This is a genomic window from Argonema antarcticum A004/B2, assembly GCF_023333585.1.
Lineage (GTDB): Bacteria > Cyanobacteriota > Cyanobacteriia > Cyanobacteriales > Aerosakkonemataceae > Argonema > Argonema antarcticum.
Map to the genome: position 1 here is coordinate 1 of NZ_JAIQZN010000020.1, position 56,552 is coordinate 56,552.

Here is a 56,552-nt window from a genome sequence, read left to right on the forward strand (position 1 = left end):
CCCTTGTCCCCCTTGTCCTCCTTGTCCCCCTTGTCCCCCTTGTCCCCTACATCACCAACGGGTTTTGACCACACCCCCTCCTCTACTCCTACTCCCCTCCCCGTAGACGGGGAGGGGTTGGGGGTGGGGTTCCTGTCGTCCCCATAGACGAAGTGGGATTCCTCCTGCTTTCCTAGAATATTGCCGATCGCTAGAGCAGCTGACAGCGCCGCCAACCACAACCCGCCGCAATACGCACTTACTCCCTTTAGTTGCCAATCATCAAAAGTCTGATCCGGCGCACCAGAATTTTCTGGAATGCTATCCCCATCTAGATCGAAGGTTTTCAGATAAGCAAGTGTCTCGACTACGCTAGACCAACAATCCCTCAAAAACTCGACATCTGTTTTACCAGTAAACACAAAATAGCGATAAACCTGCAAAACAAAATCACAGGATAAATCCTTCCACAAGTTGCAATCTTGATAGCTGGTGTAATTAGTCTTTTCCCAAGGATGTTCGTTCGGCGCACCCAGATCGTGGGGAGTTGCATTAGCGGCTTTGCGAATAGCCGATGCGTTGTTATAACCAATAATTCTAGAAGTATCATCGCTGGTAGAAATAGCCCGCGCATAAGCTTCTAACACCGCTTTTTCCAATTTCGGCCAGAACATAAGCACGGGAAACGAGCCGTACAGCCGCACATCCAGACTTTCGTACCAACGGTAATCCAAACACTCCAACACCGCAAACTGACCCACCGGATCGCGTTCGTCTGCCGCACTCCAGAGAGTGCCACCGCTGGCGAGGTCATAAAGCTCGTTAAACAGAGCCATTTTAAACCAAGACGGTAAATCCTCGCGATCGAGAATCGGCTGCTGCCAAGCTTGTATGCGCTCTCTCCAAGTCTCGTAGTGCTTGAGAGCGGTACGAACCATTGACCAAGCATTCTTACCGTTGCGACCAAAGAAATCTGTATAACGTCGGTAATACTCAATACCAGCAGCAAATTCCGTGACTGGCAAATCCCAAGCTAAAATAAAGGGAATTTTGCGAGTTTTGCCCGGTCTGATGGTGAAACGCACAGCTAGAGCGGCTCCTATCTGTTCCCCAGTCACAGCAGCCAATTCATTTTCGCGATCGCTTAACGAACCATCCGCCCCAAAACTTTGCCAGATATCCGAACCATCCCCAGCCGGATTCCAGCGAGTGTGATAAAACACTTCCAGACTGGGATTACTGAGAGTAGCTAGAGCCCACTGTCCTTCCCCTTCCCCCACATCATAGATATCAGGGCGAAATCGGTCTAACAGACAGCCGTGCCGGTGTTCATTTTCAACCCACTGATTAAAATTGCCCGTGCTATTCCCCAATCGCGGTTCGTACTCATAAACAGGACTTCCATCGTCCCGAACAGATACCTGTGGCGTCTTATTAGCATTAGTAAACCAACCCACCATATTCTGCCAAGTCAGCATAATACTAATAGTAATTGGCTTGTCAGTAGGATTGTGGGCAGTCCATTCAAAAATAGCGATAGGGTACGAGCTTTCCTGATAATTTCCCGGCCAAATTGGAGAAAACTGCTCGCAAGTCAGATCTGCTTGAAATACCCCTTCATAAACAAACCAACTGCGCGGATATAAAGCGTAATAATTTCCCGTAGAAGCTAGAGAAGATTGGGTATTTCCTGTCCCCACTTCCAGAGAAGCTGGATACCATTTCCACGCAGATAAAGTACCATCTGCTGGCGGTTCGGTACACAGAGTGTAAGCTTGCTTGCTGGGTCCTGTCTCCTCAAAAACACTAAACTGGCAAGCAGCGAAGTTCTGGAAGGTATGCTCTCCTCCATCCAGATGCCAGAGGTTAAAATCACCTCGTGGCGATCGACCAATGCAACCAGATCCAAAGCCACCCAAAGTAGCTCCGTGCCAAGGGCCATCATCTAGATTACTTTTGGAGCGAACTTTATAGGGCTTCTCCCAACCTAGACCGATCGGGCGCTTCCAGGCACAGTTAGGAATTTCTGGTCTCTTGTCATTAGTCATTGGTCATTAGTAATTAGTAATTGGTCATTAATCATTGGTCTAAGGACTAGAGGAAAAGAGGAATTTGAGATTTGAGATTTTAGATTTAATTTCAATCTTCTCCCTGTTCCCTCTTCCTTGTTCCCTGTTCCCTCTTCCCTAGCCCCTAGCCCCTAGCCCCTAGCCCCTAGCCCCTTCTCTGCTGTCTGAGTGTAATAGCGATTGTAAGAATCGTGCCAGTGAACTGTGTTCTTTTTAACTCCATTAGCAACCATACCTAAAACAGGTGTGCCAGACATTTTCAATCCCTCTATGGTTTGCATCAACGAGTAACGATCGGTCTTTCCAAGTCCCACAACCAGCACCACACCATCTGTAGTAGTACCCAGGATATTAGCGTCTGCGAAACCGAGCAGAGGAGGCGTGTCATAAATGATTAAATTGAAAGCTGTCTGGAGTTGCGCCATGATATTTTGCATCTTTTCTGATGAAAGCAGTCTAGTTGGATCTGGTGGAACTTGACCGGAAGTCATCACAAATAGATTCTCTTCCAGGGGAGATTGCTGGATAACATCATTTATATCTAAATCTTCTGCGGAAATAAGATTGCTCAACCCTCTCATGTTCGTCAAACCAAACCTTTCATGAACCTGGGGACGACGTAAATCCGCATCCACCAACAACACCCGCTGCCCCATAGCTGCTGCTGCTTGAGCTAAGTTCAAAGCTACTAAAGTTTTACCCTCTGCGGGTGTAGATGAACTAATAACTAAAGAGCGGATAGGCAAATCGGAACTGAGCAAGCGTACATTGGTGTATAGAGAGCGAAATGCTTCTACAAATGGAGAAGCGTTATACCGCCGTAAATTGCTATCCGCAGGCGCATTTTTTTGATTTTCTCCCGCAAGTATCCGGGCTGTTTCTGTGACAGGAAAGAGTTTTTTGACTGATTTGTGAAACGGAACAATACCCAGAATAGGCATTCCACTTTTCTCTTTGAGGTCATCAACAGAGTGAAATACACTATCGAGCATTTCTGCTAACCAAGCTGCGCCAGCACCTAATATCAACCCGGCTATTACCCCCAGCATAATATTGCGATACTTACTAGGAGAGATCACAACTGCTGCGTCCGGGGTATTAATTAGTTTCCAAGGAGTTGCTTTTTGGGCTGCTTCAATTTCTAGGGATTCCCGGCTTGATAGAAATCGGAGTAAGCTGTCGGTAGAAACTTCTAATTCTCGTTTTAGGTCAGTGTATTCACGCGCTCTGATTGGCATTTGTTGAAATTCTCGAATCAATAACGCTGAAGCTTGATCTAGGGCTTTGTTGCGAACTTCTAAGACTTTAATTTGGTTTGTAGTATCAACAAATTGCTGAGTCAGAGATAAACGAATAGAATTTTGGTAGGTGAGTCTTTCTCTATTAATCGTAGCTGGAGACAAGTTGTTTCCCAAAACTCTTTGTGCCTCTTTGTTAATTAAGGGCAGCAATTTTTCTCTTTGCTCTTTGAGAGCTAGGATGGTTGGGTTTTCTGGTGTAAATCTGACTGACTCAACGGCAAGTTTAGTTTCTACGTCCTGGAATTCGCTAAGTAACTTTTGGTAGCGGGATGCTTCCGAAAGAGCCGAAGCTAAAATTGCTTCATTAGGCTGTAGTCCCAACTGTCCTTGCAACGTTCCGTAGAGCGATCGCATTTCATCCAGTCTTGTTTTAGTATTGCTCTGCTCTTGAGAAATGCCGTTCATTCGCCCGGACAATTCTTGAGCTTTAGTTTCAGGATCTATGAAATTGTATTGCTGTCGAAACTTTTGCAATCTTGCCTGTAGAGTGTCAACTCGCAGCCGTAAATTCGGCAACTGCTCTTGCACAAAGTCAATTCCTTGTCGGACATCGCTTTGTCGCTCTGTCCGACTGTAGGATAAATATCCGTCAGCGACTTGCTGCAAGACATCGTTAATTTTTTTAGAATCGACATCTTGGTAACGCACCTCTATAATCTTAGTTTGTCCTAACCGGGTAATTATTAAATTACCGATGAGAGATTCGTAAGTTATTTCTGGATACTTAGCTTTAATCTTCTCAATAATAGGAGTCATAACGCTGGGACTGCGTAAAACCTCAGTTTGAGTATCGTAATCCAAGATGGAATAGACAATCGCGCCGAAAGTTTGAGCAACCTTAGTTTCAGCGGTGATAGGTTCTACTAACACCCGAAAGCTACCAATATACTGTGGCTGACTATTCCAGGTTCGCGTCCCAACTACGGAAGCTACTCCTATAGCCACAGTCGCAACGACTAGGAATCTGCGACGTAAAACTCCCAAAATCTGACGCAGATCCAATTTGCTGCCCTCTTCCTCATAAGGCGGGTCTGAGTAGATATTCGGAAATTGCTGAAACTGTCTGCCATTATTATTAGGTACTATCGGCTGAGTATATGGTTTAATTTTCATTTTAGCCTCTATCTATTTACTGTTGAAGTGCTGGAAAAGTTTCAAATTTAAGAATTGCAGATTTAAAATTTATTTGGGATTGACTATTTTAAATTTTAAATTTTAAATCTGAAATTATTAAAAGCTTCCAAAAATTCTGAAAAAGTTGAATAGCGAGAAGAAACTACCTACCGGATTTAAAACTGTACCCAAAGTGTCGGAGATACCAGCTATGGTAGAGCGACGCACGACGATCACGTCGTTATCCCGGAGTGTAGGGTTGCCTTCCTCACTAATTCCTTTGGCAAAATCCACTTCCACATTTCTTCGAGAAACTGTGCCGTTTGAGTTAAGGCGAAGCAAGTCTACGTAGCTTTTGCGAGCGCGATTGTTAAATCCTCCTGCTGCTAGGACAGCTTGATTCAACGGTGTATTGGGTGGCACCTGTATAAGCCCTGGTCTGACTACCTCTCCAACCACATTGACTCTAATCGTAGTGGGAGAAATACTTGCTTGGGCTATCTGGGCTGCTTCTGCTGGGTTGACATCGGCAGCAACAGGCACAAAAATTGTATCTCCCTGCTGTAATACCACATCTTGAGAGCGATCGCCCGACTGCAACAGCTGCCAAAAGTTCACGCTTAGTGTTTGTTGATACCCCGCTCGCGTGTTGCGGCGCACCTCAATGCGGCGGATATCAGCAGATTGAGTGATTCCCCCAGCCAGTTGAACCGCCTGGGACACGGTGGGTAACCCAGCGAAAGAAGGTAGGGAACCCGGTGCCCCAGCTACTGGTCTAACCGTCTGAAGGGTGTAAGTACCGGGACGCTGCACTTCCCCTACCACGGCGACATTCAAAGGTTGAGATGGATCGGCTGCAAAGCTGGAAGATGCTATATCGAGGGATTGCGCTACATTGACCTCTCTGCTCGTTGGAACAACAATTGTATCTCCCTCTTGCAGGTACAAGTCCTGACGACGATCGCCCCCCCGCAACAACTGATTAAGATCCACGCTGGTGAATTGTTCCGTACCGCTTTGAGTCAGTCGGCGAATCTGTATTTGCCCGATATCAGCGGATTGCGTAGTTCCCCCCGCAACTTGAATTGCCCGCGACAAGGTAGGTAAGGCACCTGCTTGAGCTGCCTGAACGGTATAAGGGCCAGGACGAGTCACTTCACCAGCTACGACAATATTTATGGGTTGAGGTTGAGTGGGAGCATAAGTTGCTCTTGCTATGCGAGCAGTTTCTGCTAGGTTTATGTCGGCTGTGGGAGGGATATAGATGGTATCTCCCTGTTGTAGGATTAGGTCTTGGGTGCGATCGCCTGCCGCCAATAGCTGCTCCAGATTTACCGTGATGGTTTGCAGTCCACCGCCTCGTCCAGTCCGTCGTACCTGAACTCGACTGAGATCGGCTGATTGGTTGACTCCCCCAGCGATTTGAATTGCCCGCGACACGCTGGATTGGGCTCCGCTTGGATCTGGCGGGATTAGCTGGGGACCGGGACGAGTTACTTCGCCTGCTACGACAATATTCAAAGTTTGAATTTGGGTGGGAGCTAAGCTGGTGTTTGCTGTTTGAAATGCCTGTTGTAAGTTTATGTTCGCTGCGGTTGGCACAACAACTGTATCTCCCTGTTGCAAGATCAAGTCCTGAGTGCGATCGCCCGCCTGCAACAATCGGTTGATATTCACAGCAATGCTTTGTATTCTGCCGCCTCGCGTTGTTCGGCGTACCTGCACGCGGCCCAAGTCCGCAGATTGAGTTACTCCCCCAGCTACTTGAATCGCCCGCGACACGCTGGGTCTTGACCCGCTTTGATCTGGTAGAACTACCAGAGGGCCGGGACGAGTCACTTCCCCAACTACGACTACATTCAGCGGTTGATTTTGAGCGGGAGCGAAGCTAGCCTCTGCTTTTATGGGTGCATCTGCCAGGTTTATGTTGGCTGTAGGGGCAATAAAAATGCTGTCCCCATCCCGCAAAGTGATGTCTTGATTTAGGTCGCCTCCTCTTAGCAATGCAAAGAGATCGACGTTGATGGTTTGCGTACCACCTCGTACTACGCGACGTACCTGGGCCGATCGTAGATTTGCCGACTGGGTAATCCCTCCAGCAAGGGTAAGCGCCTGCGTCAGCGTTGGCTGTTGGACAGCTCCACCTGAAGCGGTGAGGGGAATGATGTAAGAACCGGGACGATTAACTTCTCCTGAGATCGCCACTTGCAAGGGTCGCGGCGCTACCAAACTGACGGTAACGATGGGGCGTCTGAGGTAGCGGGCATATCGATTGGAAATTACGTTGGCAGCTTGTTCGAGCGTAAGTCCCTGAAGCGACACGCTGCCAATTAGAGCCAAATTTACGGTGCCATTCACCAAGATCTGGTATTCCCGACTGTATTCGGGGACGTTGAAGATATCCAGTTGAATGCGATCGCCAGATCCTAAAGTGTAAGCTCTTTCGGCTTGCACGGAACTGCTACGACCTGAGTTAGGTGTCTGAGCCAAACTGGGAACCGAGTAGGCGATAGGGAATAAAGCCAACAAGATTAGACCCATAACAGATTGGCGTATTTTGCTGGAATCTTTAAAACCTGCACCAACCATAAACTTTTTCCAAATTATTCAAAAATGCCAACAAACTACCTTAGTTTATCTAGTCCATGCTGCCACATCTCATTGAGTAGTGCTTCGGATGCCGTGCTAAGTGGGGAGTGGGACAATCTTCTTCCCCTATCCCCTAGCCCCTATCCCCTATCCCCTATCCCCTATCCCCTATCCCCTATCCCCTATCCCCTACCCCCTCTTCCCATAGCCCTTCTTCAAAAATCGCTTTGCGCTGCTTGAGGTTTAACTTCGCCTCTTCCGAGATGCCTATGTTTTTCCCGAATCGGGCTTCGTTTACTTTTGCACCGCTGAAATTGGTGTTGCTTAGATTTGTTTCAATCAGGTTCGCACTTAGGCTAGTTCCGCGCCAGTTACCGCCTGCAAAATCTATCTTGGGGTTCAGTCCTGCTATTGTGGCTAGCTCCAGAATATCTTTAGTTTCCGCTGCAATAATAAGATCGATCGTCTTTTTCAGATCGGATTCTGCAATGAGTGCGATCGCTTCTGGCTGCTTTTCCATCGGAGTACACTCGTAGCATAACTGCGCCCAACTGAGATATGGCTTTAATTTGGTTTCCAACAGAAACAGAACCAATTTCCTCTCTAAAACAGCGTGCTGATTGGGGCTGATGTCGTGTCGCCATAACCCTTCTGCATCAGTCAGATGCACATCTTGCTTGGATACTTCAAAGGTAGCTTCTATACGGCATGATTTGGCCGTCACATTTATAGTTCCCAGCTTTCCACTTTTTCGTCTTCCCTTCAACTCTGACTCACCCGTCTTTACTTCAAAACTCCAAGCTGGGTTGGCTAACGTCAAATTTATCGGGTTTCTAATCGCCCCAAAAACTTAAAGGCGTTTCTTCGTCAAGAAGAACGCCCTGTTCGTCGATTATAAGTCATCAAGAATTGTTACATTTTAGGTGAGTGCAAAAATCCATTTCTCAGCAAGAAAAGAAAGATTGCAAATGTCTAACTTGTTTTTTGACAGATGGTAGCTCAAAGCCGCATTGCTGCCATCTTAGCTTGCCCGAAAGCTGGGATTTTGCTTGTCTTGGGTATTGCTCAAATTTTCTCCATCCATCGGCAAACCAACTTCAGCTGCTGCACGTCCCAGCATGGCTTGCTGCCGATTCTTAACTAGATGTTGATGACGCAGCATCAGGGCGCGAGCTTGTTCGTTAGCAGACATAGTAGTTTCTCCTGGTTTTTTCGATCGCTTTGTTGTCTTACATAATTAATCTATCAGAAGATTCTGTAACTTTAGCTACAAAATGCTTTTTTTTACAAAAATTTACATAAAACTTCAGGATCGGACTATGCACGGATAGAGAAATCTGTGTTCTTCTTCCCCGGAACTCTCCCACTCTCCCGCTCCCCTGGAGCCCCTTTTCCCTAGCCCCTTTTATTTGCCTCTACCGGAGTAACAGAGAAGGACGCTACCCTGGATAGAGAAACCCGTATCTCCAGAAACAATGCCTACACCTTGTCACATCGTTGTAGAAGGCAATCCTGTAATCGTCTACGCCAGCAGAAATGGCGCACCTAATAAAATCCTGCCCATCCTCCAACCCTTTCTAGAGAAGTTCTGGGAAGAAAGAGACACCTGCGGAGAATACTGCGATACTCCTGAGTGCTTAGTAGCTCAGATTGTCGTTAGGTTCGGCTATGAGATTTGTGAAGATGATTTTTCTAACTTGAGAGTGGGCGTCAACTACGACCCGAACGTTGAATACATCTATTCGATCGGATTCGATCGTGCAATTAACGTCTGGGTTCCAGAAACTGAGTATCGCAGCAATCCCAGTTTGGAATTAAAAGGCTGTCGTCAATTGGCCAATCAGCTTTGCTGAGTTGCGATCGACAATGTGGAAGTTTTAGACAACTGGTGGCGATAAAACGTCACAAACCCGCTGCAATGGCGACTTCGCGGCGGGTAGTTCAAATGCTTTGACTAAGAATTTTAAATTTTAAGCAAAAAACAGCAAAACTTTCAAGAACTAATTATCGTGCCACTAAGTTTAGCTCATACACAGTCGGCATAGCCGAGCTTATCAAGCGTCTCATTCTCCTTTAGTGATTGAGTTTTCAGTAAAATATTTTACTGAAAACTCAACCACTAAAGCTGGAAACTTCTTTTTTAAGAAGCATTAGCAAGAACAGCCGAAGAGGTGAAAAATTCTAGGGCTGCTTGATATTGACTATCTGCCTGTGTAGCAACTCGATCGCGGGCTAGAGGTTCCCCGGTGACAACCCGGTCGGGTATAATACCCAACTTATTGATATCGTGATGGTTGGGAGTTTCATACTTGGCAACAGTCACTGCCAATCCAGACCCATCCGACAAGTCAAACAATGACTGGATTAAACCTTTACCAAAGGTTTTTTCGCCTACTAGGAAAGCGCGATGGTTATCCTGCAAGGCACCGGCGAGAATTTCGCTGGCACTCGCAGTGCCCCGATTGACCAAAACTACTAGGGGATCTTTGGTTAGGGCGGAATCTGTGGCATCAAAGTTACCGATGATTCCTTGTCGGTTTACTGTATAAACGATCGTGCCTTTATCCAACCAGTAGCGGGCGATTTCGATCCCTGCTTGCAACAAACCACCTGGATTGTTCCGCAGGTCTAGAATGTAGGCATCTGCTCCTTGTTGCTCTAGACTCGTTATGGCGTTTGCCAACTCTTTAGCTGCGTTAGCGTTAAATTGATTGAGGCGAATGTAGCCAACGGGGATACTGTCTGAATCCCTTCGTAATTCTGCAAACACTGGATTGAGGGCAATACGATCGCGTACCAGTTTAATTTCTTGTGGTTCTGCCTGACCTCGTGCTACTGTGAGGGTGACGTAAGTACCTATAGGCCCACGCATACTGGCTGCTGCTTCGTCAAGGCTGATATCCTTTGTTGGGACACCATTAATTGCCAAGATGCGATCGCTCGGTTGAATACCTGCCGCCTGGGCTGGTGAACCTGCAATCGGTGTCAAAACTTCTAAGTCCCCTGTCTCTTCATCCAGGGCAATTTGCAGCCCTACTCCTGTTAGCTCTCCAGAAGTTGTTACCTGTAAACTGCGATATTGACTGGGCTGGAGATGTCGCGTAAAAGGATCGTCTAGACTTGCCAGCATTTGCCTAATTGCGGCGTAAGTTTCCTCTCGATTTTTTAGCGGTTCCTTCATCACCTTTTGCCGCACAAACCACCAGTTTTGATGATTGAATGTGTCATCAACATACGACTGGTTGACAATTCGCCAGACTTGAGTTATCAATTTTTGTTCTTCTGTGAAAGCCGAGGCAGGCGGTGTCCACCAGCCCAGGAAGAAAACAACAGACACGAATAGCAGAAGTCCAAGCCGAAAAAAACGATTTTTCATACCACAAATTTTAGAGATCATTTTACATAGGTCTTACGCATTTTGGCAAAACAGGGGCTAGGGTCTAGGGGCTAGCCCCTTCTTCCTTAGCCTGTGTCAGACTGAAAGTCAGTACGAGAATTATTGAACTTGTGATTGAGGTAGAAGTTCACAACTCACTACGAGCCTTCCTGCGATCGCTAGGAGCAGCATACTGGCCCCATCATTTAACGATGGCAAGGCTGGTAGCACGTGCTTTGCGACTGGGGCGCAGCGCCCTGATTCAGGTGGGATTTCCGGCAGGCATCAACCAGCGGTATCGCCTGAGCTATTTGGCACCAGCCTTGATCTGGCCGGGGCCAGTCATTCTGGTAGCCACGGAAGCCGTGCAGCAACGTCTGCTCAAGGTGGAAATTCCCCAGTTGCTGGGGTGGATTCGCAATCCGAAGGCGATCAGAACTGGCAATGGTTTGCCTGATGGTGATTTCCAGGGACTGTTACTCACCACGCCAGAAGCTTGGTTAGCTGATCGGCTGACAACGCAACAGCTATTTGGCACTGGGATTCCTACGATCGTAGACGGAGTTGACGATTTGGAAGCCTGGACTCGCAACCAGCTGACTGCTGGTATAAAACCCCAGGACTGGGACGAACTGATGTTGGCCAAACCATCCCAGGCAAGGGCAATTCGCAATGCACGGGTGCAACTGACTTTGGCGGTGTTCCACCATCCCCCCAATCCCTACGAATGCTGTCTGATTGAACCTCAAGAACAAGATATCTTGAGGCGTTTGTATCGTGAATTAGCAAACCAAGATGAAGCAGAGGGAAATATATCGCCTGCTGATTTAGATTTACCAAATGTCTGGAAAATTTTTTGGCAGCAATTTCAAAGCGATGGCCAGCTAGTCTGGGCTGAAATTGCCCGCCGCCAAGGTCAGTTTTCTTTGTATTGCGGCCCAGTGGATGTGGCTTCAAATCTTAGCAGTATCTGGGAGCAACAGTCGGTGGTTTTAATCGGCGGTGCCTTGGAGTTGGAGGCAGAGGCGACTATGTATCGCCAGCGCTTGGGGTTGGGAGATTTAACTTGTCTGAAGTTCTCGACCGATCGTCAAAATGAATTGATTCATCTGTATCTGCCAGATGGACTGCCTATGCCCAATACGCCACAATTTCAAGCGGCTCTTTTGTTGGAAATCCGCAGACTGCTTATTGTTAGTACGGCAGTTAGGGGGCTCACGGTTCTGTTAGTGAGCGATACGCCGCTCAAGGCTCAGGTGGCAGCACTTCTGGCGGCTGAGTTTGGTTCGCGGGTTCAGGTGGAAAAAACTTGTTTGGATGATAATGGCATCTTGGTTACTGGTTGGGAATTTTGGCTGGCGCATCAGGATGTCCTACCGGCACCTCTTTTGTTAGCGATCGCAACGTTACCTATTCCCTCTCTGGAAAATCCCTTGGTGGCGGGTAGAGTTGCCTACTACAAGCAGCAGCGTCAGGATTGGTTTCGCCTGTATCTGTTGCCAGAAGCTCTTACCTCTCTGCAACGAGCGATCGCACCCGTGCGGGAAACCCAAGGCGCTCTAGCCCTGCTAGACAGTCGTGTTATCCACCGCAGCTACGGTCAGCAGGTATTAGCGGCTCTAGGGCCATTCGCTAAAATCAATTATTTAGACCTCAACCTGTTGAGTTTCGATCGCTAAAATCACTCTTTCGATTGACTGCTAAAAAATTTTGTCTACTATAATTGTATTTTTGTCAAAAAGCTGGCGATCGTCGTAACACTGACGCTATCATCAAGCCAAAGAGAGATTTTACTACTTTAGAGTTATGGGCGAAGCAAAGCGGCGTAAAGCCACACTCGGAGAAAAATACGGCCAAGAATCCTCCCTGAGCCGATGGTTACCAGTTACTAAATCTCAAGCAGAAGCCTTTGTCCAGTGGACAACTCGTGGTGCTTGGATTGGTATTGGGTTACTGGTTGTTGCCTGGGTTAGTGTCCGATTTATTGGCCCAGCCCTGGGTTGGTGGCAAGTTAATTAAATCTTGCCAAAGATAGAAAATTTAGACATCTGGGCGCAGGAGGCTTAAGAAAATCTGTATTTTTCAGCCTTACCTGCTGCTAAATTCCTTCTTTGGAAGGAACTGGATTTATCTTTTGGCGTCTAAGATGCAGTAGTGTCGAGCGTAATGTCACTCTTGATACGTCGCCGATGCGATCGGTCGGTTAAGCTAGAACAAAGCAGTTAGTCGTATCGTTCAAAAGATTTGTACCCCTTTTGACCAACCCCAGAATGTCTGAATTATTAAGAAAATGTAAAATAAGTCTACAATTAGGTGTGGTGGTTGGAGGATAACCGTGTTTATCAGACTTGCAGAGCAACACCGCCAATTTGTTCAAGATCTAGTGATGAATCTTCAAGCGCTGGCGATCGTCCTAGAGCGTAGAGGATACCTTGCTTCTTGCTATACCTGCGGCGGCCAAATGACGAGCGCCTCCTTTATGGTGAGCTTGGGGGACAGTCATTTGATTCGATTTTTAGTATCGGATTACGGTATCACTTGGACAGAGATGCGAGACGATCGGGAATTAATGAAGCTAGAAGGTGCAGAGGCTATCTCTCAGCTACAGGAACTGGCTAATTTGGTTAAATACCAATTTGAAGCCTCTGAGCCTTGTGCTGTCAGCGCCAAAGCGGATTTCAAACGTTGACAATGAGATTTGCCCCTTTCCCACTTCCTTCCTTGCGTGGCAAAAGCCCTTTGGCTAAAGCCACAGTCAAGTTCTTTTAGTACAATTCATAACTAGAAAAAATAGGGCGGTGGATAATTCGATTCCCGATTTTCCATGTTGGATAAGGTCATTGACCCCCGGATTCATCCGACTCTTAAAAATCATAACTTAAAAAGTAGGAAAATGCGCTCCTGGAGTCGTCTGAAGGTATGGAACTGGAAAAACGCCTCGGTTTATATCAGGTATTTTTAAAGATTTACGAGCATAATCGCGGTTTACTGGATGAAATTCTCCAGTTAGAAAACGCATCCTCTTCATCTCTGAGCAGCTTTACACCAGCTTACGTACAAGGCGTGGTGCAGGGGCAGCAAGCTTATATAAACACCAATTTGGTTGACGGGAAAACGCAGCGGCTATTTCAGCCTCAGAGAGTCTGGGTTATTGGCCGCGATCGTCGTATTGGCTTACCAGTTCGGGATCAATGGATGTCTCGTCGCCACGCCGCCATTCAGCACGTCCACAACGAAGGTTTTTACTTAGTTGACCTAACCAGCACCAACGGTTCCTTTGTCAACGGCGAACCAGTTTTAAAGCGGGTACTGCTCCAAGATGGCGATCGAATACGCCTGGGAAGTTTAGCGATTTCTTTTTTCTTCGGTCAGACTTGTCAAACAGCAGAGGCGGTATCCCCAGAGCTACTGGCTCAAATCAACGGAATTACACAGCCTCAAAGGTCACCAATAGCAGATCCCATGTTCACATCGATTTTAGAGGAGCAGCCATTCCTTGCCAAACCCCCAAAAGATACATCTAGGATCGACAAACTGAAAGCCGCTTCCGAAGAGCCAACATCACCATCTTCTTTGCCCCACTTGAGCGCATCTGAGCGATCGGATATTTTAGACCGCTTTTTCAGCAGTCGCCAGACACCTGTCGAGAAAAATTGAGTCAATCAATTTTGGATTTTGGATTCTAGGATTTTGGATTGACTCCAAGGATGAATCCGGGGGCGACCAAACCCAAAGACCAAATAGGAGAGTGGAAGAAAGCGGCTCTTTCGGAGTTGCTATGCTTTTGTTCACTTAAGAACATTTTTATTGATTTTCTCCTCTCCCACTCTCCCACTCTCCCCCTCTCCCCCTCTACTCAAATAGCATAGTAAGTACGGAAGAGCCGGTCTTTGGGGTTATTCTACGTCCTCTAGCATCTCTTCTTCCTCGGCTATATCGCTTGGATGCGCCACCGAGTTGGCAGAGACTACGGCTCCCTTATCTAGTTTTTCGCGGATTTGCTGCTGAATTGCTTTACCAACTGGGGGATTCTCATCTAAATACCTGATGGCGTTGTCCCGACCTTGGGCGATATTTTCACCGTTGTAGCTGTACCAAGCTCCTTTACGGATAATCACGCCGATCTCTTCGGCAATGTCCACAATACAGCCCATAGTGGAAATGCCTTTGCCGAAGATAATGTCAAACTCGCCAATGCGGAAGGGGGGAGCGACTTTATTTTTGGCAACTTTGACTTTGACGCGGATACCAAATTCTTCTGCGCCTTTTTTCAAAGTTTGAATGCGGCGAATGTCCAGTCGCACTGAGGCGTAGAACTTGAGCGCATTACCGCCAGTGGTGGTTTCTGGGTTACCGTAGGTGACGCCGATTTTTTGGCGCAGTTGGTTAAGGAAAATTACGGTACAGCCCGATTTACCGATGTTACCTGTGATCTTACGCAGGGCTTGGCTCATCAAGCGAGCCTGTAAACCCATGTGGGAATCACCCATATCGCCTTCAATTTCAGCGCGAGGCACCAGCGCCGCTACGGAGTCAATCACTACGACATCAACTGCCGCAGAACGAACTAGCTGATCGACTATTTCTAAAGCTGATTCGCCATTGTCCGGTTGCGAAACGAGCAAATTTTCAATATCGACGCCCAGGGCAGCGGCGTAGGTGGGATCTAGGGCGTGTTCGGCATCGACAAAGGCGGCAATGCCACCAGATCTTTGCACTTCCGCGATCGCGTGCAGCGCCACTGTCGTCTTACCTGAACTTTCTGGGCCGTAAATTTCAATTACCCGTCCCTTGGGTAAACCACCACCCAGAGCTAAATCTAAAGTTAATGCGCCGCTGGGAATGGTTTCTACCCTCATCCGGGTGGCATCTCCCAAGCGCACTATGGCTCCTTTGCCAAATTGTTGCTCAATTTGCTTGAGTACCAGGTTTAGAGCTTTTTCTTTGCCAGCTGTATCATTTGTTGCAATAGCCATTTGTGCCTCTAGGATAGGAGGTTTAAAATTTGGTAGTCTGGGAGTTAAGACTAGAACAGATATACTATTCTAGTTTAGACTTTTCCGACCGTACTGGAATGTCCCAGGTTGTTTAATCTATATTAAGGATCTGAGCATTGTCCGCCTTCTGGCGTAATGTCCAATTTTATCCTAAAAAATAGCAATTAGGAATCAGATCTCTCCGATCGCACTTGTGATGACTTCGTACCTTTCCGATACTCTAATTCCAGAAACAGCTTTATCAGTGGGTGGGTTGACAGACTATATCCAGAGTCTGTTAGAAGAAGATGACCACCTGCGGCAGGTATGGGTGTTTGGAGAAGTCTCCAGTACCAACCGACATCCTAGCGGGTTGTTTTTTACGCTGCAAGACTCAGACGGGAAAGCGACGATTCGCTGCGTGGTGTGGACTAACCAACTCGGCAAATTGGTACAGATGCCAGTGCGCGGGGAACAGCTGATTATTTTGGGCAATATTCGTGTCTATCGTCAGCGGGGAGAGTATCAGCTGACTGTTTGGCAGGCTTTCCCGGCAGGGGAGGGGTTGCAAGCGTTACGTTATCGCCAACTGCTCAAGCGTCTGGAAGCAGAAGGTTTATTTGCCCAGGAAAGAAAGCGTCCGCTTCCTTCTCATCCCCAAACAATTGCCGTTGTCACCTCACCTTCTGCTGCCGCTTGGGGAGATATTAAACAAACACTCATACAACGTTACCCCGGTTTGCACGTATTGTTCTCTCCAGCCACAGTACAAGGTGAGCAGGCACCAGCATCAATTGTAGCAGCGATCGAACGGGTAGAGCGGGATGGTCGGGCGGAAGTACTAATTTTGTCGCGGGGAGGTGGTGCGGTTGAGGACTTGGGCTGCTTTAATGATGAAAGGGTGGTAAGAGCGATCGCTCTGTGTTCCATCCCTGTCATCACTGGAATTGCTCATCAGCGAGATGAATCTCTGGCAGATTTGACAGCCGATTTCTGCGCCCATACTCCCACAGCTGCGGCTGAACAAGTTGTGCCAGAACTCACAGATCTAATTGTTGAACATCAAGAGCGAATTGCTACATTGCATGAAGTTGTAAATCGGCAATTAAAAATAGCTCAAGATCGAATGGCACAGTTGCGAAATCGCTTACGGCGACTGCGGTTAGATAGGCAAGTTCAGCAAGAAACTCAGTCGCTTAGTTGGTTGCGTCAACGTTTGGTGCAAGCAACAACCCAGCGATTTGAGCAAGCCGATCGGCACTGTCAGCTATTATCGCAAAAGCTGGAAACTCTCGATCCAAAATCTGTGCTGCAACGCGGTTATGCGGTAGTCCGACAAGAAGATGGAAGTATTGCTCGTTCTGCTGCTAGTTTAAAACTAGGGCAAGACTTATCGATTGAGTTGGGTGAGGGTCAAGTAAAAGTAAAAGTTATTGAGATTTTGGATAAAATTTTAACAACCAAGACGCGAAAGACACGAAGAAAATTAAAGAAGGATGATTGATGATTAATTCTCCTGATATTTCATTCCAAAATGATTGGAATTACGAAGATAACGTCGCAAAAATTGAAAAGTTAGTCGCCCAAATAGAATCGGGTAAGTTAGAACTAGCTGAAGTTTTTGAGGAATTTGCAGCTGCTGTTCAATACTTGCGCCAATGCGAAACTTTTTTGCAACAGCGGCGACAACAAGTGGATTTGTTGATAGAAACGCTGGTAGATGAGCCAGAATCTTTTTAAGGCATAAGCTATAGCAAAAGTCACTCATTCAAAAGTAAAATGCTTTCTGTGAATTGGTTATGGCGTTTTAGGATGCCCTAACCGCCCTGACGGTTGCTATACAATAAATTAGCATATCAAACCTGGAAGACATAAGCTGATCTAATCATTTGTTGTTAGAGAAGGGCAAAGAAACGAGCGCGATCGCTAAAACAGAAAAGTCACCTTGGTTGCCCCTAAGTAATCATTGCTACTTAGTATAAGGCAGGAAGTTTTTACCATATAAGCGATATGGAGAGTTTCAGTTTATATTATAGTGACGAATGCTACAGGGAAAATCCGGAATTTAGCTTGAAGATATAGCAACTTTAGGGCGGTTAAGACGTTCTTATCTTAATTCCACCAAAACCTTCATTCTCAACCCTTCTTCCCCTAGCCCCTAGCTATATATGTAAAATTTTTATCTGTTTTTTAAACGGCATGGTAATATATGGAATAATTATAGTCGTGCAATTGCTCTAAAACTATGAAAGCGATAAAATTTGTTTTAATTGCAGTATTAGCAGTAACGGCGTTGGCTGGCTGTACGCAGCCAACGCCGCCACAAGCAGCACAACCAACTGCACAACCAACTTTACAACCTCAAAAAGTTCAATGGGTAGGTAAAACATTTCTTATTGATTTTGGAGAACTAAAAATCAAGGCGCAATTTCCAGCAGCCAACAAGTATAAATGGGAGTATCTTACAGGTAACGAAAAAGGTAAAACCGGGTCAGAAACAATACGCTCCGTAGAAATTCGCCCCAATGTTCATATAAATTCCTGGGTGGAAAAAGACGGGACAGCAATAGTCGAAGTGCTAGATTTGGAAAAAATGACCGTGCTTGCCTACGGTGCTAAGGATAAAAAAATTAATGAGTACAAAGCAAAATTGAGTGAAATGAATTGACATCCTCCCGACGCTAATTCGGAGTACCAAATATAGCGCGGGACTCCAAAGATTGCTCTTTGGGCTTCCTCTTTCCACGAGTCGGCTTACTTAATTGAGTTGACCCAACTAAACAGAGGTCGTTCTCTCTAGAGGCGTTAATTCCCGTCTGCCCGACGGTATTTTCTAACATTTTATTTAAGATGGATAGCGCAATATTTAGAATATTAATAGCCGCGTTCCAATCTCGATCTTGAATATGCCCACAATGATGGCATTGATGAGTTCTAGTACTTAAAGTTTTCTTAACTACCGTACCGCAATTAGAACAATCCTGCGATGTATAGTTCGGAGGAACAGCTACAACTGGTACTCCAAATACCTGACCGAAATATTCAAGCCATTGTCTAAACATCGACCAAGAAGCATCACTAATTGATTTAGCTAAATGATGATTCTTTACCATGTTTTTTACCTGTAAGTCTTCAATGGCTACCAAATCACTAGACTGGATTACGCACCTTGCTAATTTTATAACAAAGTCTTTACGCTGCCTTTCAACTTTTAGGTGTTTCCTACCTAAGCGATTCTTGGCTTTATTTCTATTTTTTGACCCAATATTTTTTCGTGAAAGTTGGCGTTGCGCTCTCTTGAGTGCTTTTTCACCTTGACGTAAAAAGCGAGGGTTTTCTACTTGATTACCCTCTGAATCGGTGTAGAAATGGTTTAAACCAACATCTAGCCCTAACATTCTACCTGTTAATTCATGAGTTTCTTTCCTTTCATGATTAAGGCAAAACTGGACATAATATCCATCAGAGCGACGAACGATCCTAACCCGTTTAATTTGGTCTATTTGGTAAAAATTTAAATCTCTACTTCCCCAAAGCTTGAAAGTGCCAGCACCGAATTTATCAGTAAATGTGATATACTTCCTGTCTTCTGAAAGCTTCCAACCACAGGTTTTGTATTCAACTGATGCTCTGGTCAGCGAACGCTTGAATTTCGGATCACCTTTTTTGCCTGGTACTTTCTGTTTGCAGTTATCAAAAAATCGAACTATAGCTGACCAAGCACGTTCAGCCATTGCCTGTCTTGCCATTGAGTTAAGTTTTTTAACCCAAGGAAATTCAGGATTGTCAGCCAGAACTTTGCAATATTTGTTCAAGTCCATGCCGTTTACTCCTGGATTATCCATCCAGTATCGCAAAGCTTTATTGCGGACAAAAAGCCCAGTCCGCAACATCTCATCAATGATGCGGTACTGGGTTTCTGTTCCTTTTAGCTTGGCTTCGTAAACTAACATTTTATAGAAAATGCAGATTACAATACAGTAGCATGATTTGTCCTCATTGGGTACATTGAGTACCCAATGAAGACCCACCTTTCATCCCAACACCAAGCAGAAGCTGCTATGGTGTGGGTCTGACTGGCGGGGTAGATAAATTTAAGCGATACTACCACGCTTGCGGGTTTCTTTGTAAGATGTTCCCACATTTCTTAACCCTGCTCTAATCATTTGTTGTTCGAGAAGGGCAAAGAAACGAGCGCGATCGGCCCCTTTTACCACTGCCTGATTGTGTGCTTCAGCAAGAACTACTGGGTAACCATAACCTTTCTGAATTTGCGCTAACATCAAACCAAGAGATAAATCCAGCAATGCCGAATTTTCTGCCACCCACGCCGGAATTTCAATTCGGGCAATTTCGCTGCCTACGTGGACATAGCAGAAATAGATTTTCTGGGCATCGTCGTAGAAATTTAGAATTTTATTAGTACTGCGCCATAGAGTACTGCGTTGTCCGGGTTTCAAACGAGATGCCCAAAGCGCTGTATCCCGCAAAGGATCGAAAACTTGACAAGGCGTTTTCTCTAAGTTGTCGCAATGGACGACGCAGTTGGGCGTAGAGTAGGTACAAGCTTGTAAGCGCAGAAAATTGAGGGATTCGCTGCTGCGAGAGGCGCTGATGTAGCCTAGCAGGGGAATGCCAGCTAAGCGCATTTGTGACCAACCTTCCATAATTGGAGGTATGAGGCGATCGCACGCATCAGATGGTAGCTGATCTAAAAACCAATAGAGTAAAGAACCATCCACCATTGCCAAAGTAGGGACTGCCAATTTTGGATTGGAAAGTTCGGATGTGGGACGATCTGGTTTCTGGTTTTCTAACTCCTGACTATCTACTTGACTTTCTGCCCAACTGGTAGATAATTCTGCCAAAACAACTGCTTCGGAAACAGTGCGCCGATAACCCATCCATTCCTCAGTGCGAATACCCCATTGGCGAGAAACATACAGATCTTCAGGGCGATAAAAAACTTCTGGTAGACTATCCAATAAAGGATGGCGTCCTTGTCCGTAGTGCAACACCACCCGACCTATATTTAGGAGATAGCAATAGGCAATTTCGTGGTGACTGGGGGCAATTTGGGAACCATCAGTGGCGATGACGGTATGAGCTTTTGGAGGAACTGGAATGTCAATGCAGGTATCTAATGGCTCAACTGGTACGGGAGGGGCAAATATGAAGCGATCGCGCCATTGCTCTATTTTATCCTCCAATTCTGCCTGTCTGCCATGAGCCTCTTCCAGCAATTTCTGAGCCACTTCCAACCTTTGGCGACTCGCCGCCGCCTCTAAGGTTAGGTGTTGGCTCAAACCTTGCATTTGTCGCGCTAATTTTGTTAGGTCAAGCATAATGTTTAATTTTTATATAAATTTTTACGCCCTAACACACCATTTTGACCTATTTTAGATTGGACTTATTGCAAAAGTACGAAATCTAGGATTTTTTTTACCACAGATGAAGAGGGATGAACACAGATGAACACAGATGGATTTAATGATAAGCTGCTACGCATTTAATTTGTATGTTTAGCGGGAGTGGGAGAGTGGGGGAGTGGGGGAGTGGGAGAGGAATTGAAGGTTTGATTGCCGGATTAGAAATATCCGAATTAGATGCGTGTTAGCTTATATCTTTAAATTTGGCAAGAATTTATTAAAGAATTGTCGATTTTAGATTTTTTTCTGGCCTAAAAATTCGGCTTCTCATATCTGCATTTATCTGCGTACCCGGCGGGAAGGCTGCGCCTACATCACTATTCATCTGAGGTAAAAAATTAACCAACCATAACAATAGAGAATTTGAGGATATCAAGTAAAGTCGATCGCAGAACCCTTAATTTTAAGGCCAATCCGAGAAATCCTCAGCAAACTGGGAGAGGGATAATAGCTTAATCCTTGTATCTTGGCGAACAGATTCGTGCTGTGCTGGCGTGTTATATCCCCAATCAGCGAGATAGAGCCTCACAGCATCCAAGTCTGACTGCTTTTGTACCGATCGCAAAGTTTTTAACCGATCTTCCACAAACCAGATGACTGGCGGTTCAGCTGAGGTTGCGATCGATTCTCGTAAAATCTCAGACTTAGGACGCTGCGACTCTTTACCCAATATAGAACCTTCCGCCATCTCGATATTTTGTTGCTGCAATAACTGCCGCACAAACCGTCCCTCTTTCGTGGTGATAATCCTCAGTTGTACGGGACTGGCGATTAGCTGTTGCAATCGTTCCACAATGCCGGGATAGAAGCGATGCAGACTCAGCCATTCGCTTAAATCGCTGGCAATCCACTCATCCCTAATATTATCTAGCTTTCTACCAATATCCGCCGCCACAAGACCTTCTTCGAGAAGGATTTGCTGCGCGATCGCCACCCAGTCCTGCCAAATCTTTTCCTCATCAATCCGCACCAGCAAGGCACGTAGCAGCACAGGCATCTCCCAGCCTACCTCAATCACTGGTCGCAGCCGATAGAATCTTGGTGCTAAGTCCTCCGGCGGCGTCAAACTCGTAGGCGACCATACTTGGCAGTAAGTACGCCAAGCTGTCTCAAAATACTCGAGCAGCCCATCACATATCACACCATCAAAGTCAAGAGCTAGAATGTTGGGATTAATTATAGACATAATACCGACTAACTGGGGTGCAAGGATTCGAACCTCGGAATGGCTGGACCAAAACCAGCTGCCTTACCACTTGGCGACACCCCATTGCTTTCTCCTTAATTATAGTAACAGATAGGTATCGCAGTTTGTCAAGTATTTTATTTAGGGAAATGCAAACTGGCATGAAATCCTTGGCTAGCAACTGAAAGCGGCCCAATATCAGTCACGACTTGTGGCTCTTCGTTGTTAATGCGTCTCATTTAACTTTTCCGCCGTAAGTCCCCCACTATAACGGTACTCCGTTTAGTGGTGGGATATAAGGCGGGCAATGACGAATTGACCAACGACCGATATTGAGCGCAGTTCAATCAGAAATGTTGGTCGATGAGGAATTGCCATTTCTGAAGTAGTTTTACCGCTAAATATATATTGTGATACAATACTGTAACCAGGGGGTGATATTGAGTGCTACACAAAGCAGTGCAAGTCCGTTTATACCCATCCATTGAGCAGCAAACACTATTGGCGCAGACATTTGGATGCTCTCGCTGGTGGTGGAACCATGCTTTAAACAAGTCAATTGAAACCTACAAGGAGACAGGTAAAGGGCTTGGACGTTCAGCACTCAATGCACTTTTACCCGCACTCAAAAAGGCAGAAGATACGAAGTGGTTAGCTGAGTGTTATAGCCAAGTATTGCAAGCTACTACACTTAACTTAACAACGGCTTACAAAAACTTTTTTGAAGGTAGGGCGAGGTTTCCTCGGTTCAAATCTAAGCATGGTAAGCAGTCAATTCAGTATCCTCAAAACGTCAAGATTGTAGATGGTAATGTCAAACTACCAGGTAATATCGGGATAGTCAAAGCCAAGATACATCGACCGATTGAGGGAAAAATAAAGGCTGTTACCGTGAGTAGAACCCCGTCAGGGAAATACTTTGCATCTATTCTAACTGAAGTAGAAGGCGGCATTCCAACTACGACAGAAGGAAAGATTTACGGTATCGATCTAGGGATAAAACACTTTGCTGTCGTAACCGATGGTGAGAAAGTGTCTAAATACGATAATCCTAAACATCTTGCCAAGCATGAAAAGAATCTCAAGCGTAAGCAACAAAAATTAGCCCGTAAGCAGAAGGGGAGTAATTCACGAAATAGATACAAGAAAGTTGTTGCCAAAGTGTACGAGAGAGTTAGTAACTCACGGCAAGATTTTCTGCATAAACTTAGTTACAAGTTAGTCAGCGATAGCCAAGCTGTCATAGTAGAAAATCTTCATGTCAAGGGCATGGTTCGTAATCACAATTTGGCAAAAGCAATATCTGATTGTGGATGGGGAATGTTTATCAACTTCTTAGCGTATAAGTTAGAACGCAAGGGCGCAAGGTTGATTGAAGTAGACAGATGGTTCCCTAGTTCCAAACTCTGCTCGAATTGTTTCTATCAGATTGGTGAGATGCCGTTAGATATAAGGGAGTGGACTTGCCCTCAGTGCTGCACTCACCATGACAGAGATGGGAACGCGGCAAACAATATTCGAGCAGAAGGGATCAGAATGCTCGCATGCGGATGGTTCAGCCGTCTCTGCTGTAGGAGGGGAAGTAAGACCAAAGCTTGGGCGAAAGTCTAAACTGAGGCATTTCCCTATGATTACAGAAGCTCCCGCTATAATCGGTACTCCGATTTAGCGGTGAGTAGTTCACATCATCTCGTATGTCAGTAGCGAATAAAAAACCCCCACCATATCTTAGTTTGGTGGGGGAAAACGTTACTAGGCTGGATAAATCCGCAGCCGCCGATTAGGCTCATCGCCAAAACTGGTCGATCGCAAGCGGTAATGCTCGACTAACTCGTGTTGCATCTTCCGCACAGTAGCAGCACGAGGCAACAACTCCACTGGCTGTCCCTTTGGAATCACAATTTGCTCCACAGCAAGTCTGGCTTCTTCCAGAGCTTCCAGCTCGTCTTCAGAGCCGCTTTGGGTAAACAACCTCAAATCGGCACTTTCTGGCAAACCAGTATCATCTATGTTCAACATTCGTTGTAGAGCATGAGTAATCTGGGGAATAGTGCTGTCCTTAATCGTGTGGATCGGAACGTGATGAGCTTTGGCAACGTGCCGTAACTTAGAATGGTTTTTTACGTGCGACCTGAGCGCCAAAACCGCATCGGCACTATCGAGATCCTTCGTCAGCACCATCGGCAAATTCAGCAAGCGAACTACCTGCTCCAGTTGATGACGACTAACGCCGTAGGGATAGACGTGCAGTGGCAAATCTTCGCCATTTGGGCCTGATTTGTTGGCATCGCTATCAAACAACATCGGCTGCTGGAAAGAGGCATTCAGCAATTGCTCAAAACTCTTCTCTTCAGAAGAACGCTCTGTTTCTGGTTTTGCAGGTAACGGCATCATCTGTCCAGAGGCTCGCCAGCCACTCGATCGCGCATTCGCTCCTGTGATGGTTGTTGTCCCTAGCGTCGGTGTACTGGGTGATTCCCGTGTAATCTTGACCTCGCCAGTTTCGCTAACCGTCCTAACTTGAGGATTCGGCTGGCGTCCTCGCAGCAGGTTATCTACCGTGTCAGCAGTGTTCTCGTGTATCACCCAGCGCTGCCGTTCCAGCATTTCCACCGCAATTTCAAATGTCGGCGGCGCTTTGCGCTCCAACACTGTTTTTTGAGAGCCCCGGCGGCGAGCCTCTTCATCTCCCAGCGTTACAGCCTGAATACCGCCAACCAAATCAGACAGAGTTGGATTTTTAATCAAGTTTTCAATCTGATTGCCGTGAGCGGTGCCAACCAACTGGACGCCCCGTTCCGCAATGGTTCGAGCGGCTAAAGCTTCCAGTTCCGTACCGATTTCATCAATAACGATGACTTCTGGCATATGGTTTTCCACTGCCTCAATCATCACCTGATGCTGAAGTTCGGGACGCGCAACTTGCATCCTTCTGGCCCGACCGATCGCGGGGTGAGGAACGTCTCCATCACCGGCAATTTCATTAGAAGTGTCGATAATGACAACCCGCTTATCGAGTTCATCCGCTAAAACGCGGGCGATTTCTCGTAAAGCGGTTGTTTTACCAACACCAGGACGCCCCAGCATCAGAATAGATTTTCCAGTCTCTACCAAGTCGCGGATCATGCCGATCGTGCCAAAGACAGCCCGCCCAACGCGACAGGTTAAGCCAATAATTTCCCCGCTGCGATTGCGGATGCCGCTGATCCGGTGTAGGGTTTGCTCAATGCCAGCGCGGTTATCACCGCTAAAATGTCCTACCCGTTGTATGCAATAATTCAGGTCTTCTCCCGAAATAGGCAAATCTGATAAGTATTCGGCTTTGCCTGGGAAGCGGGCTTCTGGGCGTCGGCCCAAATCCATCACTACTTCAACTAAACTGTTCCGGGAGGGGTGATTCTCCAAGATCTGTCGAAGTTCTTGGGGCAAAATTTCCAGCAATTTATTCAGATCGTCTGTAATCTGCATTCTTCCTACGGCGACGTTTTTGACATTAGCTTGCGATTCAGGGTTGTCCTGTTTCTCGTCATGAGTCTTACCGTTAGGATTTTTCATCATGTTTGGGGTAAACAAGTGGTGAGTTGAAGGATCGATAGGTGAAGCAAAACTTTGTGAGGCAGGTTTAACCAAATTGTCTCTTATTCCACAACTAAGTGGGTAAACCTACAGAGGCAAGTAAGAAAAGTATTTGGTACGAGATGAGTGAAATCTTTCATAATACATTTATATTACATTATTTTGGGCTGATTTAATTTGGGAAACCAGGTTATGCGCTAGGGCCACAGCTTGCCAGAGAAGTTCGGGTTCATCTTCCAGACAAACTGAGTGTTGAGTGGGAGAGATTTCTTTGCCTGCTGCTGGGGTAGAAACCATTTCTGTTTTTTCTAATCGATCTAGAATTGGCGACAACAGTACGCGAGCATAGCTACCATAGGCAATCCCTGCGATCGATAAGTGCTTCGGCTTTAGTGCTGAGTGCCCAGGAGAAGAATTTTTGAGTAAGCCCATTGCTTTTAGCTTGCTAACGGTGTGGCTGTTGGTGCCTCCTGCTAATTGCACATATCCCGGTAACCCGGCGGACAACACTTTTTGACCTAATTTCACGGCTGCATGGGTGGTTCCCGCGCCAATATCACCGCTCATGGGACGCCCGTCGGTCTGCCAAATGAGGGGACAAGGGAGGGGATTGATTAAGTCATAGAGCGATCGCAAATAGTCAATCAATCCTTCACCATCCGGGCAGCTGATGGCGATCAGTTTGAGTCGATCTCTACTGGGTGCAATGGCTTGCCAAAGTCTTTCAAAATCTTTGTAACGCCCTACTTGCGTATGGATTTCCAGTGCATCTACACCTGTTTCCAGCACTAGGGGTGCGATCGCTTCCGGCGTCGATACATAAGAACGCGCAAAAATCAACTGGCTCGGACAAATTGGCAAACACCTACCGCAGCCATAGCATAAAGGATCGACAACTCCAGAAAATTGGTCATTAGCGCGATCGAACACAATTGCTTGGGCTGGGCAAACCATGACGCAGGGACGAGGACATTCCGTCGGACACTCAGTTGAGTTAAATTCCGCTTTACGAAAATGGGGATCTTCCCCATCATTCAGACTCACCATCAGCCACGGCAAACCCTCAAAACCAAATCCTCGCCGCTTGGCTTGGGTCCTAAGACACGCAGCAGCCCGCAACGCATCTTGTGCGGCGGCAATAACAGCGCGATCGGCGGAAACGTCAATACAATCAGCGCCCGCCAAGGTATATGCCAAAGTAATATTCCGAACAGCAGGAAGGTGTTGGAAGCTGGCCCCGCAGATCAGCTTAAACCAGCACCCCTCCTTTAGGGAACGTAAAGGATAGGATATATCAGTCACATCAAGAAGGGGCTAGGGGCTAGGGGCTAGGGGAGAGGGGGAGCAAGATTTCCCCCCAAAGTTGGGGGGTTAGGGGGGCCTAAATTGGTATGTTAGTCATTAACCGCGTTTAGCAGCACTTCAGCTAGAGTCATATCTGCCATATCATCCATAGTTACAGTGTCACAGATATCAAACTTCGCCCCAGCACCCTGAAGGTCATCATCCAAAGCTTTGAGAAACCGGCTTGCCGTTGCATCTGAACCCACTTGAATCATCGTAATTCCCAGTTCTTCATCCGTGTCCATCTGGCGAGACGCCTCGATAATCGCTTTCATCACGCCTTTCCGGTCATCCGGTTCACCATCCGTCACCACTATAATAGTTTCTCCGCTAGGCTTGGTCTGACCCGCTGCTTTCCGCTCAAAATAGCGGTTAGTTGCATCTTGTAGCACGCCAGCTAAGTTAGTGGTGCCAGCAGGGTCATTTTCTTGAAAGATTTGTGCGACTTTATCGGAAGTTACATTGTCGTATCTTTTGAATCGGCTGGAAAAAAGGTAAACCGTGATGCCATCAGGATCGAACTGTTCGCATTTTCTTGCTATTGCCAGAGTAGATTCCTGTGCCGTTTCCCAGCGGCTTCTACCACCCGGTTGATCCGGCGTAGACATACTGCCGCTTTTGTCAATAATTAAGGTATAATCTCTATTCTCCATGACAAAAACCTCCTTGTAGTAATCAGCAATTATCTTTAGTCTGAAACCCGGTTTCTTTCAAAAACCCGGTTTATTAGATCTGTCACTTTGGCGATCGAGTATTAACGTAAGTTGCTAGTTAGTAGTAGGTATGTTGTTGCGCTTTAGCGCTCTTTTAGCGCTAAAGCGCAACTACGTACCTAACCAGCAACTTGCGTTATTAGTCGCTAATCGCATTGAGCAACACTTCGGTCAGAGTCATCCCCTCCATATCATCAAGTGTTACTGTGTCAACAATGTCAAATTTGGCACCAGCGGTTTGCAAATCGTCATCCAAGGCTTTGAGAAACTTGGTTGCCGTTTGATCTGTGCCAACTTGAATGAAGGAAATCGCTAATTCTTCATCTCTATCCAGATGGCGAGATGCCTCAATAATTACTCGCATCACAGCTTTGCGATCGTCCGGTTCACCATCGGTAACTACCAAAATCGTCTCGCCATTTGCCTTTGTTTGACCCGCTGCTTTACGTTGAAAGTAGTTATCTGTGGCATCTTTTAGTACACCTGCTAAGTCAGTAGTGCCAGAAGGATCGTTTTCTTGAAATATCTGGGCGACTTTGCTAGATGTCACGTTATCCAAGCGTTTGAACCTGCCTGAAAATAGGTAAAGCGTAATTCCATCAGGGTCAAACTGTTCGCATTTTCTCGCTACTGCTAGGGTAGACTCTTGTGCGGTTTGCCAGCGAGTTCTACCACCCGTTTGGTCTGGGGTAGACATACTGCCGCTTTTGTCAATAATTAAGGTATAATCGCGGTCTTCCAACAAAGCACCTCCTTGCATAATAGACAAACTCCACGGATTGTCACGGTTTCTTTCTCTAGACTAGACGACATTTCTGACTATGGCTATTACGGCTTAGTTTCTCGCAAAGCTTGCAAGTAATCGATCGCCGCCTCCAGTTTAGAAGGGTAGTCGTAGGCAAATTCTTCAAACCACAGACCCTCTTCTGAACGTATATTTAACTTTTTCAACCACTCTTGAGCTTCTTTTGTCAGCGCTTGCCGTTGTTGCTGCTTAATTTGTTCTTGTCTAATTTGTTCTTCTTTGACTTGTTGCTGTCTTTTCAGTTCTTCTTCTTTCTGTTTTTCTTCAACCTCCGCCTTTAGTTCGACAATTAAGCTATTTTCAGCAGAGGAGGGAACAATAGTTTTTTGCCAAGACATCTGAGCTTGTCGAGGAGGTATTGGTGGTAGCTGAGGAGAGCGTTTTTCTGGGAAAGGTTGCTGTTTTTGCGGTGGTTTAGGTTGAGATTTTTCCTCAAACTCTGCTTTAATATCAGCTAATAAATTATCCTCTAGCGAAGAAGGAGCGAGATTGTTTTGCCAATAAACCTGAGTTTGAGGCGCGGGTATTTGTGGTAGCTGAGGAGAGCATTCCTCTTTCAAAGGTTGCTGTTTTTTCGGAGGAATGGGTTTTTCTTTTTCTTCATACTCAGCTTTGATATCGGCTAATAAATCATCTATTGATTCCATAACTTTTCCCCCTCAAGGCTGCTAAAAACTAATTCAGCTAATGTTTAACAAGAAAGGATTTTAGTCAGTGATAGCATTAAGCAACACTTCCGTTAGGGTCATGTCTTCCATGTCATCCATAGTTACTGTGTCCACAATGTCAAACTTCGCACCAGCATTTTGCAGTTCGTCATCCAAAACTTTGAGGAACTTGGTTGCCTGAGCGTCAGTGCCGACTTGAATAAAAGAAATAGCCAATTCTTCATCCCGATCCATACGTCGAGATGCTTCTTTGACATCCTCCCGCCGCTAATTCAGAGTACTGAATATAACGGGGGATTCCAAAGATTGCTCCTTGGGCTTCCTCTTTCCACGAGTCGGCTTACTTAATTGGGTTTCCCCAACTAAACAGAGGTCGTTCTCTCCAGAGGCGTTAATTTCCGTCTGCCCGACGGGATTTTTCAACATTTTGCTCAAGATTGACAACGCCTTATTGAGAATATTAATCGCTGCGTTCCAATCCCTATCTTGAATATGCCCACAATCAAGGCATTGATGGGTTCTATTGCTTAAGGTTTTCTTAACTACCGCACCGCAATTAGAACAATTCTGCGATGTATATTGAGGAGGGACAGCCACAACTGGCACTCCAAATACCTGACCGAAATATTCAAGCCATTGTCTAAACATCGACCAAGAAGCATCACTGATTGATTTAGCCAAATGGTGGTTTTTCACCATGTTTCGCACCTGTAAGTCTTCAATGGCTACCAAGTCACTAGACTGGATTACGCACCTTGCTAATTTCACAACAAAGTCTTTACGCTGCCTTTCAACTTTTAGGTGTTTCCTACCTAACCGATTCTTGGCTTTAATTCTATTTTTTGACCCAATATTTTTTCGTGAAAGTTGACGAGAAGCTCTCTTGAGTGCTTTTTCACCTTTCCTTAAAAAGCGCGGGTTTTCTATTTGATTACCCTCTGAATCGGTGTAGAAATGGTTTAAACCAACATCCAACCCTAACATCCGACCTGTTAATTCATGAGTTTCTTCCCTTTTATGATTAATGCAAAACTGTACGTAATATCCATCAGAACGACGAACTATCCTAACTCGTTTTATTTGGTCTATTTGATAAAAATGTAAATCTCTACTTCCCCAAAGCTTGAAAGTGCCAGCGCCAAATTTATCGGTAAAGGTGATATACTTTCTGTCTTCTGATAGTTTCCAGCCACAGGTTTTGTATTCAACTGATGCTCTGGTTTGCGAAGGCTTGAATTTCGGATAACCTTTTTTACCCGGTACTTTCTTTTGGCAGTTCTCAAAGAATCTCGATATAGCTAACCAGGCTCTTTCTGCCATTGACTGACGCGCCATTGAGTTAAGTTTCTTAACCCAGGGAAATTCAGGATTGTCAGCTAGAACTTTGCAGTATTTGTTCAAGTCCATGCCGTTTACGCCGGGATTGTCCATCCAGTATCGCAATGCTTTATTACGAATAAAAAGCCCAGTCCGCAACATCTCATCGAGGATGCGGTACTGGGCTTTTGTTCCTTTTATTTTTGCTTCGTAAACTAACATTTTATAGAAACGTGCTGTGTAAATATAGTAACATGATTTGTTAAAATTGTGTACATCGAGTACCCAATTTTAAAGAGCCTTTCATCCCAACACCAAGCCGAAGCTGCTATGGTGTGGGTCTTCAAGGTGGGGTAGATAAACTGTGAGACCATCTGGGTCAAGCTGTTCGCATTTACTGGCTAAGGCGAGGGTAGATTCCTGCATGGCAACCCAACGACTTTGCCCACCCGGCTGGTCTGTTAGCGACATACTGCCGCTTTTGTCAATTATTAAGGTATAATCACGATTCTCCAGCATTAGCGTTTTCCCTATTAGTTAGGTCTTATTTCAAAGGTATCAAAACTAGAAAGCCGAGGGGCTAAAAAAGTGAACAGTCAAAAGTCCAAAAAAATAGGGGCTAGGGAAGAAGGAAGGTTACTCCCCCACTCTCCCCCTCCCCCTCTCCACATCTTAAGCGGCGACCAAAGTATTTTTGAGGGACGTCCAGCGGAAGGCCCGATCGCCTCCCATTTCCACCACTAACTTAACTCGCGGCTCCAGACTGGGCAAATTTGCCAAATATTCAACCTCTTGACGGGAAAGAATCTGGCCTTCTATTATCCACAGCACCAGTCCCTTTGACTTGGGCGGCAGCTGTTCGAGCTGATAATTCACGATCGGTGGCACATAGTACACATCGCCGACTGCTGCACCGCTACCGAGGCTTTTCTTCCCTAAGTGGGGAGGACGCACCCCATGAACTCCAGTCAAGTACATCGCCACATCACCCAGCCCCCGTGCAGTTATGTTCAGGGTCGTATACCCAGCTGCCCGTATCCGCCGTTGGTAGCGACCTTCAAATCCTCCCTCAAGGGGTGCGTAGACCCCCAGTGCGCCTGTCTTTTCCAGGGCTCGAATTAGATCCTTCCCAGTTGCGATCAATCCCATAAACTTGCGTTTTACCCGCCATTTGGCTTTAAAAAACGTTACATCTACTGCTATTGTAGTCCTGGGGGTTGTAATTTCTGAAGAATTTGCCTGTATTGGTAATCCTGTAAGTCGGCAACCGTTACCAAAAAAAATCTGCTTTCAGACTAGACAAGGTAAAAAAAATAGTTTATATTATTGGATCGTGACTAAAATTTAAGTTTGCTTCGTTTTCTACGAAGGGCTGAAAGCAAACTTGGATACCACCAGTCAAAGGCGGACTGGTTACCCTGCGGGCAGAAAAAACGGATTTCTGCATCAAAAAGTAGGGGAAATTGGTCTCAAGCAAAGGTGGCGAAGGTAGATTGACATCTGCATCGGGCCAAAAAAGGATACTAAGTAGCTTGCTGCTTAAGTCCCAGTGCCCAGAAGTAATGCCAAGGCTAACGTTTATTAGCCTTTGAACAAAAAGCTTGAATTAGCTTGCCGACGCAGCAGAAGACTTGATCCAAGCTGATAACTTGGAGCGGAGTTAACTGACTGGCCTGCATCTAAAGCGAGATGGCAGTTTTAACTGCCGATATGAAGTGGATTAAAGGCAACGAAAGATTTGATGAGTTATGAAAGCTGAGTTATAAGTTGAAAAACTTAACTCAAAATTCAATACTCAAAAGTTTTGAAGGCGCTATTTCAATCCGAATTAATTGTAGTGCGTAAAAAAGGAGAAACCAGGTACTGTGGCTGTCGGTATCCTCGGCACTAAAGTAGGCATGACCCAAATTTTTGACGAAACGGGGAGAGCTATCCCTGTAACGGTCGTTCAAGCCGGTCCATGCCCGATTACGCAGATTAAGACGCAACAGACCGATGGCTATACTGCCATCCAAGTTGGATTTGGCGAAAAAACTCAGAAGGGGATTAACAAGCCCGAACTGGGTCACCTAGCCAAGTCTGGTTCCCCCCCGTTGCGTCATCTGCATGAATATCGTTTAGAAAATACGGGTGATTACGAACTGGGTCAACCGATCAAAGCAGATATTTTTACCCCAGGCCAAATTGTGGATGTTATGGGGACAAGTATCGGTAAAGGCTTTGCCGGTTATCAGAAACGTCACAACTTTAAGCGCGGCCCAATGGCACACGGTTCCAAAAATCACCGTGCGCCGGGTTCGACTGGTGCTGGAACTACGCCGGGAAGAGTATATCCCGGTAAGCGGATGGCAGGTCGTTTGGGAGGCAAGCAAATTACGATTCGCAAGCTCGCGATTGTGCGTGTAGATGCAGAACGGAATTTGTTGCTGATTAAAGGAGCCGTTCCTGGTAAAGTAGGTGCCTTGCTCAGTATCACACCGACAAACAAGGTAGGGAAATAGTCATGAGTCATTAGTCATTAGTGACCCAATGACTGATTTGAGATTTCAGATTGAAAATTTCAGATTGAAAAGTAAAGTTTTGAAATCTAAAATCTAAAATCTTCTTTTTCCTAATGACCGATGACTTTTGACAAAGAACAGAGGACGAAGAATATGGTTAACTGTGTGGTGCGAAACTGGGAAGGTCAAGAGGTTGGGCAAGCGTCTTTGGAGTTGAAGGTTGCCAAAGAAGAAAACGCATCTCACATTGTCCACCGGGCGCTGGTACGCCAAATGACCAATGCAAGGCAAGGAACGGTCAGCACCAAGACTAGATCGGAAGTCCGTGGGGGAGGTCGCAAACCCTGGCGGCAAAAAGGAACTGGTCGTGCGCGTGCTGGTTCGATTCGATCGCCTTTGTGGAGAGGCGGCGGTGTCATCTTCGGGCCAAAGCCAAGAGACTTTGAAGTCAAGATGAACCGCAAGGAAAAGCGACTGGCTTTGAGAACAGCTTTGATTAGCCGAGCGGATGATTTGTTAGTGGTTGAGGAATTTGCCGAAAAGCTACCCAGACCTAAAACCAAGGAATTAATGGGAGCGATCGGGCGTTGGGGCGTTCCAGACGCAGCGAAGATTTTGTTGATTTTGTCAGAACCAGCGGAGATGGTTTACCTATCAGCTCGCAACATTGCCAAATTGAAGTTGATTCGGGCTGACCAATTGAATGTATACGATCTGCTCTGGGCGGACAAAATAGTAACTACATCATCAGCTCTGACCAAGATTCAGGAGGTGTACGGTGGCTGAATATAATTTGCGGACACTGGCGGATTTGATCCGTCGCCCGCTCCTTACGGAAAAGGCCACGATGCTGATGGAGCAGGAAAAATACTGTTTTGACGTGGTGCTAAAGGCAACAAAACCACAAATTAAGGCAGCGATCGAACAATTGTTCGATGTCAAAGTCACGGCTGTCAACACAATGACACCACCGCGTAAAAAGCGTCGGGTCGGCAGATTTCTTGGGTATAAATCTCAATACAAGAAAGCTGTTGTCACATTGGCATCTGGCGACGGGGAAAAAATTCGGCAGATCCTGTTCCCTGAAGTGTAGCGATTTTAGATTATTAGATTCAATTCTTCAATCCAAAATCCTCTCATCCAAAATCCTCTCATCCAAAATTCTTATGGGTACCCGTTCTTATCGGCCATACACTCCTAGTACGCGCCAGTGTACCATTTCCGACTTTGCTGAAATCACTCAGGGTGAGCCAGAGCGATCGCTGACTATATCAATACATCGCAAAAAAGGACGCAACAATCGCGGTGTGATTACCAGCCGCCGTCGGGGTGGCGGACACAAGCGTCTTTACCGAATCATTGACTTTCGTCGCGACAAGCACAACATCCCAGCTAAAGTAGTTGCCATTGAATACGACCCGAACCGCAATGCTCGGATCGCTTTGGTTAACTATCGGGATGGCGAAAAGCGATATATTCTGCATCCCAATGGCTTAGCAGTCGGGACTGCGATCGTCTCCGGCCCAGATTCGCCGATCGAAATTGGCAACGCCTTACCTTTAGCCAATATTCCCTTGGGTACTGGCGTCCACAATGTAGAACTCTATCCCGGTCGGGGGGCACAAATTGTTCGCGCAGCCGGTGCCACCGCTCAAGTGGTAGCCAAAGAAGGCAACTACGTCAGCCTCAAACTGCCATCTGGAGAAGTCCGCATGATACTGAGGGAGTGCTACGCCACCATCGGACAAGTGGGCAACTTGGATGCCAGAAATTTGAGTACTGGCAAAGCAGGGAGAAATCGCTGGAAAGGTCGTCGGCCTAAAGTTAGAGGCAGCGTCATGAACCCTGTGGATCACCCGCATGGTGGTGGCGAAGGCAGAGCGCCTATTGGTAGAAGCGGGCCAGTAACCCCTTGGGGCAAACCAACTTTGGGTGCTAAAACGCGCAAGCCGAATAAACCGAGTAATTCCTTAATCGTGCGTCGTCGCCGCAAATCCTCTAAGCGTGGCCGTGGCGGTCGGGAATCATAGAATTTTAGATTTCAGATTTTGGATTTTAGATTGGGGCTAGCCCAAGCGCAAATAGGGCAACCAAACAGTTAACCAATAATCCAAAATCCAAAATCGAAATAATCCAAAATCCAAAATCCAAAATCCAAAATTAAACTATGGGTCGCTCATTAAAGAAAGGTCCTTTTGTTGCAGATCATCTGCTCAGCAAGGTTGAAAAGTTGAATGGCAGGGGCGAAAAGCAAGTCATCAAAACTTGGTCGCGGGCTTCAACAATTTTGCCTCTAATGGTAGGCCACACCATCGCCGTACACAATGGCCGTCAGCACGTGCCCATTTTCATCTCAGATCAGATGGTCGGACACAAATTGGGTGAATTTGCCCCGACTCGCACCTTTAGAGGACACGCCAAGAGTGATAAAAAGGCAAAAAGATAATTTGGTCAGCGATCGGTGGTCGGTGGTCGGCGGTCGGTAGTCGGTGGTTAGTGAAAAAGAACTGACAACTGACAACTGGCAACTGGCAACTGACAACTGACAACTGACAACTGACAACTGACAACTGACAACTGACAACTGACCTATGGCAATTGATACTGCTGAAGTTAAGGCGATCGCACGTTACATTCGGATGTCTCCCTACAAGGTGCGCCGCGTCCTCGATCAAATTCGGGGTCGCTCCTATCGGGAAGCGCTAATCGTTCTGGAGTTTATGCCCTATGCAGCTTGCGAACCCATTCTCAAAGTGCTGCGCTCCGCCGTCGCCAATGCAGAACATAACGTTGGTTTAGACCCAAAAAAACTGGTAGTAAGCCAAGCCTACGCCGACCAAGGCTCAACATTAAAGCGTTTCCGGCCCAGGGCTCAAGGTCGAGCCTATCAGATTCGCAAGCCAACTTGTCACATCACCGTGGCCGTTGCCGAAGTGGCAGAGGAATAGTTAGGAATAAGGATGCCAAATTTTAGATTTCAGATTTCAAATTTTAAATAAAATCTAAAATCTAAAATCTAAAATCTAAAATCTAAAATTGTTTTGAGGAAGCATTTGTGGGACAGAAGATTAATCCAGTTGGTTTTCGGCTAGGCGTTATCCAAGAACACCGCTCTCGTTGGTATGCGGATTCCGATCGCTACCCGAGCCTACTGCAAGAAGACTACAAAATTCGTAACTACGTCGAGAAAAACCTCTCCAACGCCGGAATTTCCGACGTCCGAATTGAGCGCAAAGCCGATCAAATCGATTTAGAAATTCGCACCGCTAGACCGGGTGTTGTTGTCGGACGGGGCGGCACCGGCATTGAAACTTTGCGAATTGGGCTTCAGGGCGAGCTAGGAGGCGGCAATCGCCAAATCCGCATCAACGTCGTCGAAGTGGCGCGAGTAGACGCCGATGCAGGATTGATTGGCGAATACATCGCTCAACAACTCGAACGTCGCGTTTCCTTCCGCCGGGTTGTCCGCCAAGCAATTCAACGTGCCCAGCGTGCTGGCGTCGAAGGTATTAAAGTCCAAGTAAGCGGTCGGCTCAACGGTGCAGAAATTGCTCGGACTGAGTGGACGCGGGAAGGTAGAGTGCCACTGCATACCTTACGGGCAGATATTGATTATGCCTACCGGACTGCCAAAACTATCTACGGCATTCTGGGCGTAAAAGTCTGGATTTTCAAAGGGGAAATCATTCCCGGACAGGAGGAAGCACCTACTGCTAACGCCCCCGGTACTCCCCGCCGTCGCCAACCCAAACGCCGTCAGTTTGAAGACCGTTCCAATGAAGGTTAACTAGAGTTTTGAGTTTTAAGTTTTGAGTTTTGAATTAAAGAAACTCTTAACTCAAAAATCCAAAATCCTCTCATCCAAAATCCAAAATGACTTTTGACAAGCCATGTTAAGTCCTAGAAGAACTAAATTCCGCAAACAACAGCGCGGGCGCATGGAAGGCTTAGCCATCAGGGGTAGCGAACTCAACTTTGGTGAATTTGGCCTTCAGGCGCTAGAACCAGCCTGGATCACATCTCGTCAAATAGAAGCCAGCCGTCGTGCGATGACCCGCTATATCCGCCGGGGTGGCAAAATCTGGATTCGCATTTTCCCCGACAAACCCGTCACGATGCGTCCTGCGGAAACCCGGATGGGTTCCGGTAAAGGCTCGCCAGAGTTTTGGGTTGCAGTGGTAAAACCAGGAAGAGTGATGTTTGAAATCACAGGCGTTACCGAAGCAATAGCCCGTGAAGCTATGCGTTTGGCTTCCCATAAGTTGCCAATCAAAACAAGGTTCGTCATGCGTTCTGAGGAGAATGTATAAACTATGCCTCTTCCCAAGATTGAAGAAGCCAGAAAATTGAGCGATGAAGAACTGTCAGACCAAGTTATTGCTCTTAAGCGACAACTGTTTCAGTTGCGCCTGCAAAAAGTGACTCGTCAGTTGGAAAAGACGCATCAGTTCAAGCACGCAAAGCACCGGCTAGCCCAATTGCTAACGGTGGAAGGCGAGCGACAAATCGCTCTTAAAAAATCCACGACTACCGAGTCAGTTGCAGAATAGGAGGAAGTGGCAATGGCAGTCAAAGAAAGAGTTGGCTTAGTTGTCAGCGACAAAATGGATAAAACAGTGGTGGTAGCGATCGAAAACCGCTCTCCCCACCCCAAGTACGGGAAAATCGTGGTGCGTACAAAAAGGTATAAGGCTCACGATGAAGAAAACAAGTGTCGTGAAGGCGATCGCGTCCGCATTAGCGAAACACGACCCTTAAGCCGCACCAAACACTGGGTAGTCGCGGAAATCATCAGATCGAGTAAGGGCTAATCGGAAATTTCAGATTTAAGATTGCAGATTTCAGATTTATTAAATTTTAAATTTAAAATCTAAAATCTTCCCTTTTTCCAATTTCCCAACTACCAACTACCAACTAACAAAGCCGTGATTCAACCCCAGACTTATCTCAATGTTGCTGACAATAGCGGGGCCCGGAAATTAATGTGTATCCGGGTTTTAGGTGCCGGTAACCGCCGCTATGGCAGCGTAGGCGACGTCATTATCGCCGTCGTCAAAGATGCCATCCCTAATATGGCCGTCAAAAAATCTGATGTGGTGCGGGCTGTAATTGTCCGAACTCGTAAAGGTATGCGTCGCGATAGCGGTATGAGCATTCGTTTTGACGATAATGCCGCCGTGATCGTCAACGCAGATGGTAACCCCAGAGGAACCCGCGTTTTTGGCCCTGTAGCGCGGGAACTGCGGGACAAAAACTATACCAAAATAGTGTCCCTAGCTCCAGAGGTACTCTAATGGCTAATAATCGTAGAACAGGTCAAGCATCGCCCAAAAAAAGCCCGGAAAATCGCTCTGGGAATACCAAGATGCACGTCAAAAAAGGTGACACCGTTCAGATTATTTCTGGCAAAGATAAAGGCAAAGTTGGTGAAATCCTCAAAGCTTTTCCTAAGCTCAGTAGAGTAATCGTCAAAGGGGTCAACATCAAAACCAAGCACGTTAAACCCCAGCAGGAAGGAGAATCTGGCCGTATTACCACCTTGGAAGGGCCGATTCACATTTCCAACGTGATGCTTTATTCCATAAAGCAAAATGTTGCCAGTCGCGTCTGCTACACCTTTACCGAAGACGGTCGTAAAGTGCGGAGGCTGAAAAAGACTGATGAAATAATTGACAAATAATTTCATATTTCGGATTTGAGATTTGAAATTTGCAATTAAATCTTCAATTCTTCAATCTGCAATCAATTGGTTCCCTGACCAAGACCAGGGAAAGTAAAAGGAAAACCAATGGCTCAACGACTGAAAACCCAGTATCAAGAAAGTATTGTTCCCAAACTAAAGGAACAGTTCAATTACGAAAATATTCATCAGGTGCCTAAACTGGTGAAAATTACCCTCAACCGGGGCTTAGGCGATGCAGCTTCAAACGCTAAAGCGCTGGAATCTTCCTTGAATGAGATTGGCACGATCGCGGGTCAAAAACCCGTGGTTACCAGAGCTAAAAAAGCGATCGCCAGTTTCAAAATTCGCCAAGGTATGCCCGTCGGCATGATGGTTACCCTGCGGGGAGACCGGATGTACGCCTTTCTAGACAGATTTGTCAACCTAGCACTGCCCCGCATTCGGGACTTTCGGGGTATTAGTCCTAAAAGCTTTGACGGTCGCGGTAATTATAGTCTGGGTGTAAGAGAGCAGCTGATTTTTCCAGAGATCGAATACGACAGAATCGATCAAATTCGTGGGATGGACATTTCCATCATCACGACTGCTAACACAGACGAAGAGGGCCGCGCCTTACTCAAAGCTTTTGGGATGCCTTTCCGCGATCAATAAGGAGGAAAAGATGGCGTCGAACGACACAATTTCAGATATGTTGACGCGCATCCGCAATGCAAATTTAGCGCGGCATCAAAAAACAGCAATTCCATCCACAAGAATGACTCGCAGCATTGCAAAAGTCCTCAAGGAAGAAGGCTTTATCGGTGAGTTTGAAGAAGATGGAGAAGGAATCGAGAGAAAACTGATGGTTTCCTTGAAATACAAAGGAAAAAATCGCCAGCCCATCATCACTGCGTTGAAACGAGTAAGCAAGCCGGGATTGCGCGTTTACTCCAATCGCAAAGAATTACCGCGAGTTCTCGGCGGTATTGGCATCGCCATAATTTCGACTTCCAGCGGCATTATGACCGATCGGGAAGCGCGACGCCAAGGACTGGGTGGGGAAGTACTTTGCTACGTTTGGTAGTTAGCACGGGAAATTTCAGATTTTAGATTTCAAAACTTTCCTTTTGAATTGACAAATTGAAATCTGAAATTTCAAATCTGAAATCTGAAATTTCAAATCTGAAATAAAGGAGAGTTATGTCTCGCATCGGTAAGCGCCCGATTAGTATTCCTAATAAAGTATCGGTGACAATTGACAATCGGGCTGTCGCCGTTAAAGGGCCTAAAGGAGAACTTTCTAGAGTTCTGCCAGATGGGATAATCGTAGAACAGGAAGGCGAAATCTTGAAGGTTTTGCGGCGGGATGAATCCCGCACTATCCGCCAACTTCACGGTTTATCTCGAACCCTAGTAGCCAACATGGTTGACGGAGTTTCTCAAGGTTTTCAGAAACGATTGGAAATTCAAGGTGTTGGTTACAGGGCAAAAATGGACGGTCGCAATCTAATTTTGATCGTGGGTTACAGCCATGAAGTCAAAATTGAGCCGCCACCAGGCATTCAGATGGCTGTTGAGGGTAACGTCAATGTCACGGTGAGTGGCATTGATAAAGAAGTTGTGGGGAACACAGCGGCTAAAATTCGCGCTGTCCGTCCACCAGAAGTTTATAAGGGTAAAGGCATTCGTTATGCCGGTGAAGTAGTCAGACGTAAAGCTGGTAAGGCAGGGAAGAAATGAAGCTGAGTCGCGCAGAATCGAAGCAGCGTCGGCATCAACGCATCCGGCGCACAGTTTTTGGTACATCAGAACGTCCTCGGTTGGCTGTGTTTCGATCGCATGAGCATATTTATGCCCAAGTGATCGATGACACCAAGCACCATACCCTTGTGGCTGCCTCGACCGTGGAACCAACCGTGAAAGTAGATTTAAAATCAGGCTGCACTTGCGATGCTTCAACGCAGGTAGGTAAATTGATTGCCCAGCGTGCGATCGAATCAGGCATTCAACAAGTCGTCTTTGACCGAGGTGGCAATCTTTACCACGGTCGGATCAAAGCCCTCGCCGAAGCAGCACGCGAAGCCGGTTTAAACTTCTAATTGTGATTAGAAAAGGGAAGATTTTAGATTTTGAATTTGTTTTAAATAGAAAATTCTCAATCTAAAATCAAGAAATTTCAGATTTTAAATCTAAAATTTTAAATCTGAAATCTGAAATTAACCCTAACTGATGACAGAAGACAAAGAACAAAAGACAAAGGACAAAAATATGGCGGAACAACAACAGCAACGTCGTAAAAAAAGCAGCCGCACAAAAGAAAAAGAAACCACCTGGCAAGAACGAGTAATTCAAATCCGCCGCGTTAGCAAAGTAGTTAAAGGTGGTAAAAAGCTGAGCTTCCGCGCGATCGTCGTCGTCGGTAACGAACGCGGATCTGTAGGCGTCGGCGTTGGCAAAGCCAGCGATGTAATTGGTGCAGTCAAAAAGGGAGTAGCTGACGGTAAAAAACACCTAGTTGAAATTCCCCTCACCAAGTCAAACTCCATTCCCCACCCAGCTAAAGGCGACGGTGGTGGCGCAAAGATCATGATGCGACCGGCAGCGCCAGGAACCGGAGTAATTGCGGGTGGTGCTGTACGCACTGTATTGGAATTAGCCGGTGTCCGTAATGTCTTAGCCAAACAGCTCGGTTCCAACAACCCGCTCAACAACGCTAGAGCAACCATCAACGCCTTGGAAACTCTGCGGACATTCACGGAGGTTGCACGCGATCGCGGTATTCCCATCGAAAATCTCTTCGCATAGTCATTAGTCATTAACAAGGAATCAAATGACTAAATGACTAATTTCAGATTTCAGATTTCAGATTTCTAATTCTCGAAATCAATTCAAAATAAATTTGAAATCTGCAATTCTTCAATTTAAAATTTCCCAATGACTAATGACTAAGGACAAAAAACATGAGATTAAATGATGCTGCACCTAAAAAAGGCTCTAAACATCGCCGCCGCCGCGTAGGACGCGGGATTTCCGCCGGACAGGGGGCCAGTGCAGGCTTGGGAATGCGCGGTCAAAAATCCCGTTCCGGTAGTGGCACCAGACCGGGTTTTGAGGGAGGACAACAACCACTCTACAGACGCATTCCCAAGTTAAAGCACTTCACTGTCATCAATCGTCGGGAATACACTACGATCAATGTCAGTAAGCTGACATCGCTGCCTACAAATACTGAGGTAACCCTGGCCTCGCTAATCGCAGCTGGCATTGTCACAAGTAACAATGGGCCGCTGAAAATTTTGGGAGATGGAGAACTAAACGTGGCGCTGCAAGTAAAAGCAGCAGCATTCACAGCAGGAGCCCGCAGCAAAATAGAAGCGGCGGGAGGCAGTTGTGAAGTCATAGAAGCCGCCAGGGGGGTTAGTAAGCGAGCAGCCAATGCCACTAAAGCGTAGAGGTAACCCTTCATGATTAGTCGAGACAAAGCCCCAACGGCTCAAGAAACTTTTGCCCAAATGGCACAAGCAGCAGGACTCCGAGGTCGGCTGCTTGTTACCATTGGTTTGCTTATTTTGGTACGCCTGGGCGTTTTCTTGCCAGTACCGGGAATTAACGTGCAGGTGTTTAAAGCGCAAGTTCAAAACAGTCCATTAATTGGCTTGTTAGATCTTTTCTCTGGCGGCGGTATAGTAGCTTTAGGGATTTTTGCCCTGGGGATCTTGCCCTTTATCAATGCCTCCATTATTCTGCAACTGCTGACATCAGCTCTTCCCAGCTTGGAAAATTTGCAGAAGAATGAGGGCGAAGCTGGCCGACGCAAGATTTCTCAGATTACTCGCTACGTGGCTTTGGGATGGGCGGTAATTCAAAGTATTGGCATTTCTATTTGGGTCGCTTCTGTTCCAGGAGCTGTTGCCAATCCGAATTTTTTATTCTACGCCAATACGGTGATAGCTCTGACGGCAGGTTCCATGTTTGTGATGTGGGTGTCGGAGCTGATTACTGAGCGCGGCGTTGGCAACGGTGCTTCCCTTTTGATTTTCCTCAATATTGTTGCAGTTGTACCCAAATCTTTCGGAGCTACGATCGCACTTGCTCAGACTGGCGGCAGAGAAATAGTGGGTAAGGTGATTATTCTGCTAGTTGTTTTCCTGATCATGATTGTCGGTATTGTTTTTGTTCAGGAAGGAACTCGCAAAATACCAATTATTTCAGCGCGTCGCCAAGTGGGACGAAAGCTCTATCTGGAAAAAAGCAGTTACTTACCTTTGCGGTTAAATCAGGGCGGCGTGATGCCGATTATTTTTGCTTCTGCTGTCCTGTTTCTACCAGCTTCTCTGGGTAGTGCGATCCAAAATGAGACTTTGAATAAAATAGCCGGTACTTATCTCAATCCCGGTCACCCTGTTTATGTGGTTGTTTACTTGGTTTTAATTCTCTTTTTTAGCTATTTCTATGCTTCCCTGATTGTGAATCCCGTAGATTTAGCGCAGAATTTGAAGAAAATGGGATCTAGTATTCCGGGTATTCGCCCCGGTCGCACCACCAGCGAGTACGTGGAACGGGTGTTAAACCGACTGACTTTCTTGGGAGCCGTCTTTCTTGGCTTGGTGGCAATTGTACCAACAGCAGTCGAAAGTGCTACTGTCGGAACCTTTAGGGGACTGGGAGCAACTTCTCTTTTGATTCTAGTGGGTGTGGCGATTGATACATCCAAACAAATTCAAACTTATGTTATCTCCCAGCGATACGAAGGAATGGTGAAACAGTAGTGACGCGATTGATTTTCCTGGGAGCCCCCGGTGCAGGGAAGGGAACACAAGCCAAGACACTGGCCGATTTATGTGCAATTCCCCATATTTCTACGGGTGACATTTTAAGAAATGAGGTAACGCAAGGCACACCCCTGGGGGTTAAAGCTAAGTCTTACCAAGAGGGGGGTGAGTTAGTTCCAGATCACTTGATTCTGGATATGATGCGGGAGCGGTTGAATCAACCCGATACTAAGGATGGTTGGATTTTAGATGGTTTTCCGCGTAATGTCACTCAAGCGGGTTTCTTAGACAATCTGCTCAAGGAACTCGATCAAAAGTGCGATCGCGTAGTTAACCTAGATGTGCCGGATGAAGAATTGGTGAGCCGTCTGCTCGGTCGGGGCCGACCGGATGATACGGAAGAGGTGATTCGCCGCCGTCTAGAAGTTTATCGCGAACAAACGGCTCCTTTGATTGATTATTATCGCGATCGCCACCAACTCGTGTCTATTGAGGGCTCTAGGTCGATGGCAGAAGTTACAGCAGCGATCCAAAAAGCGATCGATCTATAAATGCTGCAACATCTGGGCGTTGAGTGGGTGAGTAACTGCACCCATTCAGCCAACCCTCTAGATTAAAAAAATTTATAAACACGATCGGATTTTACATCCACACATCTTGCAATTATTTGATAAGATATGTTAAAGGGTGACTGAACTGTTGCTCAGATGCCTATAATAGTCTGCGGCAGATTGATTCGATCTGCCCTGTTGAATAAATAGAAGCGTTGAGGAAAAATCAACTGTCTAAGCAAGATTTAATCGAAATGGAAGGCACGGTAACCGAGTCCCTTCCTAATGCTATGTTCCGGGTCGATCTCGATAACGGATTTAATGTATTGGCGCACATTTCCGGCAAAATTCGCCGCAATAACATCAAGATATTACCAGGCGATCGCGTCAAAGTAGAGCTCACCCCCTACGATTTGACCAAAGGCCGCATTACTTACCGTGGCACTTATTCCCCCAAATCAAGAAGTTCGCCACCAAGGAAAAAGCAAATTGTCACAGGATCTAATTGAGATAGAGGGCCGGGTGACAGAGGCCCTGCCCACAGCAGTGTTTCTAGTTGACCTGAATAACGAGGTCGATTTTTTGGCGCAGATGTCTGGCAAGATTCGACAAAATTAGCACCAAATCTAGCCAGACTAGAGCGTCAAACTGAAAGCTTACTTTTGACGACCTTAACAAAAGGCAAAATTACCGATGGTCGGAGTAAAAAGTAGGTAAGCTCAAGGAAGTTTAGGCCATAAAAATCCATCTTTCGTTAGAGCAGCATAATTAACTGACAAATAAAATTAAAAATGATATAATATATAGTTTGTAGTCGAGCCGAAAAAGGCATGAAAGTTCGAGCATCAGTTCGGAAAATTTGCGAAAAATGTCGCGTCATCCGTAGACGAGGCAGAGTTATGGTGATCTGCTCTAACCCCAAGCACAAACAACGTCAGGGTTAGTTTATCCGCAGCATCCAGTGTTCCTCAAATATTTACACAATTGCAATTTTTAGCACCAAGTAAAGAATTAGGGAGAGATAAAGCGTGGCAAGGATTGCCGGGGTAGACCTTCCGCGCGATAAGCGCGTCGAAATCGGTCTGACTTACATTTACGGAATCGGGTTATCGCGGTCTAAGGAAATTTTAGCCTCGACCGAAATTAATCCAGACATTCGTGTCAGAGATCTAAGCGATGCACAAGTAGCAGCCCTGCGCGGGGCAGTCGAAAGCGACTATCAAGTAGAGGGCGATCTCAGACGCTTAGAAGCGATGAACATCAAGCGCCTGATTGACATCGGTAGCTACCGAGGTCGCCGTCATCGCATGGGACTTCCCGTGCGCGGTCAGAGAACGCGCACCAATGCTCGAACCCGTCGCGGTAGACGTCAAACCGTGGCAGGTAAGAAAAAGGCACCAGCTAAGAAGTAAGTATTTGATTGAGCCACAAGTAAACTTACTAGGCCCAAAATACAACCAGCAAGCAAGTAAAAACCCAAGCTTTATAGACCGATATGGCGCGACAAACAACCAGAAAACCCGGTGCGAAAAAGCAAAAGCGAAACGTACCCAATGGGGTAGCCTTCATTCAGTCAACATTCAACAACACTATTGTTACCATTGGAGATCAAAATGGAGATGTAATCTCCTGGGCATCAGCGGGTTCCAGTGGCTTTAAAGGTGCAAAAAAAGGAACACCCTTTGCAGCGCAGACAGCAGCTGAAGCAGCAGCTCGCCGAGCGACAGATCAGGGAATGAGGCAGATCGAAGTGATGGTTAGCGGTCCTGGAGCTGGCCGCGAAACTGCCATTCGAGCGCTTCAGGGTTCAGGGTTAGAAATTACGTTGATTCGGGATATTACTCCGATTCCCCATAATGGCTGCCGCCCACCAAAACGTCGCCGCGTCTAGACACAACAAAAGTTTTTGTGGCGTCTTTAATCAAAAAGGTCAGGCTGGTGGATGCGGTTAATCCGTTGTCCTGCGGGTGTCGGCGTCGCCATCCCGATCTGGCGGTGGCGATGGAAATATTCATCTGGAAATACAGCTTGTGAAATCAAATTGGGAGGCTGCAACAGAAGCCTTCCACCGGATCGAGGAAGAAGGGGGATCAGTTACGTGGCGCAGTTTCAAATTGAATGTGTCGAGTCTAACATTGAGAAAAATCGCGGTCAATACAGCAAATTTGTCCTAGAGCCGCTAGAACGGGGTCAAGGAACAACAGTAGGCAACGCTTTGAGGCGGGTACTGCTGTCTAACCTGCCAGGGACAGCCGTTACCGCAGTCCGCATTGCTGGCGTCAATCACGAATTTGCCACCATTCCGGGAGTGCGGGAGGATGTGCTGGAAATCCTGCTCAACATGAAGGAAATAGTCTTCAAAAGCCATGACTCCCAACCGCAGATAGGCCGATTAGTAGCCACCGGACCCGGTACAGTAACGGCGTCACAATTTGATTTGCCTTCTCAGACTCAGATGGAAGTAGTCGATCCAAGCCAGTATGTGGCTACCTTAGCACCAGGAGCCAAACTGGAAATGGAGTTCCGCCTGGAAACCGGGAAGGGGTATCGAGCAGTAGATCGAGGCCACGATGAAGCTGCGGCTTTAGACTTTCTCCAGATTGACGCGGTTTTCATGCCAGTTCGGAAAGTCAACTACAGCGTTGAAGAAGTTCGCGCTGATGGCTCTGTGGAAAAAGACAGATTGCTGATGGAAGTCTGGACTAATGGCAGTATCTCACCCCAAGAAGCTCTCTCGCAAGCCGCGGGTATCCTGGTAGACTTGTTCAACCCGCTGACAAACATGAATCTGCAACCGATAGACTCAGACAAATCGGATGATGAAGACCCGACCAGTCAAATCCCGATCGAGGAATTGCAGCTCTCGGTGCGGGCTTATAACTGTCTGAAGCGGGCTCAGATTAACTCGGTGGCCGACTTGCTGGATTACACGCAAGAAGACTTACTGGAAATCAAAAACTTTGGTCAGAAGTCTGCGGAAGAGGTGATAGAAGCCCTACAGCGACGGTTAGGAATCACATTGCCGCTGGAAAAAGCTGCCAAATCAAACTGATGATTCCATGAGGGATTCTAGATTTTAGATTTTAGATTTCAAATTTCAAAACGTAACTTTTAAATCTGAAATCTGAAATTTTCAATCTGAATTTCCTTGTTAAGGGTTCCTTTTAATTTAGAGACAACAGAAGTGTTATGCGTCACGGATGTCGTATTCATCAACTCGGTAAGCCAGCCGACCAGCGTAGGGCTCTGTTAAGAGCCCTGACAACCCAACTGCTGCGTCATGGCCGGATCGAAACAACAAAAGCAAGGGCGAGAGCTGTTCGGTCTGAAGCGGACAAAATAATTACCTTAGCGAAGGATGGTTCTTTGGCGGCTCGTCGCCAAGCGATCGGCTATCTTTACGATAAACAGCTGGTTCACGCCCTATTTGAGCAGGTTGGCGATCGCTATGGCAGTCGTCAGGGCGGATATACTCGCATCCTTCGCACCATCCGACGCCGGGGCGATAATGCTGAAATGGCAATTATCGAGCTGGTCTGAAGAAAGTGCTGAGTGGTGAGTGCTGAGTGCTGAGTTAGGCAATAGGCAATAGGCAGTATTCCCTAATCTTTATTCGCTTTTAACTCAAAACTCATTCCTCAAAACTCAGAGATTGGCACTCTTATGACTCAGCACTCAGCACTCAGCACTCAGCACTCCAGAAGAGTTGCCTTGGTGATTCAATACCTGGGCACAGATTTTCATGGATGGCAAAGGCAGCCTCGACATCGGACGGTGCAGGAAGAGATTGAAAAGGTGCTTTCAGAGATAATGAATCGATCGGTAACGCTTTATGGTGCAGGTCGAACCGATTCAGGTGTCCACGCCTCCGCCCAAGTGGCTCATTTTGAGGCCACTGGTTATATCCCGCCCGAAAAGTGGGCGAATGTTCTCAACGCTCGACTCCCTAAGGATATATTGATTCTGGCTTCAGCTGAGGTAAATCCTCCCTGGCACGCCCGCTTTTCAGCCAGCTACAGGCGCTATCGTTATACGCTTTATACCGATCGCCAACCCAACTTGTTCGTGCGGCCTTTTGCTTGGCATTATTATTATCAGCCCCTAGATGAATCGCTGATGCAAGCCACTCTTAACCCCCTGATTGGCAAGCACGATTTGGCTGCCTTTCACCGCGCCAGATCGAGTCGTTCTCATTCCTGGGTGGAAGTGCAAGCGGCAGAATGCTATCGTTATGGGCCATTCGTTCACATCGAACTTCAGGCTAATGGGTTTTTGTATGGAATGGTAAGGCTGGTGGTGGGGTTACTCGTTCAGGTCGGACGAGGAGAGCGATCGCAGGATAACTTTACCAATCTCTGGGTCAACAGGCTTCGATCCGAAGTAAGGTACGCCGCACCAGCTCACGGATTGTGCCTATTGCGCGTGGGTTATCCAGAATTCCCATTTCCCAGAGAAGTCTGGTTTGACAGACAACCTAAATTTGTCATCACTCATTAGTCATTAGTCATTAGTGATTGAACAATGACAACTGACAACGGACAACGGACAACTGACAACGGACAACTGACAACTAACAACTGACAACTGACAACTGACAACGGACAACTGAAAAATAAACTATGAACACAACCTTTCTACCTTCTCCAGATACCCTAGAGCGCAAATGGTACGTGGTAGATGCCACTGACCAACGCTTGGGGCGACTCGCCAGCGAAATCGCAATGGTTCTCAGAGGCAAAAACAAGCCCTACTATACGCCGCACCTGGATACAGGTGACTTCGTGATTGTCGTTAATGCCGAAAAAGTGAAAGTTACTGGCAAAAAACGTACCCAAAAAGAATATTTTCGTACTTCTGGTAGACCGGGTGGGATGAAAACGGAAACTTTTGCCCAACTCCAAGTGCGTATACCAGAACGGATTATCGAACACGCGGTGAAAGGGATGCTGCCCAAGAATACTTTAGGCCGAAGCCTGTTTACTAAACTAAAGGTATACCGGGGTTCCGACCATCCCCATCAAGCTCAAGAACCCCAAGAATTGAAAATTAACACTATTCCAGGAGAAAAAGATTAATGCAAGCAACCGAAGTTAGCGATCGCGTCATGTACTTGGGAACTGGTCGTCGCAAATCTGCCGTAGCAAGAGTGCGCCTAGTTCCCGGAGAAGGCAAAATATCGATCAATAAAAAGGAGGGCAACCTGTACCTCCAATTCAACCCAGCTTTCCTCTCAGCAGTCAAAGCTCCCTTAGAAACCCTGGGACTGGAAAATGAATATGATATCCTCGTCAACGCCCACGGCGGTGGAGTAGCAGGTCAGGCAGATGCTATCCGTTTGGGAGTAGCTAGAGCCCTTTGCCAATTAGACCCGGATAACCGCAAACCCCTAAAAATCGAAGGCTACCTTACCCGCGACCCCAGAGCAAAAGAACGCAAGAAATACGGCTTGCACAAAGCTCGGAAAGCACCTCAGTACTCTAAGCGCTAGAATGTTTCTAATGGGTTGGGAAATTTTAGATTTTAGATTTTAGATTTATTTTAAATTTTAAATCTGAGATTTTAAATCTGAAATTTCCTTGCCAACCACCAAAAATCTCAAGGAGAAAACCAATATGCCCAAACCTGATATTCATCCAAAGTGGTATCCCGAAGCCAAAGTCTACTGCAACGGCCAAGTAGTCCTGACCGTTGGTTCTACAAAACCAGAACTTCACGTAGATGTATGGTCTGGTAACCATCCCTTTTTCACCGGCACTCAGAAAATCATCGATACCGAAGGTCGGGTTGAGCGCTTCATGCGTAAGTACGGGATGTTGGAAGGCGACGCCGCAGCTACACCTGCTCCTGGCACCAAAAAGAAAAGATAGCAGGATTGTCATCTGTCTGTAGTCCGTTGTTTGTAGTTTTTTCCTACTGACAACCGACCCCCCTAAGCTTTCATAACTGACAACTGACAACTGGCAACTGACAATGGCTGAAACATACCTGCTAAACAAACTAAAATCTGTTGAACAAACCTTCAACGAACTGAACCGACGACTTGCCGATCCAGATATCGCTAGCGACCCAACTGAGTATCAAAAAGTGGCTAAGGCACGCTCTTCTTTGGAAGAAGTGGTTAACACTTATGAGAATTGGAAAAATGCTCAGTCAGAGTGGGTAGGAGCAAAACAAATTCTCAAAGAAACCAATGGCGATCCTGAATTGCACGAAATGGCAGCCCTGGAGGTTCAGGAACTGGAGTCAAAGCTAGAGCAACTGGAAACTCGCTTAAAAGTATTGCTTTTACCCCGCGATCCCAATGATGACAAGAACATCATGCTGGAAATTCGGGCTGGAACTGGTGGGAATGAGGCAAGTATTTGGGTGGGCGATCTTTTGCGGCTGTACTCGCGCTATGCCGACGGTCAAAACTGGAAGGTGAAGTTGGTGAGCGAGTCCCTGGGAGAGATGGGCGGCTTTAAGGAAGTTGTGCTGGAAATTCAGGGCGACCAAGTTTACAGCAAGCTGAAATTTGAAGCTGGGGTTCACCGGGTGCAACGAGTCCCTGTGACTGAAGCTGGGGGTCGGGTTCACACTTCGACGGCTACTGTGGCAGTGATGCCAGAGGTCGATGAGGTGGAGGTGCATATCGACCCGAAGGATATTGAAATGAAGACGGCACGTTCCGGTGGTGCTGGCGGACAAAACGTCAACAAGGTTGAAACAGCTGCTGACTTGATTCACAAACCTACGGGGATTCGGATTTTCTGCACTGAAGAACGGAGTCAGTTGCAGAACAAAGAGCGGGCGATGCAAATCTTGCGTGCTAAGCTTTATGAAATTAAGCTGCGCGAACAACAGGAAGCGGTAACATCAATGCGTCGATCGCAGGTTGGTACAGGTGAGCGTTCTGAAAAGATTCGCACCTATAACTACAAGGACAACCGGGTTACCGATCACCGTTTGGGGCAGAATTACACTCTCACCCCCATTTTAGAAGGGGATTTGGAGTCGGTGATTCAAAATTGTATTTCCCAAGATCAGCAGGAACGTTTGGTGGAATTAGCGGCTTCTGTGTCATAGAGGAATTTGAAAAAAAGCTAATGCGTTATAGGGATAGACACTCGCGATCGTGCTTTGAAGAAAAGGCGATCGCTTTGTCATTTATAGCTAGGGACATCGTAGTGCCGGACTCAAATCTTAGCCTTTCTTTGACCAGGGGCGGTGGTCAGAGTCCGACCATCTCTGATTCCAAGCTACTTTCCTTTCTACTCTGACTACCGCCCCGCTCCTGACCTGAATCCTTACGAAGGCATTAATAACAAATTAAAATTATTAAAACGATGTGGTTTTGGCTTTTCGTCGATTTAGCTAAAACTTTACAAACTAGCTGATACTTCAAAGATTGTGTAAAGTCAGTATCTTCACTCCTCTCGCCAGTGAAAAGCAAGGTTATATTGCATTTAGGCCAATAGACCCGCCCTTGAAGCTGACTGCGAGCTATGATTACATCTGAACTAGCTGGTATCTTATCCTTTAATTCTTCTCTTAACCGCCCATATCGGCATCGTTTATATAAAATTGGTTTTGCTAGAAAATCAGAGCATCCTTCAGTAAGGAGCAAAGCCAAGCGTCTGATTGACATTCTGGGAGCCGTAATGGGATTGGGGATCGCTGGCATTGTCGGGATTCCTGTTGCGATCGCCACTCAACTGGATAACCCAGGCCCCATTCTATACAGCCAAATGCGCTGCGGTCTCAACGGTCGCCTCTTCCGAATTTGGAAATTCCGGTCGATGGTGATTGGGGCAGACCAGATGAAAGATTTGGTTCAAAACCAAGCAACAGGTCATATCTTTAAAAATGACAATGACCCCCGCATCACCAAAGTTGGCCGACTTTTACGTCGCACCAGCTTGGACGAATTACCCCAATTCTGGAATGTGCTAATGGGGGATATGAGTTTGGTCGGAACTCGTCCGCCCACAGTAGATGAAGTTGTAAAATATGAAAGCCACCATTGGGAAAGGTTGAAGGTCAAGCCGGGATTAACAGGGGAATGGCAGGCCAACGGTCGCTCCACAGTTAAAGATTTTGAAGAAATCGTTCGTATGGATGTGGACTACCAACGCAAGTGGTCGATTGTCTATGACATCGGTCTGATTTTCAAGACCATCCAGGTTGTGCTGAGTAAAAGTGGCGCTTGCTGATCTGAGATAGCAACTTATTTCACCTATTGCATTTTGGGCTGTTAGAAGGTAAGTGAGGGACTCCCGAAACCCGGTTTCTTTAAGAAACCGGGTTTCTCTTGTTTACTGGAGCCGACTGCAAGCCCCTAGAAATCGCGATGGCTTTCTGGCTCGATCGTTTTTCAGGTAAAATATAGCTAGGGACTAGGGGAGGGGGCAAAGGGGCTAGGGACTAGGGACTAGGGAAGAGGGAAGAGGAAAAAGCTTGACGAAGTAAGGGATTATGGACTTCATGTAACAGTTGGAGTTGCCTTAATCGCCCTGGCGGTTGCTATAAATGATTAAATTGCTTATTAGCGATCGCTTTGAAAAACTTGATTTACCGTAGAAATACCTAATATAGTGGCTAATCAGCGAGGCGACAATCCATCTAAATCACTATTCGGTAGTGGGTTTTCGTTCGAGCCATCCCTGAGTGAGAAAGACCGAAATTGGCAGGCATTTATAGGTGGAAACTTGGCAACGCCGACTTTAAAAGGGACTGACCTACGGGGTGCTTATTTGAAGGGTGCCTATCTAAGGAAGGCTGACTTGAGACAGATTGACATGAGTGAGATCTGCCTGAGTTATGCTGACTTGATTGAGTGTGACTTGACAGAAGCCAGCCTGAATTTGGCCAACCTGACAGAAGCTTGCCTGAATTTGGCTAACCTCCGCAAGTCCAAACTCAGAGGAGCCAATTTGAGCAAGTCTAATCTGGTTGGGGCAGAAATGACTCAAGCCGACTTAAGGGGAGCTAATCTAACGAAGGCTAACCTGGTTGGGGCTAATCTGGAAAGCGCCGACCTCACAGGGGCAAACTTGAGTGGGGCAGATCTGAGCGGAGCAGACTTGAAAGGATCGATCCTCAAAAATGCAGTCTACAGTCTAACAACTCGATTTAGTGAAAATCTTGACGCTGGTAAAGCAGGGGCTTACTTGATTGCGCCTAAAGTATCTGTTCCAGATGTCAACCTCAGCGGTGTAGATCTTAATGGAGCGGACTTGAGGGGAATAGACCTGAGAAGGGCGAACCTGAGAAAAACCAACTTCAATGGGGCTATCCTGAATGGAGCTAATCTGAGTGGATCTAATCTGAGTGGATCTAATCTGAGTGGAGCTGACTTGAGAGACGCGATGTTTAAAAAGGCGGTTTACTCTTCGGAAACGCAGTTCCCTCCAGGGTTTGACCCAAATAAGGTTGGAGCTTACTTAATTGCTCCTAAAGTATCGCTTCCAGAGGTTAACTTGAGTAGTGTGGATCTCAGTGGGGCAGACTTGAGCGGCGCAAACCTCTATCGATCGAACCTATCCGGGTCTAACATGAGGGAAATAGACTTAACCGGAGCTAACTTGCGGAAGGCTGACTTGGAAGGGGCGAAAATTCAAGGGGCAGACCTGCGAGCGGCAAACCTAACGCAAGCTAGCTTGTGTCAGGCGGATCTCAGCGAAGCCGACCTCAGAAAGGTAGATATGACTAGAGCAGACTTGAGTGGGGCAAACCTCACTAAGGCAGATTTGAGAGGGGCAGACCTGACGGGAGCCCGTTTGAATCAGGCCAATTTAAACGAAGCTGACTTGAGAGGGGTGGATCTGACCAGAGCAGACCTCAGTGGGGCGAACCTCAGTGGGGCAGACCTCACACAGGCAGATTGCACGAGGACAATGCTGGATGGTACGAATCCGATTGAGTTGACACTGCCACGGGTATAAACTTTTACCAAATACAACTGTCTCGATGAGATTAACTTGGAATTATGCAACGGCGATGAATTTGGTCTCAAAGGCGATCGTTTCCAGTATAGCGATCGCCTTACTGCTAACTCCGAAAACCAGTCTTGCACAAGAAAGCAACCCTGACGAGGTAGGGGCGGCGTTGGAACTTACCTTGACAACAAACCAGCTAACTGAGGTATTGGCCCCAATAGCTCAAGCACCCGAAGTGCAAGTAAATCCTGAGCCATCTGGTGTTGCGCCCAGTCTGGAAACTGAGCCATCTAAACCTGAAGAAACGCCTTTTCAACCCCAAAACCTGCCATTGGAGCGATCGGAGCCAGGGAGATACGGTACAGCCCCGAATATTACGGTGATAACGCCCTCAGCTTATGGAAAATCTTGGGGGAATATTAGTGTTGGTGCGGGTTTACAAGAAAGAACTCGTTTTACTAATGAGGCGGATGGGGTTTTCGGCGTTGGGTTTGGGTTGGGTGATGCTCAAAAAGCGATCGGCTTAGATGTTGGCGTGTCAGTTACTGATTTGGATACCGCAGAAGATGGTACTCTCAGCTTTAAGCTTCACCGACAGTTACCTAACGATTTTGCTGTTGCTGTGGGGGTGCTGAATGCGATCGACTGGGGTCTTACCGATAGCGGTACAAGTTTTTATGCTGTGGTAACAAAAAGATTTCGTCTGCAAAATCGAGTCGATCGGCCCTTCAGTCAGTTGTACATTTCTGCTGGCATTGGCAGCGGACAATTTCGTTCGGAATCTAATATTAATGAAGATGTTGATTCTGTTGGTTTTTTTGGCAGTGTTGCTGTGCGAGTGGCCGAACCTGTAAATTTAATAGCAGAATGGACAGGTCAAGATTTGACGCTCGGATTATCTGTTGTACCGTTCCGCGATATTCCTTTGGTGATTACACCAGGAGTAACTGATATTACTGGCAAGGCTGGTGACGGAAGCAGATTTATATTAGGAGTTGGATATTTAATCTCTTTTTAAAGACTGGAAACTGGAGTAGCAATGAACAATGAAGAAATTACTTAAATTCTCGTTAATTTTTGTTTTGACAATTGGTTGGATTTTTATTGCCGTCAAACCAGGACTTAACCAATCAGGAACTCAGTCAAATACTACAGTTCCTAATCCACTAGAAATTAATCCTCAACCAGTTGAAGGAAAACCCGAATCGCCACAAAGTTCGCTGAGTAATATAAAGATCGATCGCACTGCTTTTGAGCAAAATTTTCAACAAGCAAACTTCGATCGGGCAGTGCAGATGTTTGAAGAAGCCCAAGCAGTAGAATTTGGCAAATACTTCGGGACAAACTTTTTTGGTCAAACAGCTACTCCTGAACAGATATCTCAGACTTTATGCGATTTAGCTGAAACAACAGGGAAAAAAGCAGCACTTCTTTACGTGGTATCCCTGGAGAAACAACTCGAACTATTACTCATTCTACCCAGTTCTACACCTTGTACTAAGGCATCATTTAAACAAAATAATAATTCTACCCTCTTTATTCGGAAGATCGTTCGCGAAGCAAACCGCAAAAGCGTCCAAACAGTTGCCAAAGAATTTCGATCTGGAGTAACAGATCCAATTCTGAGTAACGATTATCGGAATTTTGCCAAACAGTTTTATCAATGGATTATTGCTCCCGTACAATCCGATTTAGCAGCAAACAAAATAGATAGCTTGATATTTTCAATGGATCGTGGTTTGCGATCGGTCCCCGTAGCTGCTTTCAACAATGGTCAACAGTTTCTGATCGAGCAATATAATGTCGCTTTAATCCCTAGCTTTAGCCTCACGGATACCCGTTACATTCGGATTGCCAACTCCCAAATGTTGGCAATGGGAATATCAAAGAGTACCCAAGCTCAGTCTCCTTTACCGGCGGTAGCTGTGGAAGTTCCGACCTTAGCTAATATTCTTTGGCGGGGTCAAGCATTTTTGAATGAAGAATCAACATTGGAAAAACTCCAATCTCTCACTCGTCAACAACATTTTGAAATTATCCACATAGCGACTCATGCAGAATTTAGAGCCGGAGAAGTAAGTAAATCTTACATCCAGTTCTGGAATTCTAAACTCCAGTTGGATCAATTGCAAAACTTTTCGCGAAAATTGGCTTGGAATAAAGCTCCAAAAGTAGAGATGCTTGTTTTGAGTGCTTGTAGAACTGCATTAGGAAACGAACAAGCAGAACTGGGATTTGCTGGTTTGGCGGTTCAGGCGGGTGTGAAAACTGCTGTGGGAAGTCTTTGGTATGCCAGCGATGAAGGTTCGCTAGCACTGATGACAGAATTTTATCACAAGTTGCGGACGGCACCGATAAAAACTGAGGCTTTGAGAGATGCTCAGTTAGGTATGCTGAAAGGACAAGTCAGGTTCCAGAATGGACAGTTAGTATTATCGGACAATCGTCGCGTCTCTCTTCCCCCAGAACTTGCTACCAGTGGTAATATTAATCTATCTCATCCTTACTTTTGGTCTGGTTACACGATGATTGGTAATTGGAATTAATTGGGAATTTCAGATTTGAAATTGAAGAATTGCCAATTTTAAATCGGAAATCTTCTCTTGCTTGTCTACAGAAACCCGGTTTCTTCAAGAAACCGGGTTTCTCTGTACCCCACTTACCTGAAAAGTGCGGAATGTGGGTTTTCAGGTATGTTGTTGCGCATC

General features: G+C 46.4%; 62 protein-coding genes, 1 tRNA gene and 3 pseudogenes. 44 read left to right on the top strand and 22 right to left on the bottom strand.

Going from position 1 to position 56,552, the window contains the following annotated elements:
* The 5 genes from LAY57_RS11180 to gifA all read right to left on the bottom strand — a co-directional run.
* Positions 1 to 2,027: GH116 family glycosyl-hydrolase (locus LAY57_RS11180; RefSeq protein ID WP_249066505.1), on the bottom strand; the 2,027-nt coding region annotated here is incomplete at its 3' end.
* A gap of 152 nt (positions 2,028 to 2,179) precedes the next feature.
* Positions 2,180 to 4,462, bottom strand: coding sequence for a GumC family protein (locus LAY57_RS11185; protein ID WP_249066506.1), 2,283 nt, complete (start codon positions 4,460 to 4,462; stop codon positions 2,180 to 2,182).
* 117 nt (positions 4,463 to 4,579) lie between these two features.
* Positions 4,580 to 7,051 carry an SLBB domain-containing protein gene (locus LAY57_RS11190; protein ID WP_249066507.1) on the bottom strand — a complete coding sequence of 824 codons (2,472 nt, stop codon included), beginning with the start codon at positions 7,049 to 7,051 and terminating at the stop codon, positions 4,580 to 4,582.
* Positions 7,052 to 7,226: 175 nt separating this feature from the next.
* Positions 7,227 to 7,871 carry a pentapeptide repeat-containing protein gene (locus LAY57_RS11195; RefSeq protein WP_249066508.1) on the bottom strand — a complete coding sequence of 215 codons (645 nt, stop codon included), beginning with the start codon at positions 7,869 to 7,871 and terminating at the stop codon, positions 7,227 to 7,229.
* 201 nt (positions 7,872 to 8,072) lie between these two features.
* On the bottom strand, positions 8,073 to 8,243 hold the full coding sequence (gene gifA / locus LAY57_RS11200; protein WP_249066509.1) for a glutamine synthetase inactivation factor IF7A: 171 nt from the start codon (positions 8,241 to 8,243) through the stop codon (positions 8,073 to 8,075).
* Between the two features lie 283 nt (positions 8,244 to 8,526).
* Between gifA and LAY57_RS11205 the strand changes: the two genes are divergently transcribed.
* Positions 8,527 to 8,904, top strand: a complete 378-nt coding sequence (locus tag LAY57_RS11205) for a histidine kinase (protein WP_249066510.1) — start codon at positions 8,527 to 8,529, stop codon at positions 8,902 to 8,904.
* Between the two features lie 287 nt (positions 8,905 to 9,191).
* Here the strand turns inward: LAY57_RS11205 and ctpA are convergent, their stop codons facing one another.
* Positions 9,192 to 10,427 (bottom strand): carboxyl-terminal processing protease CtpA, encoded by a 1,236-nt coding sequence (ctpA, locus tag LAY57_RS11210; protein ID WP_249066511.1) that lies wholly within the window; start codon positions 10,425 to 10,427, stop codon positions 9,192 to 9,194.
* A gap of 131 nt (positions 10,428 to 10,558) precedes the next feature.
* Between ctpA and LAY57_RS11215 the strand changes: the two genes are divergently transcribed.
* The 4 genes from LAY57_RS11215 (at position 10,559) to LAY57_RS11230 (ending at position 14,084) form a co-directional block, all read left to right on the top strand.
* Positions 10,559 to 12,106 carry an ATP-dependent DNA helicase gene (locus LAY57_RS11215; protein WP_249066513.1) on the top strand — a complete coding sequence of 516 codons (1,548 nt, stop codon included), beginning with the start codon at positions 10,559 to 10,561 and terminating at the stop codon, positions 12,104 to 12,106.
* A 127-nt stretch (positions 12,107 to 12,233) separates the two neighbouring features.
* Positions 12,234 to 12,446 (top strand): DUF2839 domain-containing protein, encoded by a 213-nt coding sequence (locus LAY57_RS11220; RefSeq protein WP_249066517.1) that lies wholly within the window; start codon positions 12,234 to 12,236, stop codon positions 12,444 to 12,446.
* Positions 12,447 to 12,762: 316 nt separating this feature from the next.
* A complete protein-coding gene (locus LAY57_RS11225; protein WP_249066518.1) occupies positions 12,763 to 13,116 on the top strand; it encodes a DUF1815 family protein in 354 nt (117 codons plus the stop codon).
* 230 nt (positions 13,117 to 13,346) lie between these two features.
* Positions 13,347 to 14,084 carry an FHA domain-containing protein gene (locus LAY57_RS11230; RefSeq protein WP_249066519.1) on the top strand — a complete coding sequence of 246 codons (738 nt, stop codon included), beginning with the start codon at positions 13,347 to 13,349 and terminating at the stop codon, positions 14,082 to 14,084.
* Between the two features lie 239 nt (positions 14,085 to 14,323).
* On the opposite strand, the gene recA is transcribed toward LAY57_RS11230, so the two are convergent.
* The gene (gene recA, locus LAY57_RS11235) at positions 14,324 to 15,403 is read right to left on the bottom strand and encodes a recombinase RecA (RefSeq protein WP_249066521.1); all 1,080 of its coding nucleotides are present in this window, start codon (positions 15,401 to 15,403) and stop codon (positions 14,324 to 14,326) included.
* Positions 15,404 to 15,620: 217 nt separating this feature from the next.
* On the opposite strand from recA, the gene xseA reads away from it, so the two are divergent.
* The 3 genes from xseA to LAY57_RS11250 all read left to right on the top strand — a co-directional run bounded on the left by xseA (position 15,621) and on the right by LAY57_RS11250 (position 18,071).
* On the top strand, positions 15,621 to 16,907 hold the full coding sequence (xseA, locus tag LAY57_RS11240; RefSeq protein ID WP_249066522.1) for an exodeoxyribonuclease VII large subunit: 1,287 nt from the start codon (positions 15,621 to 15,623) through the stop codon (positions 16,905 to 16,907).
* The gene (xseB, locus tag LAY57_RS11245) at positions 16,907 to 17,143 is read left to right on the top strand and encodes an exodeoxyribonuclease VII small subunit (protein WP_249066523.1); all 237 of its coding nucleotides are present in this window, start codon (positions 16,907 to 16,909) and stop codon (positions 17,141 to 17,143) included. The genes xseA and xseB overlap by 1 nt, the downstream gene beginning before the upstream one ends.
* A 505-nt stretch (positions 17,144 to 17,648) precedes the next feature.
* Positions 17,649 to 18,071 (top strand): MoaF-related domain-containing protein, encoded by a 423-nt coding sequence (locus LAY57_RS11250; protein ID WP_249066524.1) that lies wholly within the window; start codon positions 17,649 to 17,651, stop codon positions 18,069 to 18,071.
* 13 nt (positions 18,072 to 18,084) lie between these two features.
* Here the strand turns inward: LAY57_RS11250 and LAY57_RS11255 are convergent, their stop codons facing one another.
* The 4 genes from LAY57_RS11255 to LAY57_RS11270 form a co-directional block, all read right to left on the bottom strand.
* Complete coding sequence (locus LAY57_RS11255) at positions 18,085 to 19,356, bottom strand: RNA-guided endonuclease InsQ/TnpB family protein (protein ID WP_249066525.1); 1,272 nt, start codon at positions 19,354 to 19,356, stop codon at positions 18,085 to 18,087.
* 141 nt (positions 19,357 to 19,497) lie between these two features.
* Positions 19,498 to 20,748, bottom strand: coding sequence for a DNA double-strand break repair nuclease NurA (locus LAY57_RS11260; RefSeq protein WP_249066526.1), 1,251 nt, complete (start codon positions 20,746 to 20,748; stop codon positions 19,498 to 19,500).
* 487 nt (positions 20,749 to 21,235) lie between these two features.
* Positions 21,236 to 22,018 (bottom strand): HAD family hydrolase, encoded by a 783-nt coding sequence (locus tag LAY57_RS11265; protein ID WP_249066527.1) that lies wholly within the window; start codon positions 22,016 to 22,018, stop codon positions 21,236 to 21,238.
* A gap of 12 nt (positions 22,019 to 22,030) precedes the next feature.
* Positions 22,031 to 22,102 (bottom strand) — tRNA-Gln (locus tag LAY57_RS11270).
* 360 nt (positions 22,103 to 22,462) lie between these two features.
* On the opposite strand from LAY57_RS11270, the pseudogene LAY57_RS11275 reads away from it, so the two are divergent.
* Positions 22,463 to 23,687: pseudogene (locus LAY57_RS11275) on the top strand (RNA-guided endonuclease InsQ/TnpB family protein).
* A gap of 83 nt (positions 23,688 to 23,770) precedes the next feature.
* Here the strand turns inward: LAY57_RS11275 and LAY57_RS11280 are convergent.
* The 9 genes and pseudogenes from LAY57_RS11280 to LAY57_RS11320 all read right to left on the bottom strand — a co-directional run bounded on the left by LAY57_RS11280 (position 23,771) and on the right by LAY57_RS11320 (position 31,590).
* Positions 23,771 to 25,486 (bottom strand): R3H domain-containing nucleic acid-binding protein, encoded by a 1,716-nt coding sequence (locus tag LAY57_RS11280; RefSeq protein WP_249066642.1) that lies wholly within the window; start codon positions 25,484 to 25,486, stop codon positions 23,771 to 23,773.
* A 255-nt stretch (positions 25,487 to 25,741) separates the two neighbouring features.
* Entirely contained in the window at positions 25,742 to 26,896 is a 1,155-nt protein-coding gene (gene ldpA, locus LAY57_RS11285; RefSeq protein ID WP_249066528.1) for a circadian clock protein LdpA, read from the bottom strand.
* 92 nt (positions 26,897 to 26,988) lie between these two features.
* Complete coding sequence (locus LAY57_RS11290) at positions 26,989 to 27,591, bottom strand: vWA domain-containing protein (RefSeq protein WP_249066529.1); 603 nt, start codon at positions 27,589 to 27,591, stop codon at positions 26,989 to 26,991.
* Positions 27,592 to 27,790: 199 nt separating this feature from the next.
* A complete protein-coding gene (locus LAY57_RS11295; protein WP_338022393.1) occupies positions 27,791 to 28,396 on the bottom strand; it encodes a vWA domain-containing protein in 606 nt (201 codons plus the stop codon).
* 83 nt (positions 28,397 to 28,479) lie between these two features.
* Positions 28,480 to 29,103, bottom strand: a complete 624-nt coding sequence (locus tag LAY57_RS11300) for a salt stress protein, Slr1339 family (RefSeq protein ID WP_249066531.1) — start codon at positions 29,101 to 29,103, stop codon at positions 28,480 to 28,482.
* A gap of 60 nt (positions 29,104 to 29,163) precedes the next feature.
* A pseudogene (locus LAY57_RS11305) lies at positions 29,164 to 29,373 on the bottom strand (hypothetical protein); the annotation flags it as partial.
* Between the two features lie 18 nt (positions 29,374 to 29,391).
* Positions 29,392 to 30,663 carry an RNA-guided endonuclease InsQ/TnpB family protein gene (locus tag LAY57_RS11310; RefSeq protein WP_249066532.1) on the bottom strand — a complete coding sequence of 424 codons (1,272 nt, stop codon included), beginning with the start codon at positions 30,661 to 30,663 and terminating at the stop codon, positions 29,392 to 29,394.
* 81 nt (positions 30,664 to 30,744) lie between these two features.
* On the bottom strand, positions 30,745 to 30,960 hold the full coding sequence (locus LAY57_RS11315) for a vWA domain-containing protein (protein WP_249066655.1): 216 nt from the start codon (positions 30,958 to 30,960) through the stop codon (positions 30,745 to 30,747).
* Between the two features lie 153 nt (positions 30,961 to 31,113).
* Positions 31,114 to 31,590 carry an NAD(P)H-quinone oxidoreductase subunit N gene (locus LAY57_RS11320; protein ID WP_249066533.1) on the bottom strand — a complete coding sequence of 159 codons (477 nt, stop codon included), beginning with the start codon at positions 31,588 to 31,590 and terminating at the stop codon, positions 31,114 to 31,116.
* A 716-nt stretch (positions 31,591 to 32,306) separates the two neighbouring features.
* Here LAY57_RS11320 and rplC point away from each other — a divergent pair.
* From rplC to rpsS, 5 genes are all read left to right on the top strand, one after another.
* Positions 32,307 to 32,942 (top strand): 50S ribosomal protein L3, encoded by a 636-nt coding sequence (gene rplC / locus LAY57_RS11325; protein WP_249066534.1) that lies wholly within the window; start codon positions 32,307 to 32,309, stop codon positions 32,940 to 32,942.
* A 153-nt stretch (positions 32,943 to 33,095) separates the two neighbouring features.
* Positions 33,096 to 33,728 carry a 50S ribosomal protein L4 gene (gene rplD, locus LAY57_RS11330; protein WP_249066644.1) on the top strand — a complete coding sequence of 211 codons (633 nt, stop codon included), beginning with the start codon at positions 33,096 to 33,098 and terminating at the stop codon, positions 33,726 to 33,728.
* Positions 33,721 to 34,035, top strand: coding sequence for a 50S ribosomal protein L23 (locus LAY57_RS11335; protein WP_249066535.1), 315 nt, complete (start codon positions 33,721 to 33,723; stop codon positions 34,033 to 34,035). The genes rplD and LAY57_RS11335 overlap by 8 nt, the downstream gene beginning before the upstream one ends.
* A gap of 73 nt (positions 34,036 to 34,108) precedes the next feature.
* Positions 34,109 to 34,972 (top strand): 50S ribosomal protein L2, encoded by an 864-nt coding sequence (gene rplB / locus LAY57_RS11340; protein WP_249066536.1) that lies wholly within the window; start codon positions 34,109 to 34,111, stop codon positions 34,970 to 34,972.
* A 137-nt stretch (positions 34,973 to 35,109) separates the two neighbouring features.
* Complete coding sequence (gene rpsS, locus LAY57_RS11345; RefSeq protein ID WP_249066538.1) at positions 35,110 to 35,388, top strand: 30S ribosomal protein S19; 279 nt, start codon at positions 35,110 to 35,112, stop codon at positions 35,386 to 35,388.
* Here the strand turns inward: rpsS and LAY57_RS11350 are convergent.
* Positions 35,296 to 35,526, bottom strand: coding sequence for a hypothetical protein (locus tag LAY57_RS11350; protein WP_249066657.1), 231 nt, complete (start codon positions 35,524 to 35,526; stop codon positions 35,296 to 35,298). The two genes, rpsS and LAY57_RS11350, sit on opposite strands and share 93 nt — an antisense overlap.
* A gap of 7 nt (positions 35,527 to 35,533) precedes the next feature.
* Here LAY57_RS11350 and rplV point away from each other — a divergent pair, with 7 nt between their 5' ends.
* The 19 genes and pseudogenes from rplV to rpsK all read left to right on the top strand — a co-directional run bounded on the left by rplV (position 35,534) and on the right by rpsK (position 45,818).
* Entirely contained in the window at positions 35,534 to 35,890 is a 357-nt protein-coding gene (gene rplV / locus LAY57_RS11355) for a 50S ribosomal protein L22 (RefSeq protein ID WP_249066540.1), read from the top strand.
* Positions 35,891 to 35,997: 107 nt separating this feature from the next.
* On the top strand, positions 35,998 to 36,729 hold the full coding sequence (gene rpsC, locus LAY57_RS11360) for a 30S ribosomal protein S3 (protein ID WP_249066543.1): 732 nt from the start codon (positions 35,998 to 36,000) through the stop codon (positions 36,727 to 36,729).
* A gap of 103 nt (positions 36,730 to 36,832) precedes the next feature.
* Positions 36,833 to 37,252: a 50S ribosomal protein L16 gene (gene rplP, locus LAY57_RS11365; RefSeq protein ID WP_249066546.1), complete on the top strand. Its 420-nt coding sequence runs from the start codon at positions 36,833 to 36,835 to the stop codon at positions 37,250 to 37,252.
* Positions 37,253 to 37,255: 3 nt separating this feature from the next.
* Entirely contained in the window at positions 37,256 to 37,492 is a 237-nt protein-coding gene (gene rpmC / locus LAY57_RS11370) for a 50S ribosomal protein L29 (protein WP_249066548.1), read from the top strand.
* Positions 37,493 to 37,504: 12 nt separating this feature from the next.
* Positions 37,505 to 37,753, top strand: a complete 249-nt coding sequence (gene rpsQ / locus LAY57_RS11375; protein ID WP_249066550.1) for a 30S ribosomal protein S17 — start codon at positions 37,505 to 37,507, stop codon at positions 37,751 to 37,753.
* Positions 37,754 to 37,867: 114 nt separating this feature from the next.
* Positions 37,868 to 38,236 (top strand): 50S ribosomal protein L14, encoded by a 369-nt coding sequence (gene rplN, locus LAY57_RS11380; protein ID WP_249066551.1) that lies wholly within the window; start codon positions 37,868 to 37,870, stop codon positions 38,234 to 38,236.
* 71 nt (positions 38,237 to 38,307) lie between these two features.
* Positions 38,308 to 38,622, top strand: coding sequence for a 50S ribosomal protein L24 (gene rplX, locus LAY57_RS11385; protein ID WP_249066647.1), 315 nt, complete (start codon positions 38,308 to 38,310; stop codon positions 38,620 to 38,622).
* A gap of 108 nt (positions 38,623 to 38,730) precedes the next feature.
* Positions 38,731 to 39,276, top strand: a complete 546-nt coding sequence (rplE, locus tag LAY57_RS11390; protein ID WP_249066553.1) for a 50S ribosomal protein L5 — start codon at positions 38,731 to 38,733, stop codon at positions 39,274 to 39,276.
* A 10-nt stretch (positions 39,277 to 39,286) separates the two neighbouring features.
* Positions 39,287 to 39,688, top strand: a complete 402-nt coding sequence (rpsH, locus tag LAY57_RS11395; RefSeq protein ID WP_249066554.1) for a 30S ribosomal protein S8 — start codon at positions 39,287 to 39,289, stop codon at positions 39,686 to 39,688.
* Between the two features lie 116 nt (positions 39,689 to 39,804).
* Positions 39,805 to 40,344 carry a 50S ribosomal protein L6 gene (gene rplF / locus LAY57_RS11400; RefSeq protein ID WP_249066557.1) on the top strand — a complete coding sequence of 180 codons (540 nt, stop codon included), beginning with the start codon at positions 39,805 to 39,807 and terminating at the stop codon, positions 40,342 to 40,344.
* Positions 40,341 to 40,703, top strand: a complete 363-nt coding sequence (gene rplR / locus LAY57_RS11405; protein ID WP_249066559.1) for a 50S ribosomal protein L18 — start codon at positions 40,341 to 40,343, stop codon at positions 40,701 to 40,703. Before rplF ends, rplR begins: the two co-directional genes overlap by 4 nt.
* 169 nt (positions 40,704 to 40,872) lie before the next feature.
* The gene (gene rpsE, locus LAY57_RS11410) at positions 40,873 to 41,409 is read left to right on the top strand and encodes a 30S ribosomal protein S5 (protein ID WP_249066648.1); all 537 of its coding nucleotides are present in this window, start codon (positions 40,873 to 40,875) and stop codon (positions 41,407 to 41,409) included.
* Between the two features lie 155 nt (positions 41,410 to 41,564).
* Positions 41,565 to 42,056 carry a 50S ribosomal protein L15 gene (gene rplO / locus LAY57_RS11415; protein ID WP_249066561.1) on the top strand — a complete coding sequence of 164 codons (492 nt, stop codon included), beginning with the start codon at positions 41,565 to 41,567 and terminating at the stop codon, positions 42,054 to 42,056.
* Positions 42,057 to 42,068: 12 nt separating this feature from the next.
* The gene (secY, locus tag LAY57_RS11420; RefSeq protein ID WP_249066563.1) at positions 42,069 to 43,373 is read left to right on the top strand and encodes a preprotein translocase subunit SecY; all 1,305 of its coding nucleotides are present in this window, start codon (positions 42,069 to 42,071) and stop codon (positions 43,371 to 43,373) included.
* Positions 43,373 to 43,927, top strand: a complete 555-nt coding sequence (locus LAY57_RS11425; RefSeq protein WP_249066565.1) for an adenylate kinase — start codon at positions 43,373 to 43,375, stop codon at positions 43,925 to 43,927. The genes secY and LAY57_RS11425 overlap by 1 nt, the downstream gene beginning before the upstream one ends.
* 230 nt (positions 43,928 to 44,157) lie before the next feature.
* Positions 44,158 to 44,367, top strand: a pseudogene (gene infA, locus LAY57_RS11430) (translation initiation factor IF-1); the annotation flags it as partial.
* A 390-nt stretch (positions 44,368 to 44,757) separates the two neighbouring features.
* Positions 44,758 to 44,871: a 50S ribosomal protein L36 gene (gene rpmJ, locus LAY57_RS11440; protein WP_071782548.1), complete on the top strand. Its 114-nt coding sequence runs from the start codon at positions 44,758 to 44,760 to the stop codon at positions 44,869 to 44,871.
* An 84-nt stretch (positions 44,872 to 44,955) separates the two neighbouring features.
* On the top strand, positions 44,956 to 45,339 hold the full coding sequence (rpsM, locus tag LAY57_RS11445; RefSeq protein WP_249066567.1) for a 30S ribosomal protein S13: 384 nt from the start codon (positions 44,956 to 44,958) through the stop codon (positions 45,337 to 45,339).
* A gap of 83 nt (positions 45,340 to 45,422) precedes the next feature.
* Entirely contained in the window at positions 45,423 to 45,818 is a 396-nt protein-coding gene (gene rpsK, locus LAY57_RS11450; RefSeq protein ID WP_249066569.1) for a 30S ribosomal protein S11, read from the top strand.
* A gap of 26 nt (positions 45,819 to 45,844) precedes the next feature.
* On the opposite strand, the gene LAY57_RS11455 is transcribed toward rpsK, so the two are convergent.
* Entirely contained in the window at positions 45,845 to 45,982 is a 138-nt protein-coding gene (locus LAY57_RS11455; protein ID WP_249066571.1) for a hypothetical protein, read from the bottom strand.
* Positions 45,983 to 46,025: 43 nt separating this feature from the next.
* Here LAY57_RS11455 and LAY57_RS11460 point away from each other — a divergent pair, with 43 nt between their 5' ends.
* The 11 genes from LAY57_RS11460 to LAY57_RS11510 all read left to right on the top strand — a co-directional run bounded on the left by LAY57_RS11460 (position 46,026) and on the right by LAY57_RS11510 (position 56,390).
* Complete coding sequence (locus LAY57_RS11460; RefSeq protein ID WP_249066572.1) at positions 46,026 to 46,979, top strand: DNA-directed RNA polymerase subunit alpha; 954 nt, start codon at positions 46,026 to 46,028, stop codon at positions 46,977 to 46,979.
* A gap of 137 nt (positions 46,980 to 47,116) precedes the next feature.
* A complete protein-coding gene (gene rplQ / locus LAY57_RS11465; RefSeq protein ID WP_249066575.1) occupies positions 47,117 to 47,467 on the top strand; it encodes a 50S ribosomal protein L17 in 351 nt (116 codons plus the stop codon).
* Between the two features lie 123 nt (positions 47,468 to 47,590).
* On the top strand, positions 47,591 to 48,424 hold the full coding sequence (gene truA, locus LAY57_RS11470) for a tRNA pseudouridine(38-40) synthase TruA (RefSeq protein ID WP_249066577.1): 834 nt from the start codon (positions 47,591 to 47,593) through the stop codon (positions 48,422 to 48,424).
* Between the two features lie 122 nt (positions 48,425 to 48,546).
* On the top strand, positions 48,547 to 49,002 hold the full coding sequence (gene rplM, locus LAY57_RS11475) for a 50S ribosomal protein L13 (RefSeq protein WP_249066579.1): 456 nt from the start codon (positions 48,547 to 48,549) through the stop codon (positions 49,000 to 49,002).
* Positions 49,002 to 49,415, top strand: a complete 414-nt coding sequence (gene rpsI, locus LAY57_RS11480) for a 30S ribosomal protein S9 (RefSeq protein ID WP_249066582.1) — start codon at positions 49,002 to 49,004, stop codon at positions 49,413 to 49,415. The genes rplM and rpsI overlap by 1 nt, the downstream gene beginning before the upstream one ends.
* Positions 49,416 to 49,539: 124 nt before the next feature.
* Positions 49,540 to 49,794: a 50S ribosomal protein L31 gene (gene rpmE / locus LAY57_RS11485; RefSeq protein WP_249066584.1), complete on the top strand. Its 255-nt coding sequence runs from the start codon at positions 49,540 to 49,542 to the stop codon at positions 49,792 to 49,794.
* Positions 49,795 to 49,897: 103 nt separating this feature from the next.
* Positions 49,898 to 50,992 carry a peptide chain release factor 1 gene (gene prfA, locus LAY57_RS11490; RefSeq protein ID WP_249066586.1) on the top strand — a complete coding sequence of 365 codons (1,095 nt, stop codon included), beginning with the start codon at positions 49,898 to 49,900 and terminating at the stop codon, positions 50,990 to 50,992.
* A gap of 419 nt (positions 50,993 to 51,411) precedes the next feature.
* Entirely contained in the window at positions 51,412 to 52,119 is a 708-nt protein-coding gene (locus tag LAY57_RS11495) for a sugar transferase (protein ID WP_249066587.1), read from the top strand.
* Between the two features lie 381 nt (positions 52,120 to 52,500).
* On the top strand, positions 52,501 to 53,850 hold the full coding sequence (locus LAY57_RS11500; RefSeq protein WP_249066589.1) for a pentapeptide repeat-containing protein: 1,350 nt from the start codon (positions 52,501 to 52,503) through the stop codon (positions 53,848 to 53,850).
* Between the two features lie 55 nt (positions 53,851 to 53,905).
* Positions 53,906 to 54,862 (top strand): hypothetical protein, encoded by a 957-nt coding sequence (locus tag LAY57_RS11505; RefSeq protein ID WP_249066591.1) that lies wholly within the window; start codon positions 53,906 to 53,908, stop codon positions 54,860 to 54,862.
* A gap of 28 nt (positions 54,863 to 54,890) precedes the next feature.
* Entirely contained in the window at positions 54,891 to 56,390 is a 1,500-nt protein-coding gene (locus LAY57_RS11510; RefSeq protein ID WP_249066594.1) for a CHAT domain-containing protein, read from the top strand.
* Positions 56,391 to 56,552: the final 162 nt, after the last annotated feature.

Bases quoted from the DNA above. Each gene is read 5' to 3' on its own strand.
- LAY57_RS11185 (WP_249066506.1), bottom strand. From the start codon at position 4,462: ATGAAAATTAAACCATATACTCAGCCGATAGTACCTAATAATAATGGC.
- LAY57_RS11190 (WP_249066507.1), bottom strand. From the start codon at position 7,051: ATGGTTGGTGCAGGTTTTAAAGATTCCAGCAAAATACGCCAATCTGTT.
- gifA (WP_249066509.1), bottom strand. From the start codon at position 8,243: ATGTCTGCTAACGAACAAGCTCGCGCCCTGATGCTGCGTCATCAACAT.
- LAY57_RS11205 (WP_249066510.1), top strand. From the start codon at position 8,527: ATGCCTACACCTTGTCACATCGTTGTAGAAGGCAATCCTGTAATCGTC.
- ctpA (WP_249066511.1), bottom strand. From the start codon at position 10,427: ATGAAAAATCGTTTTTTTCGGCTTGGACTTCTGCTATTCGTGTCTGTT.
- LAY57_RS11220 (WP_249066517.1), top strand. From the start codon at position 12,234: ATGGGCGAAGCAAAGCGGCGTAAAGCCACACTCGGAGAAAAATACGGC.
- LAY57_RS11230 (WP_249066519.1), top strand. From the start codon at position 13,347: ATGGAACTGGAAAAACGCCTCGGTTTATATCAGGTATTTTTAAAGATT.
- recA (WP_249066521.1), bottom strand. From the start codon at position 15,403: ATGGCTATTGCAACAAATGATACAGCTGGCAAAGAAAAAGCTCTAAAC.
- xseA (WP_249066522.1), top strand. From the start codon at position 15,621: ATGACTTCGTACCTTTCCGATACTCTAATTCCAGAAACAGCTTTATCA.
- xseB (WP_249066523.1), top strand. From the start codon at position 16,907: ATGATTAATTCTCCTGATATTTCATTCCAAAATGATTGGAATTACGAA.
- LAY57_RS11250 (WP_249066524.1), top strand. From the start codon at position 17,649: ATGAAAGCGATAAAATTTGTTTTAATTGCAGTATTAGCAGTAACGGCG.
- LAY57_RS11255 (WP_249066525.1), bottom strand. From the start codon at position 19,356: ATGTTAGTTTACGAAGCCAAGCTAAAAGGAACAGAAACCCAGTACCGC.
- LAY57_RS11260 (WP_249066526.1), bottom strand. From the start codon at position 20,748: ATGCTTGACCTAACAAAATTAGCGCGACAAATGCAAGGTTTGAGCCAA.
- LAY57_RS11265 (WP_249066527.1), bottom strand. From the start codon at position 22,018: ATGTCTATAATTAATCCCAACATTCTAGCTCTTGACTTTGATGGTGTG.
- LAY57_RS11280 (WP_249066642.1), bottom strand. From the start codon at position 25,486: ATGCAGATTACAGACGATCTGAATAAATTGCTGGAAATTTTGCCCCAA.
- LAY57_RS11290 (WP_249066529.1), bottom strand. From the start codon at position 27,591: ATGGAGAATAGAGATTATACCTTAATTATTGACAAAAGCGGCAGTATG.
- LAY57_RS11300 (WP_249066531.1), bottom strand. From the start codon at position 29,103: ATGGAATCAATAGATGATTTATTAGCCGATATCAAAGCTGAGTATGAA.
- LAY57_RS11310 (WP_249066532.1), bottom strand. From the start codon at position 30,663: ATGTTAGTTTACGAAGCAAAAATAAAAGGAACAAAAGCCCAGTACCGC.
- LAY57_RS11315 (WP_249066655.1), bottom strand. From the start codon at position 30,960: ATGCTGGAGAATCGTGATTATACCTTAATAATTGACAAAAGCGGCAGT.
- LAY57_RS11320 (WP_249066533.1), bottom strand. From the start codon at position 31,590: ATGGGATTGATCGCAACTGGGAAGGATCTAATTCGAGCCCTGGAAAAG.
- rplD (WP_249066644.1), top strand. From the start codon at position 33,096: ATGGTTAACTGTGTGGTGCGAAACTGGGAAGGTCAAGAGGTTGGGCAA.
- rplB (WP_249066536.1), top strand. From the start codon at position 34,109: ATGGGTACCCGTTCTTATCGGCCATACACTCCTAGTACGCGCCAGTGT.
- rpsS (WP_249066538.1), top strand. From the start codon at position 35,110: ATGGGTCGCTCATTAAAGAAAGGTCCTTTTGTTGCAGATCATCTGCTC.
- rplV (WP_249066540.1), top strand. From the start codon at position 35,534: ATGGCAATTGATACTGCTGAAGTTAAGGCGATCGCACGTTACATTCGG.
- rplP (WP_249066546.1), top strand. From the start codon at position 36,833: ATGTTAAGTCCTAGAAGAACTAAATTCCGCAAACAACAGCGCGGGCGC.
- rpmC (WP_249066548.1), top strand. From the start codon at position 37,256: ATGCCTCTTCCCAAGATTGAAGAAGCCAGAAAATTGAGCGATGAAGAA.
- rpsQ (WP_249066550.1), top strand. From the start codon at position 37,505: ATGGCAGTCAAAGAAAGAGTTGGCTTAGTTGTCAGCGACAAAATGGAT.
- rplX (WP_249066647.1), top strand. From the start codon at position 38,308: ATGCACGTCAAAAAAGGTGACACCGTTCAGATTATTTCTGGCAAAGAT.
- rplE (WP_249066553.1), top strand. From the start codon at position 38,731: ATGGCTCAACGACTGAAAACCCAGTATCAAGAAAGTATTGTTCCCAAA.
- rpsH (WP_249066554.1), top strand. From the start codon at position 39,287: ATGGCGTCGAACGACACAATTTCAGATATGTTGACGCGCATCCGCAAT.
- rplF (WP_249066557.1), top strand. From the start codon at position 39,805: ATGTCTCGCATCGGTAAGCGCCCGATTAGTATTCCTAATAAAGTATCG.
- rplR (WP_249066559.1), top strand. From the start codon at position 40,341: ATGAAGCTGAGTCGCGCAGAATCGAAGCAGCGTCGGCATCAACGCATC.
- rpsE (WP_249066648.1), top strand. From the start codon at position 40,873: ATGGCGGAACAACAACAGCAACGTCGTAAAAAAAGCAGCCGCACAAAA.
- rplO (WP_249066561.1), top strand. From the start codon at position 41,565: ATGAGATTAAATGATGCTGCACCTAAAAAAGGCTCTAAACATCGCCGC.
- secY (WP_249066563.1), top strand. From the start codon at position 42,069: ATGATTAGTCGAGACAAAGCCCCAACGGCTCAAGAAACTTTTGCCCAA.
- rpmJ (WP_071782548.1), top strand. From the start codon at position 44,758: ATGAAAGTTCGAGCATCAGTTCGGAAAATTTGCGAAAAATGTCGCGTC.
- rpsK (WP_249066569.1), top strand. From the start codon at position 45,423: ATGGCGCGACAAACAACCAGAAAACCCGGTGCGAAAAAGCAAAAGCGA.
- rplQ (WP_249066575.1), top strand. From the start codon at position 47,117: ATGCGTCACGGATGTCGTATTCATCAACTCGGTAAGCCAGCCGACCAG.
- truA (WP_249066577.1), top strand. From the start codon at position 47,591: ATGACTCAGCACTCAGCACTCAGCACTCAGCACTCCAGAAGAGTTGCC.
- rplM (WP_249066579.1), top strand. From the start codon at position 48,547: ATGAACACAACCTTTCTACCTTCTCCAGATACCCTAGAGCGCAAATGG.
- rpsI (WP_249066582.1), top strand. From the start codon at position 49,002: ATGCAAGCAACCGAAGTTAGCGATCGCGTCATGTACTTGGGAACTGGT.
- rpmE (WP_249066584.1), top strand. From the start codon at position 49,540: ATGCCCAAACCTGATATTCATCCAAAGTGGTATCCCGAAGCCAAAGTC.
- prfA (WP_249066586.1), top strand. From the start codon at position 49,898: ATGGCTGAAACATACCTGCTAAACAAACTAAAATCTGTTGAACAAACC.
- LAY57_RS11495 (WP_249066587.1), top strand. From the start codon at position 51,412: ATGATTACATCTGAACTAGCTGGTATCTTATCCTTTAATTCTTCTCTT.
- LAY57_RS11505 (WP_249066591.1), top strand. From the start codon at position 53,906: ATGAATTTGGTCTCAAAGGCGATCGTTTCCAGTATAGCGATCGCCTTA.
- LAY57_RS11510 (WP_249066594.1), top strand. From the start codon at position 54,891: ATGAAGAAATTACTTAAATTCTCGTTAATTTTTGTTTTGACAATTGGT.